Origin of the sequence: Kitasatospora sp. NPDC048194 (assembly GCF_043202455.1) — a bacterium.
Taxonomy (GTDB): Bacteria; Actinomycetota; Actinomycetes; order Streptomycetales; family Streptomycetaceae; genus Kitasatospora.
In genome coordinates, this window is sequence record NZ_JBIDAK010000030.1 from 1 (window position 1) to 57,671 (window position 57,671).

At 73.6% G+C, this 57,671-nt stretch carries 15 protein-coding genes (1 of these 15 running past the window's edge); 2 read left to right on the plus strand and 13 right to left on the minus strand.

Annotation, left to right across the window (positions count from 1 at the left end; genetic code table 11):
- The 4 genes from ACGF07_RS28220 to ACGF07_RS28235 all read right to left on the minus strand — a co-directional run.
- Positions 1 to 5,477: amino acid adenylation domain-containing protein (locus ACGF07_RS28220; protein ID WP_392903197.1), on the minus strand; the 5,477-nt coding region annotated here is incomplete at its 3' end.
- 246 nt (positions 5,478 to 5,723) lie between these two features.
- Positions 5,724 to 5,936: an MbtH family protein gene (locus tag ACGF07_RS28225; protein ID WP_350748465.1), complete on the minus strand. Its 213-nt coding sequence runs from the start codon at positions 5,934 to 5,936 to the stop codon at positions 5,724 to 5,726.
- 131 nt (positions 5,937 to 6,067) lie between these two features.
- Complete coding sequence (locus ACGF07_RS28230) at positions 6,068 to 6,226, minus strand: hypothetical protein (protein ID WP_350748462.1); 159 nt, start codon at positions 6,224 to 6,226, stop codon at positions 6,068 to 6,070.
- A 204-nt stretch (positions 6,227 to 6,430) separates the two neighbouring features.
- Entirely contained in the window at positions 6,431 to 7,963 is a 1,533-nt protein-coding gene (locus ACGF07_RS28235) for an IS256 family transposase (RefSeq protein ID WP_392903199.1), read from the minus strand.
- 402 nt (positions 7,964 to 8,365) lie between these two features.
- Between ACGF07_RS28235 and ACGF07_RS28240 the strand changes: the two genes are divergently transcribed.
- A complete protein-coding gene (locus ACGF07_RS28240; RefSeq protein ID WP_392903202.1) occupies positions 8,366 to 9,358 on the plus strand; it encodes a LuxR C-terminal-related transcriptional regulator in 993 nt (330 codons plus the stop codon).
- A 201-nt stretch (positions 9,359 to 9,559) separates the two neighbouring features.
- Here the strand turns inward: ACGF07_RS28240 and ACGF07_RS28245 are convergent, their stop codons facing one another.
- The 3 genes from ACGF07_RS28245 to ACGF07_RS28255 form a co-directional block, all read right to left on the minus strand.
- The gene (locus ACGF07_RS28245) at positions 9,560 to 9,766 is read right to left on the minus strand and encodes a hypothetical protein (RefSeq protein ID WP_350740776.1); all 207 of its coding nucleotides are present in this window, start codon (positions 9,764 to 9,766) and stop codon (positions 9,560 to 9,562) included.
- A gap of 159 nt (positions 9,767 to 9,925) precedes the next feature.
- A complete protein-coding gene (locus ACGF07_RS28250; RefSeq protein WP_350740774.1) occupies positions 9,926 to 10,990 on the minus strand; it encodes a hypothetical protein in 1,065 nt (354 codons plus the stop codon).
- Between the two features lie 199 nt (positions 10,991 to 11,189).
- Positions 11,190 to 12,410 carry a cytochrome P450 gene (locus tag ACGF07_RS28255; protein ID WP_350740772.1) on the minus strand — a complete coding sequence of 407 codons (1,221 nt, stop codon included), beginning with the start codon at positions 12,408 to 12,410 and terminating at the stop codon, positions 11,190 to 11,192.
- 254 nt (positions 12,411 to 12,664) lie between these two features.
- Here ACGF07_RS28255 and ACGF07_RS28260 point away from each other — a divergent pair, with 254 nt between their 5' ends.
- Complete coding sequence (locus tag ACGF07_RS28260) at positions 12,665 to 13,711, plus strand: hypothetical protein (RefSeq protein ID WP_392903206.1); 1,047 nt, start codon at positions 12,665 to 12,667, stop codon at positions 13,709 to 13,711.
- A 181-nt stretch (positions 13,712 to 13,892) separates the two neighbouring features.
- Here the strand turns inward: ACGF07_RS28260 and ACGF07_RS28265 are convergent, their stop codons facing one another.
- The 6 genes from ACGF07_RS28265 to ACGF07_RS28290 all read right to left on the minus strand — a co-directional run.
- A complete protein-coding gene (locus ACGF07_RS28265) occupies positions 13,893 to 15,158 on the minus strand; it encodes a cytochrome P450 (protein ID WP_350740767.1) in 1,266 nt (421 codons plus the stop codon).
- A 65-nt stretch (positions 15,159 to 15,223) separates the two neighbouring features.
- A complete protein-coding gene (locus tag ACGF07_RS28270) occupies positions 15,224 to 16,207 on the minus strand; it encodes a TauD/TfdA family dioxygenase (protein ID WP_392903209.1) in 984 nt (327 codons plus the stop codon).
- Between the two features lie 356 nt (positions 16,208 to 16,563).
- On the minus strand, positions 16,564 to 38,931 hold the full coding sequence (locus ACGF07_RS28275; RefSeq protein WP_392903211.1) for a non-ribosomal peptide synthase/polyketide synthase: 22,368 nt from the start codon (positions 38,929 to 38,931) through the stop codon (positions 16,564 to 16,566).
- Complete coding sequence (locus ACGF07_RS28280; RefSeq protein WP_392903214.1) at positions 38,928 to 55,880, minus strand: amino acid adenylation domain-containing protein; 16,953 nt, start codon at positions 55,878 to 55,880, stop codon at positions 38,928 to 38,930. Before ACGF07_RS28280 ends, ACGF07_RS28275 begins: the two co-directional genes overlap by 4 nt.
- A 122-nt stretch (positions 55,881 to 56,002) precedes the next feature.
- Entirely contained in the window at positions 56,003 to 56,818 is an 816-nt protein-coding gene (locus tag ACGF07_RS28285; protein WP_392903216.1) for an ABC transporter permease, read from the minus strand.
- On the minus strand, positions 56,815 to 57,671 hold the 3' portion of the coding sequence (locus ACGF07_RS28290) for an ATP-binding cassette domain-containing protein (protein ID WP_350742242.1). The gene runs 130 nt beyond the window's last position; only the last 857 of its 987 coding nucleotides appear in the window; the start codon falls outside the window, past its right edge; it ends in the stop codon at positions 56,815 to 56,817. Before ACGF07_RS28290 ends, ACGF07_RS28285 begins: the two co-directional genes overlap by 4 nt.

The window sequence follows — 57,671 nt, forward strand, 5'->3', positions numbered from 1 at the left end:
AGGTCGATGACCGAGCGGTGGGTGATGCCGATGCCCTTGGGGGTGCCGGTGGAGCCGGAGGTGTGCATCACGTACGCCAACTGGTCGGCGCGAACGAACAGTTCGAGGTTGTCGGCGGTGTCGTCGCCGACCGGCAGGGTCCTGAGGCCTTCGAGGGCCGGGTGGTCCTGGTGTCCGGGGTCGGTGAGCGCGAGCCGGGCGCCGGCGTCCGTGAGGACGGCCCGTAGGCGCTCGTCGGGCTGGGCGTCGTCCAGGGGCACGTAGGTGCCGCCGGCCTTGAGGACGGCCAGGATCGCCACCACGAGCGCGGCCGAGCGGTCCATGAGCAGGGCGACGGGCGTCTCCATGCCCACGCCGGCCGTGACCAGCCGACGCGCCAGACCGTTGGCGCGCGCGTTGAGTTCGGCATACGTCAGCTCGCCGTCCACCGCCACCAGGGCGACGGCGTCGGGAGTCGTGGCGGCCTGGGCCTCGAACACCGCGGGCAGCCCGCCCCCCGGCAGCGCCGCCACCGGGCCCCTCCCGTCCGCCAACAGCCGCTCCCGCTCCGCGCCCGTCAGCACCTCGACTCCGCCGATGAGTTCGGCCGGGTCGGTGGCGATCCGGTCGAGCAGGGCGAGGAAGCGGTCCAGCAGGGTGCGGGCCTCGGCGGGGCCGAAGGCGTCGGGCTGGTGGTCCAGGCGCAGTTGGAGGCCGTCGCCCGGGGTCAGGGCCAGCAGCAGCGGGTAGTGGGCGCTGTCGACGTCCTCGACCAGGGTGACGCGGGTGGCGCCGTTCGGGTCGGCACCGTTCAGGACGGACGGGTCCGGGTAGTTGCCGTACACCGTGACGGTGTCGAACAGGCTGTTCAGGCCAGTGAGTTGCTGGATCTCGGTGAGGCTGAGGTGCTGGTGGTCCAGCAGCGCGGACTGCTCGTGCTGCAGGCGCAGCAGCAGTTGCCCCCAGCTCTCGGCGGGGTCGAGGGTGACCCGCACCGGCACGGTGTTGATCAGCAGGCCGACCATCCGCTCCACGCCCGGCAGGTCGTGCGGGCGGCCGGAGACGGTGGTGCCGAAAAGCACGTCGTCGCGGCCGGTGAGCCGGGCCAGCAGGACGCCCCAGGCGGCCTGGACGAGGGTGTTGAGGGTGACGCCGTAGCGACGGGCGGTGCGGGTCAGCGCCTCGGTCGCGGCCGGAGTGAGGCCGGTGGTCAGGCGCAGCGGCAGCCGGGGGGCGGCGGTGGAGCGGTCCGGGGCGAGCAGGGTGGGTTCGTCAACTCCGTCGAGCGCCCGCGCCCAGGCGGCGCGGGCGGCGGCGCCGTCACGGGCGGCGAGTCGGCTCAGGTACGCGCGGTACGGGGTGGCCGGGGGCAGTGGCTGCCGGAAGTAGAGGGCCCACAGCTCCTCGGCGAACAGCGGGGTGGACCAGCCGTCCAACAGGATGTGGTGCGCGGCGGCGATCAGCCGGTGGCGGTCGGGTCCGAGGGTGAGCAGGGTGTAGCGCAGCAGCGGCGGGCGGGCGAGGTCGAAGCGGCGGCCGTACTCGGCGGCGGCGATCCGCTCGGCCTCGGCCTCCGGGTCGGCGTGCGCCGTCAGGTCGAGGACGGCGAAGGGCAGGTCGACGCTCTGCGGGACGGCCTGCACGGGCGGGCCGTCGGGCCGCTGGTGGAAGCCGGCCTTGAGGTTGGGGTGGCGCAGCAGGAGGTCCTCGGCGGCGGTGCGCAACCGGTCGGCGTCGACGGGCCCGGTGATGTCGAAGGTGCAGACGGAGGTGTAGACGTCGGCGCCGTCGGTGTCGTACGCGGCGTGGAAGGCCATGCCCTCCTGCAGCGGTGAGGTGGGCCACAGGTCCAGCAGCCCTGCGGGGGCGTGGAGTTCGGTGAGGCGGTCGAGCTCGGCCTGGTCGACGGCGACGAGCGGGAAGTCGGACGGCGTGTGTCCGCCGGCGTCCGGGTGCGCGGCGTGCTCGGCCAGCGCGCGCAGCGCGGTGAACCAGTCCTCGGCGAGGGCGCGGACCCGCTCCTCGCCGAGCAGGTCGGCGGCCCAGGACCACTGGGCGACCAGCAGCGGGCCCTGCGGGGTGTCGACGGTGGTGGCGTCCAGGCCGAGCACCCGGCCGAGGGCGAGATCGGGCGCGGCGCCCTCGGTCATCGCCTCGGCCCCGGCGAGCACGTCCTCGGCGGTGACGCCGTCGGGCTGGAAGCGGCCCAGGTAGTTGAACTCGACCTGCGGCTCGGCGTACCGGGAGAGCACGGCGGCGGTGTCCGGGTTGAGGTGGCGCAGCAGCCCGTAGCCGATGCCGTTGTCCGGTACGGCGCGCAGCTGTTCCTTGACCCGGCCGAGGGCGCGGCCGAGCGCGGGCCCGGCGGCGGTGACCTCGGACCAGGGCAGGGCGCCGGGGGCGAGCCGGACGGGGTAGACGGAGGTGAACCACCCGGCGGTGCGGTGCAGGTCGACGCCGTCGACGATCTCCTCGCGGCCGTGGCCCTCCGCGGTCACCAGCACGGCGCCGTCCGGCCCGGCGGGGGCTTCGGCGCGCCAGTGGCCGAGGGCGAGCGCCAGCGCCGTCAGCAGGACGTCGTTGACCTGGGCGTGGTAGGCGGCGGTGACCCGGGTGAGCAGCGTCCGGGTGGTCTCGGCGGGCAGCACGAGCCGTAGCGTGCCGCCGGTGGCGTAGGTGTCCCTCGCGGGGTCGAGCGGGCGGTCGCCGAGCAGGGGGTCCGGGGTGGCCAGGGCGGCTTCCCAGAGCGGGAGTTCGGCGGCCCGGCGGTCGGTCAGGGCTTCGGCGGTGAGCCGCTGGGCCCAGCGGCGGAACGAGGTGGGCACCGGCGGCAGCACCGGCTCGCGGCCCTCCCGGGCGGCGGCGAGCGCGGCGAGCAGGTCCTCCTCCAGGATGCGCCAGGTGACGCCGTCGACGACCAGGTGGTGGATGACCAGGAGCAGCTGCGGGGGCAGGTGCGGCCCGCCGTCGAAGTGGACGGCCTGCAGCATCCGGCCGTCCTCGGGCGAGAGCCGGTCGCGCGCGGCCTCGGTCGCGGCGCGCAGCGCCTGCCCGGTGGCCGGCCCGGCGAGCTGCCGCAGCGCGGCCGCGGCGGGGACGGTGCCGGGGGCGGGGACGTGCAGGGTCCAGGGCCGCTCGGCGAGCGGGGAGGTGCGGGCGCGGAGGGCGTCGTGGTGGTCGAGCAGGGCCTGCAGCGCGGTGGTGAGGTGCTCGGGCCGGGTGCCGGCGGGGAGGGGGATCAGGGTGGACTGGTAGAAGCTCGCGACCGCGCCGTGCTGGGCGGACAGCCAGTGCACGATCGGTGTGGCCGGCACCTCGCCGAGGCCGGCCCCGGCGGGCTCGGCGGCGACCGGTCCGTCCAGCGGGCGGGCGATCCGGGCCAGCGCCTCCACGGTCGGGGCGTCGAACACCTCGCGGGGGGTGAGCTGCAGTCCGGCGTGCCGGGCCCTGGAGACCAGCTGGATGGCCACGATGGAGTCGCCGCCGAGCTCGAAGAAGGACTCCGCGACGCCGACCCGGGGCAGTCCCAGCACGTCGGCGAACAGCCGGGCGAGGGCGTGTTCCGTCTCCCCCGCGGGGGCGCGGCCGCCGTCCTCGGCGGTGCTGCGGGCGGGCGCGGGCAGGGCGCGCTTGTCCACCTTGCCGTTGGGGGTGAGCGGCAGCCGGTCGAGCACCACGACGGCGGGCACCATGTGGTCGGGCAGCCGTTCGGCGCAGTGGGCGCGCAGCTCGGCCGGGTCGGCGGGGCCGACGGTGTACCCGATCAGCCGGCGCTCGCCCGGGCGGTCCTCGCGGACCACGACGACGGCCTGGCGGACCCCGGGGTGGGCGGAGAGGGTCTGCTCGATCTCGCCGAGCTCGACCCGGAAGCCGCGGATCTTCACCTGGTCGTCGGCGCGGCCGTGGAACTCCAGCTGGCCGTCCGGCCGTTGCCGGGCGAGGTCGCCGGTGCGGTACATGCGGGTGCCCGGGTCGCCGAACGGGCAGGCGGTGAAGCGTTCGGCGGTCAGGCCGGGCCGCCCGAGGTAGCCGCGGGCCAGGTACGGGCCGGAGACGTACAGTTCGCCGACGGCGCCGGGCGCGACCGGGCGCAGCCGCTCGTCCAGCAGGTGGATCCGCACGTCCCGGCAGGGGTGGCCGATCGGCGGCTGCTCCTCGCCGGTGAGCGGCTCGCTCATGGTGACGATGACGGTGGTCTCGGTCGGGCCGTAGCTGTTGAACATCCGCCGCCCGCGGCCGAGTCGGGCGGCCAGCTCGCGGGGCACGGCCTCGCCGCCGCCGATCAGGGTGCGCAGCGAGGGCAGCGGGACGTCCGGCAGGGTCGCCGCCATCGCGGTGGCGACGTCGGCGTGGGTGACGCCGTACCGGTCGATCAGCTCGGCGAGCGGCTCGCCGACCAGCTGGCTCTGCTCGCCGGGCAGCACCAGGGCGGCGCCGGTGGTGAGGGCCACCGCGAGGTCGGAGACGGAGACGTCGAAGCTCAGCGAGGCGGCCTGGAGCACCCGGCTGCCGGGCCCGACGCCGGTGGCGGCGACCTGGGTGGCGACCATGCCGGCCAGCCCGGTGTGGGTGACGGCCACCCCCTTGGGCACGCCGGTGGAGCCGGAGGTGTAGATCACGTAGGCGGTGTTCGCGGCGCTCAGCGGCCGCACCCGCTCGGCGGCGGCGAACGGGCCGTCGGGCTGGTCGGCCAGCTCGGCGAGGTGCTCGGCGGAGTCGAGCAGCAGCCGGGGCGCGCCGGTCTCCGGGAGCCCCGCGGCGGCGCCGGAGGTGGTGAGCACCAGGGCGGCGCGGGAGTCGGTGAGCATGTGGCGCAGCCGCTCGGCCGGGTAGGCCGGGTCGGCGGGCAGCCAGGCGGCGCCGGTCTTGGCCACGGCGAGGATCGCGGCGACGGCCTCCGCGGACTTGGGCAGGGCCAGGGCGACGACGTCCTCGGCGCCCAGGCCGCGGGCGGCGAGCACCCGGGCCAGGCGGTTGGCGCGGGCGTCGAGTTCGGCGTAGCGGAGGGTGGTGTCCCCGGCGTACAGCGCGGGCGCCGCGGGGGTGCGGGCGACCTGGGCGTCGACCAGCTCGGTGAGGGTGGGGTACGGGCGGGGGGCGGACGGTGCGTCCTGGGCCGGTGCTTCGCATGCTTTGCAGGCGGGCGTGTGCTGGACGGGTGCGTGCTGAGCCCGTGCGGCCGGGGCCGGTGCGTGTTGGGCCGGTGCGTGCTGGGCCGGGCCGGTGGCCGGCTGGGTCGGTGCGCCCTCGGCCAGCCGAGCGGCCAGGCCGGCCGGGGTGGGGGTGTCCAGCAGGATCGACAGCGGTGCGCGGAAGCCGAGTTCGGCGTGCACCCGGGCCAGCAGCCGGTCGGCGGCAGGCCGGTCGCCGCCGAGGTCGAAGAAGCCCGCCGAGGGGTCGACCGACTCCCGGCCGAGCACCTCGGCGAACAGGCGGCACAGCACCTCGGCCGGCCCGGGCCGCCGGTCGGCTCTGTGCGTCTGCTGGTCCCCGGACATCTGCACTCTCTCCCTCGTACGGCGGGCCCCGCCGTGACGGGGGCAGGGTGGCTGGCTGGCGTGCGTGCTGGGCGGTCTTCGGGGCGGCCTTCGGGGTTGTCCTCCCGAAGGCCGCCCGGGGGCGGTCGTCCCGGGGCGGGCGCGTGGCCGGCTCGGTGAAGCTGTTGGAGCTCGGTGGAGCTCTATGGAGCTCGGTGGAGCTCGGGCGTCGCCGTGGTGTGCGCCGTCGGGACGGGCCCCGCGGGGTCAGTGGCCGGCCAGGTGGGCGATCAGGCTCTTCGGCCGCAGGTCCTGCCAGTGCTGCTCGACGTAGTCGAGGCAGTCCTGCCGGCCGGCGGGGCCGTGGACCTGCTGCCAGCCGTCGGGGACCGGGCTGAAGACCGGCCAGAGCGAGTGCTGGCCCTCGTCGTTGACCAGGACGAGGTAGTCGGCCTCGGGGTCCTCGAACGGGTTCGCCATCGTCGGTTTCCTCTCTGTTCGGAGAATTGCGAGGAGGGGGGAATTACGCCGCGGCGCGGTTCCGGGAGTTCACCGGAGCGCCTTTGTCGAAGCCCATCGGAGTTCCGCGTGCGGTCGGGGCCGGATGCGGGTCACGGACCCCAGCCGGAGTCGTCCCCGGCCATCGCCAGGGGCGTTGCGACGGCGGGGGAGGAGTGCGCTCCGGCGTGGCTCTGGAGGCCGATGCCGGCGACCAGCACAATGGCGAGAATCCCGAGCATCTTGTGAATGTGAACGGCAAGATTCGTCATCGTGAATTCCTCTTCCTGAGGCGGGCGGTCTGCCCTCCTCGCTGAAATTCATCCTGCCGAGGGCCAATCTGGCGTGGAAGCTCTCGCCGTGATCGGGATCACGCATTGCGGGAACCGGAACCGTGAACATACGGTGCCAAAAACAGACAGAACCGATGAAAAGATCACCTGGTTCTGTCAGATCAGTGGTGGGTGGTCCTCCGCTCAGTGGTGGGCCCTCCGTGCGGGCGCCGGAACCGCGGCGCGCGGGCGCGAACCCCGGCGCAGCTCCTCCCGGACGGCGGGCCAGTCCCCGGTCCACGGCCGCCCCGCCCCGGCGCCCGACTCCAGCGCGAGCGTCGCCAGGTAGACGCGCTTGAGCGCGGCCCGCTCGTCCCGCACCCGCCCCGCGGCCTGCTCGATCCGGCGCAGCCGGGCGTGCAACCGCTCCAGCACGCCGCCGCCCGCGAGCAGCCGCCGGGCCTCGGGGCCGAAGCGGAAGCCGGGTGCGAGCACCGGCCAGGCCGCCTGCCAGACCCGGAACACCTCGCGGTGGCCCGGTCCCCACTCCCGCTCGGCCCGGCCCAGCCGCTCCAGCGCCGCGGACTCGGTGGGCGCCGTGCAGATCTCGTGCAGCGTCCGCGCCAGCGCACCCCAGTCCTCGCCGGGCGCGTGCCGCAGGGCGGCGTGCAGCAGGTGGGCCACCGAGGTGTGCACCACGGTGCGCGGCCACCGCGCGGCCGCCGCCTCCGCCAGGCCGGCCCCGGCGTCGCCGACCAGCACCCACACCTCGCGCACGCCGCGCTCGGCCAGCCCGGCCAGCACCTGCGGCCACTGCTCCCCGTCCGCGGCGGGCCACAGGCCCAGCACCTCCCGCCGGCCGTCGGTGGAGATGCCGAGCGCCAGGTGCACCAGCGGGCCGCCGGACCGGCCGCTGCGCACCGAATCCAGGAACACCACCGGGTAGACCGGATCGAGCGGGCAGCCGCGCCGCTCGGCCAGCTCGTCGAGGACCTGGTCGGTGATGGCCGAGACGGTCTCCCGGCTGAGCTCCACGCCGTACACCTCGGCCAGGTGCGCCACCAGCTCGCCGGAGCTCAGGCCGCGCGCGGTGAGCGAGACGACCAGCCGGTCCAGGCCGGGCAGCCGGCGGGCCCGGGGACGCACGGTCCGGGGGGCGAAGCTGCCGTCCCGGTCCCGGGGCACCCGCACCTCCACCGGCCCGACCTCGGTGAGCAGTCGTCTGGAGCGGGCCCCGTTGCGGGCGTTCACCTCGGCGCGGGCCGCGGCGTCGGTCCGGGTGCCCGGGCGGGCCCGGCCGGGCGTGCCGGCGGGGGCTTCCGTGCGGGGGTCCGTACGCGCGTCCGTGCGGGGGTCCGTACCGGCATCCGTGCGGGTGTCGGCGCGGGCCGGGGCCCCGGGGCGGTCCGTGGCGTCGGCGTCGCGGGTGTCGGCAGGGGCGTCCTCGGTGGCGGCCGCGGAGGCGTCCGCGGCGGCGGCCGCGGGGCCCCCGTCGAGGCCGCGCGGGCCGTGCAGGTGCTCCTGGAACTCGACCTCCAGGGCGCGCTCGATCAGCTGCTTGGCGAGCGCCTGGAGCAGCCCGCCGTCACCCAGCAGCCGGACCGCCCCGGAGCCGACCTGCGCGGCGGCGGCCTCCGCCAGCTGCCGCACCAGTCGCTGGTCCACCAGCTCGGCCGGGTCCACCAGTCCGGCCGGGTCCACCGGGGAGCGCGGAGGGTCGGGATCAGCTCGCAACAAGGGGGCCTCCGTCCGTCGAGCGGTCCGTGGGGGCGGTCCGTGGGGCGGCCCGTCGGGGCAATTCGCCGGGCGATCCGCCGGGCGATCCGTGCGCGGTCGTCCGCCGGCCGTCCGTCCGAGCCGCCCTGACGGCCCGACAGGTGAAATGCGGCGTCCATCCGCCCGTTACCGCGGCTGGATACGGTCGCGCTCGCCGCCGCTGTCGGCCCCCGCCTCCGGGCGCGGTCCGCCTCCGCCGGGACCGCTGAATTCCGCGCCCATTGGGCGTACACTCTCGGCAGTCGTGGCCCGGGGGGGATGCGTCCGGTCGGCAGGTGACTCCATCCTGCCCTTTCGGAGGTCCGGCTGTTGCCGGTCCGGGCATTCGTGAATTCGCAATGCCGAAGCCGGAAGGACGTGCAGATGTGCAGATCCCAGGACAGCAGCACCGAAATGGGTACACCCCAACTCTGTGACACCGGCCTCGAGTTCTACCGGACGGCGCTCGCCGAGGGCGGCGCCGACGGGCAGGCACCCGAGTGCCTGCTCGCCATGGGCCTGCTGCGCGTCCTGCCCGGATCCGACCACCGGCTGGCGGCCGTGCCGCCCGACCTCGCCCTCACCTGCCTGACCCGGCCGCTCGAACTCGCCGTACTGGCCCAGCAGGAGCGGATCGCCGAGGTGCGCACCGCCTTCGCCGCCGCCGACCACGCCTACCAGGACGTCATGCGGCAGGCCCGGTTACCGATCCGCCTGCTGGCCGGCGAGGAGATCAACCCGGCGCTGGAGAAGGCCGTCGCCGCCTGCGCCGAGGAACTGCGCACCGCCCAGCCCGGCGGCGGCCGCAGCGCCGACCACCTGGCCGACGCGCTGCCGCGCGACCTCGCCCTGGCCGACCGCGGGGTCCGCCAACGCACCCTCTACCAGCACACCGTGCGCTCGCACGGTCCGACGCTCGCCTACATCGAGCAGGTGACGGCCCGCGGCGCCCAGGTGCGCACCCTGAACGAGGTCTTCGACCGGATGATCATCTGCGACCGCTCGACCGTCTTCATCCCGGCCGGGGCCGACCGCGAGGCCGCCGCGATGCTCATCGAACTGCCGCCGCTGGTCGAGTACCTGATCAAGATCTACGAACTGATGTGGGACCGCGCCGAGCCGGTCACCTACCTCGAGGGCCACCACCGCCCGCCGCTGCTCACCGACCGCACCCGGCAGAACGTCCTGCGGCTGATGGTCAACGGCTACACCGACGAGGCCATCGCCTCCCGCCTCGGCATGAGCACCCGCACCGTCTCCAGCCACATCCAGAAGGCCAGCGAACTCCTCGGCAGCCGAAGCCGCGGCCACCTCGGCTACATCATCGCCCGCGAGGGCGTCCTCGACGCGCCCCTCGCGGACTGCGAACGCTTCTAGCCGCTGTCCGCCGCCCGTCCCCGGCGGCCGGAGCGACAGCCGAGGAGGTTGGTCCCATCGGTGGGACCGGCCCTCCGGCGGGTCCGGCCCGAGCCGGTGGGGGTCGCTCTCCCGGGGGCGGACCGGCCGCAGCGCCCGTAGCGTACGGTCCGGTGCCGGTCCGGTCCGAACCAGGCCCCGGGCACCCCGAGCGGGCCGAGATCAGGCCGGCCGGTGCGAGAGCGAAGTCCGCAGGTTGATGACCACCCGGTACACGGGGTGGTGGCCGATGACGTGCAGGAACAGCTGCTTCGACGCAGATGTGGTGTCCGCCCTGGCGGTTCCGTCGAACAGTGCCGGGGTGACCAGAGCCGCCAGGAGGAGGAGCGCGACGAAGCCGAGCAGGCGGCACCGTCGGGTCGTGGGCACGGTCCCTCCTTGGTGAGAGGCCCCTGCGGCGGGGTCGTGGCCCGGCGGGGAGCGACGTCCTGCTCGGCGGTGGGGCGACGGGGCCCGCGTTCCGGTGGGTGGTCTGCGCCTGCACCCCGCCTTCCCCGGGAAGCGCAGTCGCCCTCCCGGGGAGGGCGGCTACTCGGGTCGCGCTTCCAGGGCGCTGGCGCAGATGGGGCGGGTGCGGGCGGCGTAGGAGCGGGCGGCCACGATGAGGCCGATGCCCAGGCCGCCGAACGCCAGGCCACCGAACTCGACCATCCACGTCATCTGCGACGTGGTGGTGAACGGCCCGATCGGTTTGAACGCGGGCACCACGCCGATGGCGATGAGCGCGGCCAGAACGTTGAGCACGACCCCGTACATCGCCAGCGGGATGCCGGTCAGCCAGGCAGGGACCAACGGCAGCATGCGCGGGACGCGCCGTCCGGACAGGAACAGCGTCCAGCGGGGGAACACCTGTCCCCACACGTAGAGCAGCCCCAGCAGCAGGAAGACCCCGAGCATCGCGGCCAGCACGGTGATGTCGATCCCCGCCGACGCGGTCGCCTTCGCCGTCCCGGACGCGCCGGCGCTCGCTGCTTTCTGCCAGTCGTCGGCCGAGACGCCGAGCGCGTCGCCGCCGAGCGTCCAGATGCTCTTGAGCCCCGCCCACGGCAGGAGTCCGCACATGAGCAGGTACACCGTGACGCGGGTCCGCCTCGTGGCCCTGGAGGCGGCCGGGTGGGCCAGCGGACCGTCGCCGGCTCCGTCGTGCGGCCTGCCGCAGCGCGGGCAGTCGCCGCGCTGCAGCCGGCGGTGCGACAGGCCCACGAGCAGCAGGAGCCCTGCCCCGATCGTGTTCAGCAGCACCTGGGCCAAGCCGGTGGCGCTCTCGACCCCGGAGAACGTCACCAGTGTCACGAAGTAGAGCGGCAGGCCGGTCATCCCCACGAGGAGTACCGGGAGCGCCACGACGAGCGCCGCCGCCACGGCGACCCGGCCGGGCTTGGCGAGCCTCCGGGTGGTGGCCAGGCAGGCACCGCCGGCCAGGAGGGCGAGGGCCGCGAGGAGGAGCTGGACCCCGGGGGCATACGCGGCGTGTTCCTTCCATTGCACGGTGGTGCCCGTCATCGCCCAGGCGACCTCGACGGCGGCGTAGAGCCCGGCCCATGCGGCGGCTGCCGTGGGTGCCCAGCTGGGCCAGCGCCGCCTCCACGACATCCGCCCCGGGCTCGTGGTCCGTGGCCGGGAGCCTCCTACCTTCGAGCTCGTAGGAACAGCCACCGTGACCTCCGTACGTTCGGAATGCATATGCGCGTCAAGCCTCGCCGTCAGCCGCGCCGGTCACATCCGTCGATCGGAGCATCCGCCTCCCTCTCGAGGGGGAGGGGGCGGATCGTGGGGTCGGCCCGGTGGCGGATCAGGGTGCGCTGCGCCTGGTCAGGGTGAGCGGCATCGAGGTGAAGCCCCAGATCAGGTTGGATTCCATTCGCTTCGGCGCGCCCCGGAGCGTGGCGGTGGCCACGCGGGATGTGAACTCTTCGAAGAAGATGGAGAGTTCGCTGGTGGCCAAGGCCGATCCGAGGCAGAAGTGGGTGCCCTGGGCGAAGGCCAGGTGCCGGTTGGGGGAGCGGGTGATGTCGAAGTGGTCGGGCTCCGTGAACACGGCTTCGTCCCGGTTGGCCGCCGGCAGCCACACCGCGACCTGGTCGCCGGGACGGATCACCTGGCCGTCGAGGACCGCCTCCTGCCGTGCCGTGCGCAGGACGTGCAGGGCGGGACTGGTGAACCGCAGGATCTCCTGCACGGCGGAGGGGATCAGACCGGGATCCGTCCGCAGCAGGTCCCACTGCTCCGGGTGCCGGATGAACGCGAGCAGCCCGCCGACGGTGGCGTGGCGGGTCGTCTCGTTGCCGCCGGAGATGAGCCCGTTGCAGTTGAGCAGGATCTCCTCGTCCGTGAGGGGTTCGCCGTCCACCAGGCCGTGCGCCAGGGCGCTGACGATGTCGTCCTGGGGGTCGCGCCGTCGCTGGCGCAACAGGTCGTCGTAGTAGACCAGGAGTTCGGTGTGCGCCTCGGCGACGGAGTTCCGGTCCGTGTCGGCCGCTTCGTCGGCGCCGAAAGCGATCATGGTGAGCTTCAGCATGAAGTCCCAGTCCGCCCTGGGCACACCGAGCATGTCGGCGATGACCGACACCGGGAGGCGCGCGGCGACCTGGGTGAAGTCGACGTCGCCCTGATCGAGCGCGGCGTCGATCACCTGGCCGGCGGTCAGCCGGATGTTGTCGGTCAGCCGCTTCACCATCCGCGGGGTGAAAGCGGAGTTGATGACCCGGCGGATTCCGCCGTGCCGAGGCGGGTCGGTGACGATGAGCATCTTCCCGGCGGCGGCCGCGTTGGCCACCGGGTCGGCGTCGAGCCGCATCCCGCCGGTGGACGAGAAGGTGGCGCTGTCCTTGAGGACCTGTGTCGCCAGGTCATGGCTCAGGACGGACCAGAAGTCGGTGGACCTGGGGCGCCGGGTCAGGAAGACCGGCCGGGTCCTGCGGAGCGTGCTCCAGACCTCCTCGATTCCGTCCTCGGTGTACCGGCGGGGATCGGACAGGTCAGGGGTGGCGCCGGCGAGCAGCGCGTCGGTCATGTCGGGCATGTTCTCCGCCGTTTCGTGCGGGCTGCGGGATACCCGGCGGGGCCGCGGCACTCGACGGGCTGCACCATCCTGGCCCGCCCGAGCGCGGCGGGCCGAGGCCGCTTCGAATAATTGAGTGCGCGTCACCCGGTGCCGGCCCGGGGTGCCGGGCCGTGCAGCTTTCGAATCTTCGAAGCGGACTTCCGCGCCGGCCCCGCGGACTCCTAGGGTGCACGGGACTCAGGTGGCACGGGCGGGGAGTTGGCATGGCGACGAGCGATTGGGCCGGCGGCGTCCCCGGTCCCCGATCCGCAGGGCACCGTCGGGGACGGCCGCGGGCCCGGACGGCGCTGGCGGTGGCCGGTTGCGCCGCGACGCTCCTGGCGAGCACGCTCGCCCGCCGCCGTGGTGGCGGGGCCGTCCGTCATCCGGGCGAGCGGCTGGTGCGCGGTGCGTCCGTCGTCGGGGCGCTGGCGCTCGGTGCGGCTCTGGTGCCGGACCCGGTGGCTTCCCGGCACCGGCGCCGGATCGCCGAGCTCGGGGCGCTCGGCGCCGCCGTGGGACTCGCCCAGGGCGGCAGCCCCGTGCTCTTCGACGTGTTGGGGGCGGTCTTCCGCCGCGCGATCGGCCCGGCGGCCCCGGAGGCTCCCGACGGCGACGCGGGTCGTTTCGCGGTCCGTTTCCTGGCGCTCGGTTCGGCCGCTCTGACGGCCTCGGCCGTCACGCGGAACGCGGCACACGGAGCGGAGACCTGTGCAGGGTGCGGACGCCCGGCGCCGGACGGCCGCCTGCGGGCGCCGGCGTGGAGCGGCTACGCGGCGGTCGCGCTGTCCCTGCCCTATCCGGTCGTCAAGCTCGCATGGGAGTGCGGCAGCGACCTCGGGATCACCCGGCCCGAGCTGATCCACGGCATCCGCGGCGGCTGGGTGCCCGTGGTGCCGGCGCTGGTCGGGTCCGTGCTGTCGCTGGCGCTGGTACGGCCCTGGGGGCGGGTCTTCCCACGATGGGTCCCGGCCGTCGGCGGCTCCCGCGTGCCACGCGTGCTGGTGCTGGGGCCGGCCTGCTTCAGTACGGCTCTGCTGGCCCAGGTGGGTCCGGCGGCGTTCATGTCGGGGGTGCGGCACTACTTCGGCCCGCGGAAGCCCACCGACGACTTCGGGTTGCGTCCGTGGGTCCCGTTGACGTTCTACGCGAGCTGGATGCTGTGGGGCCCCGCGCTCGGCGCCGCCACCTGGGAATACCACCGGACGACCGCCGGGTGCCCGGCCTGTCCGCCCGGGCGGGACGGCGCCGGCGGATCCGGCGCCGCGTGACGTCCTGCTCGACGGGATCCCGAGGGAGCGGGTCGGCCCTCACCGGCGCGCCGAGGCACGGCGGGGTGCGCCGGCCGCCGCATGGCTGAGCCACCGGGCAGCCCACCCGGGCGCCCAGGTGCGGCGGTGAGGGCCGGGCCGCCCGCGCATCGCGCGGTGGCGGCCCGGCCCGTGCCGGTCGTCAGTTCAGGTGCACCAGCAGCTTCAGCGGCGTGCGGGCGATGGGGTTGGGGATGTAGGGCACGTCCGGGCCCTCGGCGTGGCGCATGTCGGGGAAGCGCTGGAGGAGTCGGCCGATGGCGACGGCCGCCTCCATGCGGGCGAGCGGCGCGCCCATGCAGTGGTGGATGCCGTAGCCGAAGGCGAGGTGTCCGGTGGCGTTGCGGGTGACATCCAGCTCGTCCGGGTCGGGGAACTGCTCGGGGTCGCGGTTGGCGGCGCCGAGCGAGAGCAGGACCGGCTGGCCCTTGCGGATGTCGACGCCCGCGACGGTGGTGGGTCCTCCGGCGATGCGGACGTTGGTGAGGAAGAGCGACGGGTCGAAGCGGAGGAACTCCTCGACGGCCCCGGGGACGAGCGTGGGGTCGTTCTCGACCAGGGCCCGCTGCGCGGGGTTGAGGAGCAGCGCGTTCACGCCGTTGCCGATCAGGCCGACGCTGGTCTCGAAGCCGGCGAGCAGGACGATGAAGGCGGTGGAGATGAGCTCCATCTCGCTGAGCTTGCCCTCGTCGGCATCGCGGGCCTGCACCATCTGGCCGAGCAGGTCGTCGGTGGGGGTGGTGCGCCGTTCCTCGATGAGGTCCTTGATGACGTCGATGATGCGGTAGGCGATGTCCTCGCGGCCCTCGTGGGTAGCGCCTCCGGTGAAGTCGCGGGCGTTGCGGGACCAGTCGTGGAAGACGTCGCGGCGCTCCTCCGGGACGCCGAGCAACTCGCAGATCAGGACCAGCGGAAGCGGCCACGCGAGGCCCTCCATGAGGTCCACCGGAGCGCCGTCGGCAGCCTGTCGGGCGAGGCCGTCCAGGAGTTCTTCCACGGTCTCTTCCACGCGCGGGCGCAGGCGTTCGGTCTGGCGGGCGGTGAAGGCCCCGCTGAGGAGCTTGCGCAGGCGGGTGTGCTTCGGCGGGTCGGACACCACGGGGTGCTCGTTGTAGATGCGCCAGATGCCGCCCTCCTCATCGGTGACCGGGTCGTCCTCCGGGTCCGGCTTCTGGCGCAGGAGGGGGTCGAGGTGGGCCAGGCGGATGTCCTCGTAGCGGGTGGGGACCAGCCAGCGTGTGCCGTCCGGCAGTTCGGCCCACCACACGCGCGACTTGGCGCGCAGATCGGCGAAGAACCCGTACTGGTCCTGGACCAGCCCGGGGTCGATCAGCTGGAAGACGGGAACGCCGTCGTCTTCGGCGGGCGAGGGCTGCGGGTTCTCCGCCGTCCCGGGCGCTTGCTGCATCTGCTGTGCTCTCCTTCTCCTGGGTGAACCCCGGACGGCTGCCGGGATGACGACTGGGGCGGGCCCTACCGCTCCAGCACGTAGCCGTCGCCGGGCCGGTGGTCGCGCGATCGGCGCAGGTCGGCCAGGACGAAGGTCCGCTGGAGCCAGCGGTCCCGGCCGTCGTAGCGGGGCTGGAAGGCCGTCCGGCCGTGCAGGGTCACGTGGTTGTCGACGATCGCCAGGTCGCCGGGCAACAGCCGGACGGTGCGGGCGACTTCGTCGAGGGCCAGGGACAGCTCGGTGAGGGCCGCACGGGCCGAGGGGGTCAGTCCGGTCGTGGCGGCGAAGTCGACCCGGACATCCGGATCGGCCGACTCGCCGGCCAGTACCGGGAGTTCCGGGGCGCCGGCGCCGGCCGAGCCGAAGGACGGCGGGGGCTGGGTGTTGAACTCGGGACGGGCGAGGGCCTGCCGGGTCCGGTCGGACAGCAGGGGCAGTGCTTCCCGGATCGAGGCGGTACGGAGCCCGGCGACGCGGTCGTGGTCCGGGCGGAGGCAGAGCAGCATCACGTAGTCCGGGCGGTGCGGGTGGAAGGCGTTCTCGTTGTGCATCATCAGGTCCACCGACCCGGCGTTGCCCTGGAAGTCCTCCCGGCCCGGCACGGGGACGACGTCCTGGACCAGCGCGCCGGACTTCTCCGCCAGGAAGGCGGCGGGATCGCCGAGACCGCAGGCCGTCATCATCAGCAGCGCGGCCGGCCCGGTGGTGGTCCGCTGCACGGACCCGGCGACCGACGGGGTGTTCGGCAGCCGGGAGTCGTCCACCGGAAGTCCGCGCACCACCATGACGCCGGCCGGTCCGGAGTCGCGGCGGAACTCGCGGACGCGTCGCCGGTAGCCGCCGGGCAGGAATTCCCAGGAGCTTCGGGCGGCGGCTACCCAGGCATCGTCGTCGACCTCGTCCGAGACCGACTGCAGCTGATCGGCGATCCGGCTGATCTCCACCGCTTCCGCCGGGGAGACCGTGAAGGTGACCTCCGGGGGCGCGAGCTGTACGGCGTTGAGCATGGTTTCTCCCAAGAGCCTAGGGTTGCGGTCGTCCAAGCCGGCGGAGATCTCGTGAACGCCGGCCACAAGGGAGTGCCGGCTCCCGTCGTCGTCCAGTCGCGCCAGCGGGTCGGTTGTCCGGGACGTGGATACGTCGTCCTGCCGACCGCGCGGGATCGGGCGCCGGTCGGGCAGCGGCGATGGAAGGGACACCGCCATCCTGGCCCGGCCGGCGGCCGTGGTCGTCGGCGTTTCCAAGACTTGAATACGTGTGCTGTTCCGCTGCGCCGTGCCGGTTCCGGGACGCCGCCCCGCCCGGCGCACGGCGAAGGCCCGGACGGCCGCCGCGGTGGCGGTCGTCCGGGCCTGGAACCCGCCTACTGCCCGGTGGCGGCCCGGCTCCCGCGGGCGTCGCGGAGCGACTGCGCGAGCAGCGGACCGATCTCCGCCCAGGCGGCGGCCGTCGTCAGGTCGTTGTGGGTGAAGGCGAGGTCGTGCCTGATCACCCGACCCTCGACGTACGGCTCCCACAGGGCCGGCGTGTTCGCCGAACCCTCCTTGCCCACTGCGGCGACGAACATCAGCAGGTCACCGCGGAACCGGTCCAGGCCGAAGTCCCGGGTGATCCGCGCGATGTTGGTGCCCACCCGGGCCAGCGCCTCGATGTGGCGCTCCTCCAAGCCGGCGATGGCGCTGTCACCGTCGTCGAACAGGCTGCGGGCCCGGGCGTAGTCCAGTGGGTCCTCGCCCAGTTCGGTGAGGTCGTGGCCCAGGTAGGCCAGCAGCTGCCGCAGGACGTCCTCCGGCCGCTCCTCGACCACCTCGTGCTGGTTGGTCACCGGGTAGGCGTCCAGGACGGCCAGTGTCGCGACCCGCTCTCCCGCCTCCTGCAGCCGGGTGGCGATCAGGTGGCCGAGGATGCCGCCGAGTGACCAGCCCGCCAGGTGGTAGGGGCCGTGCGGCTGGACCGCCCGGATCTGCTCCAGGTAGTCCTCCGCCATCGCGTCCAGCGACTCGGGCAGTGCCTCGTCCCGGGCCAGGCCGCGCGCCTGCAGCGCGTAGACCGGGTGCTCCGGGTCGATGTGGCGCAGCAGACCCGCGTAACTCCAGCTCAGACCGCCCGCGGGCGGGAGGCAGAAGATGGGCTCGGCCGTACCGGTGCTCCGCAGGGGGAGCAGCACGTCCATCGGATCGCTCTCCGCTCCCGTGGCCAGCAGCTCGGCGAGGCTCTCGACGGTCGGACCGTCGAACAGCGCCGCGATGCTGATCTTGGTGCCGAAGGCGAGGTTCACCCGGCTGACCAGCGCCGCCGCCATCAGCGAGTCACCACCGAGATCGAAGAAGCTGTCCTCGATCCCGACCCGGCGGACCTTGAGGGACTCCGCGAACAGACCGCACAGCACCTCCTCGCGGGGTGTCCGGGGCGCCCCCTTGCGCAGGCTGCCCTCGGCGTCCGGCGCGGGCAGCGCCGAACGGTCGAGCTTCCCGTTCGGGCTGACCGGCAGCGCCGCGAGCGACACGAACGCGGACGGCACCATGTAGTCGGGCACCTGCCCCGAGACGTGCTTGCGCAGCACCATCGAGTCGGTCCCGGCACCGTCGCGCGGTACCACGTACGCCACCAGCCGACGGCCGCCCTGGCTCGTCTCCCGCAGGACGACGGCCGCCTGGGCCACGTCCGGGTGGTCGAGGAGCACCGACTCGATCTCGCCCGGCTCGATCCGGAAGCCGCGGAGCTTGAGCTGCTGGTCGGCCCGGCCGACGTAGGCGAGCCGGCCGTCGCGGGTCCAGCTGGCCAGGTCACCGGTGCGGTACATCCGGCTGCCCGGCGCGCCGAACGGATTCGGCACGAACCGCTCCGCTGTCAGGCCGGTGCGGTTCAGGTAGCCGCGTGCCAGACCGGGACCGCTCACGTACAGCTCGCCCGCCACGCCCGTCGGCACCGGCCGGAGCCGTGCGTCGAGCACGTAGACCGAGGTGTTGGCGATCGGCCGGCCGATCGAGACCGCGACCGCCGTGGACAGCGGGTCGCTCATGGTGGCACAGACGGTCGTCTCGGTGGGGCCGTAGGCGTTGATCATGCGCAGTCGCGGCGCCCACTGCTCGACCAGGTGCTGCGGGCAGGGCTCGCCGGCGACCACCAGGGTGCGCAGCCCTGGCAGGTCGTCGGGCGAGATCGCGGCCAGTACCGTGGGCGGGATGGTGGCGTGGGTCACCCCGTGCCGGGCCATCACCGCGGTCAGCGTCGGGCCGGGCAGCAGCTCGGCCGCCGGGGCGAGCACCAGGGTGGCACCGGCCACCAGGCTGGTCACGATCTCCGACACCGCGGCGTCGAAGCTCGGCGACGCGAACTGCAGGAGCCTGCTCTCCGCGTCGATCGCGAACCGCTCGATCTGCGCGGCGGCCAGGTTGCCGATGCCCCGCTGGGTGACCACGACGCCCTTGGGACGGCCGGTGGTGCCCGAGGTGTAGATGACGTACGCCGCGTCGTCCGGGGACGGCTCGGCGGCCGGCACCGGGGGCGTGGTGGGCTGCGCCGCCCACTGCGCCCGCACCTCCGGGTCGTCCAGGACCAGCGTGGGTACGTCGGCCCCCACCTCCGCCAGCAGCTGTGCGGTGGCGGAGGTCGTCACGACCAGCGACGGCTGGGCGTCGGCCAGGATGAACGCGCGCCGGTCGGCCGGGTAGCGCGAGTCCACCGGCAGGTAGGCGGCCCGGGCACGGGCGACCGCGAGGACCGCGACGACCGTGTCCGGGGTGCGCTCGAGCATCAGTCCGACCAGTGACTGCTCGGCGGCGCCGTGGCGGGCCAGCAGCCGGGCGAGCTGGTTGGCCCGCTCGTCGAGCTCCGCGTAGCTGAGCCGCTCGTCCTGGTGGACCACCGCGGCCCGGTCCGGGTTCGACCTCGCCCGCTCGGCGACGAGCTCGGACCACCGCTGCGGCGGTACCGGCCGCTCGGTGGCGTTGAACTGCCGGACGACCCGGTCGAACTGGTCGGCGCCCAGCAGGTCGATCAGGCCGACCGGCTGGTCCGGGTCCTCGGCCAGAGCGCGCAGCCAGCCGACGAGCTGGTCGATCAGCCCGGTCACGCTCTCCTCGTCGAAGACGTCGGGCCGGTGGTCCACCCGCAGCCGCAGGGACGGGCCGCGCATCGAGGCGCACAGCGCCAGCGGGTAGTGCGTGGCGTCGCTCGTCCGGTCGTCGCTGACACCCACGTCGCCGGGCTCGTCGTGCAGGCCCTGGGGCGGTGCCGGGTAGTTCTCGAACACCGTCGCGGTGTCGAAGAGTTCACCGAATCCGGCGAGCCGCTGGACGTCGGACAACCGCAGGTACGAGTGCTCCGTCAGCTCGGACTGCTGGCGCTGGATCCGCTCGAGCAGGGCGATCACCGGCTCGGCCGGCTCCAGGCGCACGCGGACGGGCAGGGTGTTGATGAAGAGCCCGACCATCGTCTCGATACCGGCGATCTCCGGCGGCCGGCCGGACACGGTGGCGCCGAACACCACGTCGTCCCGCCCGGTCAGCCGGCTCAGCATCGTGGCCCAGGCGCCCTGGACCAGTGTGGCCAGGGTCAATCCGTGCCTGCGGGCCAGTGCGGCGAGCGTCGCGCTGAGCTGCTGGTCGACCTCGACGACCTGGCGGTGCGGCGTGACCGCCGCCCGCTGCCCCGCCGACGGTGCGAGCAGGAGGGGCTCCTGCAGCCCGGCCAGCGCGGTGCGCCAGGCGTTCTCGGCCGCCGCGCGGTCCTGCCCGGCGAGCCAGGTCAGGTAGCCGCGGTAGTCGGCCGGCACCGGAAGCGTCCGGTCGTCACCGCCGGTGGTGTACAGCTCGCCCAGCTCGCCCAGGACCACCGGCATGGACCATCCGTCGAGCAGGATGTGGTGGTTGGTGAGCAGGAAGCGGTAGGTGTCCTCGGCCACCCGGATCAGCGTGAAGCGGATCAGTGGCGGACGGGCCGGGTCGAAGCGGCGGGTGCGGTCCTCCTCGATGATCCGGGCCACCTCGCGGTCGCGGGCCTCGCCCTCCAGCGCCCGCAGGTCGTGCTCGTACCAGGGCAGTGCCGGGTCCTCCACGACCACCTGCACCGGACGGGCGAGGTCGTCCTGCCGGAAGGCCACCCGGAGGTTCGGGTGGCGGCGCAGCAGGGCGGTCGCCGCCGCCCGCAAGGCGTCCCGGTCGACCTGGCCGTCCAGTGCCCAGAGGAACTGGACGGTGTACGGGTCGGTGTCGCCTTCGTCGTACCGGGCGTGGAAGAGCAGCCCCTCCTGCAGCGGAGTCAGCGGCAGCACGTCCGACAGGCCCGGCAGGTCCGCCTCCAACCGCTCGATCTGCCGCTGGGACAGGTCGACCAGCGGCAGGTCGGACGGCGTGCGCCCGGCGTTGCCGGGGCGCCGCAGCTGGTCGGCCAGCACGCGCAGTGCCGCGACCCAGCCCTCGCAGAGCTCCAGGACCTCCTCGTCGGTGAAGAGCCCGTCCGGCCAGGTCCACATGCAGCTCAGCGAGGAACCGGCGGCGAAGTCGTCCGTCCGCGCGTTGACCTCCAGCGCGTGGGCGAACGGTCGTCGGCCGTCCGCGCCGCCGTCGTACCGGCCGGTCTCGAAGGCCGGCTCGGACGCGACCGGTGCCGGCTCGCCCTCCGGTGCCGTGAAGCGGCCGAAGTAGTTGAAGGCCAGTTGGGGCTCGGCGCCGCCGGCCAGCCGCTCGGACGCCTCGGGGTCCAGATAGCGCAGCAGGCCGTAGCCCAGACCGTGGTCCGGGATCCGCCGCAGCTGCTCCTTGACCTCCTTGGCGGCGCGGGCGGTGGCCGGTCCGCCGGCCAGGGCCTGGGTGGTGTCCACCCCGGCGAGGTCGATCCGCACCGGGTACATGGCGGTCAGCCAGCCGACGGTCCGGGTCAGGTCGACGCCCTCGAGGACGTCGTGCCGGCCGTGGCTCTCCACCGCGAGGAGCACGTCCTCGCGGTGCGTGCCACGCCACTTGGCACGCCACTGGGCGAGCGCCAGCGTCAGGCCCGTGAGCAGGACGTCGTCGACACCGGCGTGGATGGCCCGCGGCACGTCCGCCAGCAGCGAGGTGCTGAGGTCGGCGGGCAACCGGACATGCACGAAGCGCGTCGCGTCGACGGTGTCGCGGGAGGGGTCGAGCGGCCGGAGGCCGAGCAGCGGCTCCGGTTCCCGCACCATCTCCTCCCAGAGCTCGAGCTCGCTCCGGCGTTCGGCCGCGAGCTCGTGCAACCGGGTCGCCCAGCCGCGCAGTGAGGTGCCGACCGGGTCGAGCGCGATGGGCCTGCCCTGCTCGGCCGCCTCGTAGGCCTCGAACAGGTCGGGCAGGAGGACCCGCCACGAGACGCCGTCGACCGAGAGGTGGTGCACCATCAGCAGGAGACGGCCGCTCCGGCCCTGACCGGCGTCGAACCACACGGCCTGCAGCATGATGCCGTCGTCCGGGGCCAGCCTGGCCATCGCCGCGTCGCGGTGCTCGACGATCACGGCTTCGAGCGCCTCGTCGTCCAGACCGGCCGCGTCCACGCGGAGCAGCACGTCGCCCGCACGGACCGCCCCGGTCTCGGGCACGTTCAGCCGCCACTGCCCGCCGGTGCGGTCCAACCGCATCCGCAGGGCGCCGTGCCGGTCGATCAGTGCCTGCAGCGCCTGCTCCAGCAGGGGCAGGGTGGCTCCCGCCGGTGCCGGGACGATCCGGGACTGGTTGAAGCCCTCGACCGGGCCGCCGTTCTCCCGCAGCCAGTGCACGATCGGCAGCAGCGGGACGTCGCCGGTCTCCGGCTCGTCGGTCGCGGCGGATGCCGGGCCGTCGGCCGGCCGGACCACCGCTGCCAGTTCGGCGACGGTCTTGTACTGGAACACGTCGCGCGTGCCGATCAGCAGCCCGGCCCGCCTCGCGCGACTGACGAACTGGATCGACATGATGCTGTCGCCGCCCAGGTCGAAGAAGTTGTCGTCGATGCCCACCGACGGCAGGGCGAGGACGTCGGCCATGATCGCGCAGACCCGCGCCTCCAACTCCGTGCGCGGTGCCCGACCAGTGGACGCGCTGGAGAAGTCGGGCGCGGGCAGCGCGCGACGGTCCAGCTTGCCGTTCACCGTGGTCGGCAGGGCGTCCAACGCGACGAACGCGTTCGGCACCATGTACTCGGGCAGCCGCTGCTCGGCGAACGATCGGACGGAACTGACCAGTTCGCCGAGCCGCCGGGAGCCCAGCGGGTTGTTGACGTGCGCCGCGGCGTCCTGCCGGGTGCCCGGCAGGTACGACTCCGAGACGGCCTCCTCGCCGACGCCGAACACCGCGTCCAGCCGCCCGGGTGCACCCTGGGCGTACGTGACGACGACCGGCTGCCCGCACCGCGCGGCCAGTTCGTGCAGCGCCTCGGGATGGACGCCGCGCTCCTCGGGGCCGGTCAGCGCGGCCAGCGCCTCGTCGACCGGCCGTCCGTCGGCCAGGGCCAGGAGGGCCGCCTGCTCGCCGGCCAGCCGTGCGTCCGGGACACCGGTCACCCGGACCGGCAGGCCGTCACCGGCCGCGATCCGGCGCTCCAAGTCCTCCAGGTTCAGGACCTCCACGCCGTACCGCAGCCGCGGCAGGTCGGCGAGCGAGCGACTCCCGGCGGGAGCCGTCCGCAGGACCACGTCGAAGCGGTGGCGGGTCAGCTCGGTGTCGCTGCGGCCCCGCTTGACCCGGACGTCCACGGCCTCGAACGCCGGGATGAGCCCGGGCAGCGCCGCGAAGTACTCCGGGTCGACGAGGAGTTCCTTCTCCATCATGATCGTCTGTTCGATCGAACGGGAGAGCTCGGCAGGTGTCTGCCGGCCGTTCCACTGCAGCAGTCCGACCGCCGTCTGGAAGCTCCGCTGGGTCCGCAGGTTGCGCTGGTCGCCCAGGAAGACGGCGCCGCCCGGCACCAGCAGACGCGACAGCGACGCGAGCACATCGGTCAGGTAGGCGGCGCTGGGGAAGTACTGCGCCACCGAGTTGATGACCACGGTGTCGAAGAACTCCCGCGGCAGGGCGTCCAGTTCGTGCGCGGCGCCGATCTCGAGCCGGACCTTGCCGGCCATCTCGGGCTGGGCCTCGACCTGTCGCCGCAGCACGGCGATCGCCTCCGCGGAGAAGTCGATGCCCCAGTACGCCTCGCAGTCGCCGGCGAGCTTCGCCAGCAGCAGACCGCTGCCGACGCCGATCTCCAGCACCCGGCGCGGCCGCAGCGAGCGGATGCGCTCCACGGTGGCGTCCCGCCACTCGCGCATCTCCTCCAGCGGGATGTCCTCGCCGGTGTAGCTACTCGCCCAGCCGCTGAAGTCCTCGCCGAACTCCTCCGGCCGCTCCGCGCCGTACAACTCGGCGTAGAGCTCCTGCCACTGCTCGATCTGCTCGCCGGCGGTGCCGTTGTCCGCGGCCGTCCCGGCCGTGCCCGGCTCCGTGCCCGGCACGACGTAGGCCACCAGTTGACGGTCGCCCGGACGGTCCTCGCGCACCAGGACGGCCGCCTGGGCGACGTCCGGGTGGGCGGCCAGAGCCGCCTCGATCTCGCCGAGCTCTATCCGGAAGCCGCGGATCTTGACCTGGTCGTCGGCCCGGCCGATGAACTCGACCGCGCCGTCGGCGTTCCAGCGCACCAGGTCGCCGACCCGGTACATCCGGCTGCCCGCCGGGCCGTGCGGGTCCGCCACGAACCGTTCGGCGGTCAGGCCCGGCCGGCCCTGGTAGCCGCGGGCCAGACCCGCACCGGCGATGTACAGTTCGCCGGCGACCCCGGCGGGGACGGGCCGCAGTGCCTCGTCCAGGACGTAGACCCGCATGTCGTCCAGCGGCCGCCCGATCGGGATCTGGGCGGGGACCCTCCGGGCGTCCTCCACCCGGAAGGTGGTGGCGAACGTGGTCGTCTCGGTCGGGCCGTAGCCGTCGACCACCACGATCTGCGGGCAGGCCGCCATGACCCGTCGCACGGCTTCGGCCGGTACCACGTCGCCGCCGGTCCACACCTCGGCCACGCCCGCGAAGCACTCCGGGGACTCCTCGGCGGCGAGCCGGAACAGACCCGCGGTCATCCACAGACCGGTGATCCGGTTCTCCTCGATGACCCGGGCGAGGGTCGCCAGGTCGAGGTCGCCCCGGGGGGCCACCACGGCCCGGCCGCCGTTCAGCAGCGGCACCCACAGCTCGTAGGTGGACGCGTCGAACGCCTGCGGGGAGTGGAGCAGCACCCGGCGGTGGGCCTGCGGACGGAAGGCCCGGTCCGAGGCGAGTGCGGTCACGTCGGCGTGGGTGATCCCCACGCCCTTCGGCACACCCGTCGAGCCGGAGGTGTACATCACGTACGCCAACTGCTCGGGGTGCACCACCGCGGGCAGCCGGACGTCCAGGACCTCCGGGTCCGTCCCGGCGTCCACCACCAGGACCGCGGCGTCGTGCTCGCACTCCAGCGCCGGAGAGGTGGTGTCCGTCAGCAGTACGGAGACCCGGCTGTCGCTCATGATGTGGCTGCGGCGGGAGGCCGGGTAGCGCGGGTCGATCGGCACGTAGGCCGCACCGGCCTTGAGCACCGCCAGGATCGACACCACCAGTGCCGCGGAGCGCTCCTGGAACAGCGCGACCCGGTCCTCGGCCCGGACGCCGGCCGCCACCAGGCGGCGCGCCAGCCGGTCGGACTCGTCGTCCAGCTCGCGGTAGGTCAGCTCCCGCTCGTCGCTCGACACCGCGACCGCGTCCGGCGTGCGGGCGACCTGGGCGGCGAACCGGGTGGTCACGCCGGTCGGCAGGCGGTCCGTCGCGGTGTCGTTCCACTGTCGCAGGACGGTCTGCCGCTCGTCGTCCCCGAGGATGTCGATCGAGCCGATCGGCACCGCGGGGTCCGCCGACACGGCGGTCAGGAGCCGCTCCAACCGCACCACCAGGGCGGTGACCGTCGCGGGGTCGAACAGGTCGGCGCTGTACTCGATGAACCCGTTGATGCCCGCGGGCGTCCCGCCGGCCCCCTCGAACTGCTCGGAGAAGCTGAGGAACAGATCGAAGCGGGAAGCCCCGGTGAAGCCGTCCTCCGAGCTGAGGGTCAGGCCGGGCAGTTCGACGTCGGCGGCGGCCGTGGCGTTCTGCAGCGCCAGCATCACCTGGAACAGCGGCTGGTGCCCGGCGGAGCGGTCCGGTCGGAGCACCTCCACCAGGTGGTCGAACGGGACGTCCTGGTGGGCGTACGCCGCCAGCGCGGTCTCCCGGGCCCTGCCGATCAGTTCGGCGAACGACGGGTTCCCGCTCAGGTCGTTGCGCAGCACCAGGGTGTTGACGAAGAAGCCGACCAGGTGGTCGAGCGCCTCGTCGGTGCGGCCCGCGATGGGGCTGCCGAGCGGGATGTCGTGGCCGCCGCCGAGCTTGCCGAGCAGCGCCGCGACCGCGGCCTGGAGCACCATGAAGGTGCTCGCGCCCTCCCGCTTCGCCAGCGACCGCACCGCGGCGTGCAGCTCGGCGCCCAGCTCGATCGGCAGACGCCCCCCTCGGTAGCTGGCCACCGACGGACGCGGCCGGTCGGTCGGCAGGTTCAGCAGGTCCGGCAGGTCGGCGAGGGACTCCTTCCAGTAGGCGACCTGCCCGGAGAACAGGCTGTCGGGGTCGGACTCGTCGCCGAGCAGCTGCCGCTGCCACAGCGTGTAGTCGGCGTACTGCACCGGCAGCGGCTCCCACTGCGGCGCCCGGCCGGCGTGCCGGGCGGTGTACGCCTGCGAGACGTCGGCGGCCAGGGGGCCGAGCGACCAGCCGTCGCCCGCGATGTGGTGCACGACCAGGACGAAGACGTGCTCGGTCGGGGACAGCGTGAGCAGGGTCGCCGCGACCGGCGGCTCAGCGGTCAGGTCGAACGCCGTGCGCACGGCGGCCGCGGTCGCCTCCTCCAACCCGTCCTCAGCAACCTGGCGGCAGGTCAGCTCGATCCGCGCCTCGTCCGTTCCGAGCACCACCTGCCGGGGCAGGCCGTCGATCTCCGGGAAGACCGTGCGCAGGCTCTCGTGCCGGGCGACGACGTCCTGGAGCGCCGCCTTCAGCGCCTCCAGGTCGAGGTGACCGGAGAGCCGGACGACGAACGGCATGTTGTAGGTCGCGCTCGGGCCCTCCAACCGGTGCAGGAACCACATCCGGCGCTGGGCGAAGGACAGCGGCACGGCGTCCGGGCGCGGCTGCGGCCGAAGGGCCGGGCGGGCCCGGTCGGCCGAGTCCAGGTGCTCGACCAGTCCTGCGACGGTCGGGTTCTCGAACAGCGTGCGGATCGCGAGTTCCACCCCGAACACGGTCCGGATCCGGCTCACGAGGCGGGTGGCCATCAGTGAGTGGCCGCCGAGGTCGAAGAATCCGTCCTCGACGGAGACCACCGCCAGCCCGAGCGCCTCGGCGAACAGGCCGGCCATGATCTCCTCGCGCGGCGAGCGCGGTGCGACGACCTCACCGGCGGCGCTGTCGGCCGGTACGGGCAGCGCCCGGCGGTCCAGCTTGCCGTTGGGCGTCATCGGCAGCGCGTCCAGACCGACGACGACCGACGGGACCATGTAGTCCGGCAGGTCCGCTGCGGCCCACCGGCGCAGCGCGGCGGCGTCCACCGGCCGGCCGACCGCCGGCACCACGTACGCCACCAGCCGCTGGTCCCCGGGCCGGTCCTCGCGCAGCACCACCACGGCGCGGGCGACGTCCTGGTGACGCGCCAGCACGGCCTCGATCTCGCCCGGCTCGATCCGGAAACCACGCAGCTTGACCTGGTGGTCGACCCGGCCCAGGTACTCCAGCCTCGCCCCCCGGCCCCAGCGGGCCAGGTCGCCGGTCCGGTACATCCGGGCGCCACCGGCGAACGGGCTGGCGACGAACCGCTCCGCCGTCAGGCCCGGACGCCCCAGGTAGCCCTGGGCCACGCCCGCCCCGGCGATGTACAGCTCACCGGGCACGCCCGGTGGGACCGGGCGGAGCCGTCCGTCCAGGATGTGGACGTCGGTGTCGGTGATCGGGCCGCCGATGTGCGGAGCACCCGTCTCGAGCTCTGCGGCCGTCGACCAGATCGTGGTCTCGGTGGGCCCGTAGAGATTGGTCACCCGACCGCCCTCGGCGGCCAACCGGTCGGCCAGCTCCGGTGGCAGCGCCTCGCCGCCGACCAGCTTGCGCAGACTGCGCAGGGCCGTGGCGTCGTGGTCGGCCAGCGCCTGCCACAGCGACGGGGTCGCCTGCAGGACCGTGACTCCCGACTCGGCCGCCAGTCCGAGCAGGGCCGAGGGCTCGCGCACGGTCTCCCGGTCGGCGAGGACCACCGCCGCGCCGGCCGCGAGCGGGAGGTAGAGCTCCAGGGCGGCGATGTCGAAGGACACCGTGGTCACCGCCAGCCACCGGTCCTCGGGGGTCAGCGGGAACCGGCCGGCCATGTCGTGCAGGAAGTTGGCCAGCCCGCGGCGCGGGACCACGACACCCTTGGGCCGCCCCGTGGAGCCGGACGTGTAGATGACGTAGGCGGGGTGCTCGGCGTGCACCGGGGTCCGGCGCTCACCGTCCGTCCAGTCCCGGCCCGACAGCTCCGCCAGGACCGCCCGGGTCCGCTCGTCGTCCAGCAGGACGACGGCGCCGCCCACCGGCGGTTCCTGCACGGTGGTGGAGGTCACCGTCAGCGTCGGCCGGGCGTCGGCGACGGTGTACTGGAGCCGCTCCGCCGGGAGGCCGGGGTCGAGCGGCAGGTAGGCCGCGCCCGACCGGAGCACCGCCAGCAGGGTCACCAGCAGTTCGGCACCGCGCGGCAGGGCGACGGCGACCAGCTCGCCGGGAGCCGCACCGAGCGCGACCAGGTGCCGGGCGAGCCGGGTGACCTGTTCATCCAGCTCCCGGAAGGTCAGTGACACGTCGCCGGCGCGGACGGCCAGGGCGTCCGGCACGTCCGCCGCGCGACGGCCGAGCAGGACGTCGACGTCCTCGGCCGGCGACGTCCGACGCGGGCCGGTCCCGGCGGTGCGGACGGCCGCGAGCTCCGCGGCGTCCAGCAGTTCCAGCTCGCCGATCGGGAGGTCCGGCCGCTCCACCGCGGCGGTGAGCAGCCGGACCAGCCGGGCGCCCAGTGCCTCCACGCGGTCACGGTCGAACAGGTCGATGGCGTAGCTCGCCGTTCCGATGATGCCGGCCGCCGCACCGTCCTCGGTGCGGTGCTCGGCGAAGGTGAACGAGAGGTCGAACTTCTCCGTCTCCAGGTCGAAGGCCTCCGGCTCCACCTCCAGACCGGGCAGGCCCATGGCCCAGTCGGCCTGGGCGGCGTTCTGCAGGTTGAGGGCCACCTGGAACAGCGGGTGGCGAGCCATTGACCGGCTGGGGTTGAGCGCCTCCACGAGCCGCTCGAACGGCAGGTCCTGGTGGGCGTACGCGCTCAGGCCGGTGGCACGGACCCGGTCGAGCAGTTCGGTGAAGGTCGGGTCGCCGGAGACGTCGGTGCGCAGCACCAGCGTGTTGACGAAGAAGCCGACCAGATCGTCGAGCGCCTCGTCGGTGCGGCCGGCGATCAGGCTGCCGATGGGAATGTCCTCGCCGCCGCCCAGCCGGGACAACAGGGCGGCCAGGCCCGCCTGGAGCACCATGTAGAGGCTCGCCTGCCGGGTGCGGGCCAGTTCGTTCACCCGCCGGTGGACGTCGGCGGGAATCTCGATCGTGATCCGCGCACCCCGGTAGCTCGCCACGGCCGGCCGGGGTCGGTCGGTCGGCAGGCCGAGCTCCTCGGGAAGCCCGGCGAGGGCCTGCTCCCAGTAGCGCAGCTGCTGGGAGATCTGGCTGTCCTCGTCGGCCTCGTCCCCGAGCACCTCGCGCTGCCAGAGCGCGTAGTCGGCGTACTGCACGGGCAGCGGCTGCCAGTCGGCCTCCTGACCCGCGCTCCGGGCCCGGTAAGCGGTGGCGAGGTCGGCCAGCAGGGGCGCCAGCGACCAACCGTCGGCGGCGATGTGGTGCATGGTGACCGTGAGGACGTGCACGTCCTTGGTGACGGCGAACAGCCGGGCCCGGAGCGGGATCTCCTCGGCGAGGTCGAAGCCGCGGCTGATCTCGGCGGCGACCGCGTCGGCCAGCTGCTCCTCGGTGGTCCGGGTGACGTCCAGGCGCAGCACGGCCTCGTCGGTGGCCCGCACCCGCTGGACGGGCACGCCGTTCCACTCGGCGAACACGGTGCGGAAGACCTCGTGACGCTCCAGCAGGTCCTGCAGGGCCGCGGAGAGCGCCTCCCGGTCGAGGGTGCCGGTGAATCGCAGCACGATCGGCAGGTTGTACGCCGAACCGGCCTGCTGGTCGAAGCGGTTGAGGAACCACAGTCGCCGCTGGGCGAAGGACAGCGGGAGCTCGTCCGGACGCGGCATCGGAGCCAGCGCCCGACGGCCCGCCCCGGCCGTGCCGAGCTGGGCGGCCAGCCTGGCCACGGTCGGCGCCTCGAAGACGGCGCGGATCGGCAGCTCCAACCCGAACGCGGTGCGGATCCGGCTGATCAGCCGGGTGGCGAGCAGGGAGTGCCCGCCCAGTTCGAAGAAGTTGTCGTGCACCCCGACGTCCGGGACCCCGAGCATGTCCGCGAACAGGTGGCAGAGGATCTCCTCCTGCGGCGAGCGCGCGGCGGCGGGGGCCTGGGAGTCCGGGCGGTGGACGGGAGCCGGAAGTGCCTTCCGGTCGATCTTCCCGTGCGCGGTCAGCGGGATCCGGTCGATGGTCACGAACAGCTGCGGAACCATGTACTCGGGCAGCCGGCCGGACAGGTGCGCGGACAGCTCCGCGGCCGTCGGCGCCTCGGCCGCCGGCACGACGTAGCCCACCAGGCGCTGGTCGCCGGGCTGGTCCTCACGGACGATCACCGTGGCGGCGCGGACCGCCGGGTGGGAGGCCAGCGCGACCTCGACCTCACCCAGTTCGATCCGGAATCCGCGCAGCTTGACCTGGTCGTCGCTGCGGCCGACGTACACCAGCTCGCCGGAGCGGTTCCACTTGGCGACGTCGCCGCTGCGGTACATCCGGCTTCCGGGTGCCCCGAAGGGGTTGGGCACGAAGCGTTCCGCGGTCAGCGCCGGCTGGTTCAGGTAACCGCGCGCCAGCCCCTCGCCGGCGAGGTAGAGGTCGCCGGGCACGCCCTCGGGCACCGGCTGGAGCCCCGCGTCCAGCACGTACAGCTGGGCGTTCGCCTGCGGGCGGCCGATCGGCACCGGGCCGTCGGGCACCGGCTCGCCGGGGGCGATCCGGTACTCGGCGCAGTTCACCGTCGCCTCGGTCGGACCGTACACGTTGCGCACCGTCACGTCGGGGTGCAGTTCGCGCCACTCCCGCAGCACCGCGCCGAGCAGCGCCTCACCACCGAGCAGCAGCTCGCCGGAGGGCGAGTAGCCGGCCGGAAAGGCGTTGAGCAGGGGCAGGTGGCTCGGGGTCGCCTTGAGGAAGGTCGCCGGAGCCTCGGCCAGCCCGGCGGCCTCGCCCGGCTCGGGCTCGGTGAGCGAGGCGAGGTTGACGCAGCCGCCGACCAGCAGGGGGGTGTACAGGCCGGTGACGGTCAGGTCGAAGGACACCGGCGAGTGCACCAGCGCCACTCCGCGGGCTGCGTCGTACTCGCGGGTGGTGTGTGCCAGGTAGTCGCTGACCGAGCGGTGCTCGATCACGACGCCCTTGGGCCGCCCGGTCGAGCCCGAGGTGTAGATCACGTACGCCGCGTCGCGCGGCGACAGCGGCCGGAGCCGCTCGGTGTCCGTGACGGGGCCGCTCGGGTGGGCCGCCAGCTCCAGCGCGGTCCCGGGCCGGTCCAGTCGGATGACGGGCGCGGCGCCGGACGGCAGGGCCGCCGAGGTGGCCTCGTCGCTCAGGACCACCGTCGGGGCCGCGTCGCCGAGCACGTAGGCGATGCGGTCGGCGGGATTGGTGGGATCGATGGGAAGGTACGCGGCACCGGCCTTGAGCACCGCGAGCAGGGCCGTGACCAGCAGCGGCGTCCTGGGCAGTGCGATCGCCACCAGGGAGCCGGGCCCGGTGCCGCCCGCGATCAGCAGGCGGGCGAGCCGGTTGGCGGCGGCGTCGAGTTCGGCGTAGGTCAGCTTCTCCTTGCCGCGGACCACCGCGGGGGCGTCCGGGGTCCTCTCCGCCTGGGCGCTGAACAGCTCCGGCAGCGGCGCGGCCGCCACCTCGGCGGCGGTGTCGTTGTACTCCGCCAGGAGCCGGTGCCGCTGGTCGGCGGGCAGCATGTCGATGGTGTCGATCGGCTGGTCCGGATCGCCGGCGGCGGATCGGAGCACCCGGCCCAGGTACTCGGCGAAGCCCTCCGCCGTGTCCCGGTCGAAGAGGTCCGTGCTGCACTGGATGTCGCCCTGCAGACCGGCCGGCCGGCCCTGCGCATCGAACTCCTCGGAGAAGCCGAAGCCCAGGTCGAACCGGGCGGCGCCGAGGTCCACGACGTACGAGCTGAGCTCCAGGCCGTGCATCTCGGTCGTGTAGTCCTGCAGGTTCTGCAGGTTGAGCAGGACCTGGAAGAGCGGGTGGCGGGCGAGCGAGCGCGTCGGGTTGACCGCCTCGACCAGCCGCTCGAACGGGACGTCCTGGTTGTCGTAGGCGGTGAGGTCGGTCTCCCGCACGCGGTGCACGAGCTCACGGAACGTCGGCCGCCCCGAGGTGTCGGTGCGCAGCACCAGCATGTTGGTGAGGAAGCCGACCATCTCGTCGAGTGCCTCGTCGGTGCGGTTGGCGATCACGCTGCCGATCGGGATGTCGGTGCCCGCCCCGACCCGGTGCAGCATCGTGGCCAGTGCCGCCTGCAGCACCATGTACAGGCTCGCACCCGTCTCCTGGGCCAGCGCCAGCAGCCGCTCGTGGACGTCCGGGTCGACCCGGAAGTACACCGGCATGCCCCGGTAGCTCGACACCGCCGGACGCGGCCGGTCGACCGGGAGGGCCAGCTCCTCGGGCAGATCGGCGAGGTTCTCCTGCCAGTACCTCAGCTGCTGGGAGTAGATGCTGTCCGGGTCGTCCTCGTCGCCGATGACCTCCAGCTGCCACAGCGCGTAGTCCGCGTTCTGCACCGGCAGCGGTGCGAACTCCGGGGCCCGTCCCTTGCAGCGGGCCTCGTAGGCCTGCGCGAGGTTGGTCGCCAGCGGCCGCATCGACCAGCCGTCGCCGGCGATGTGGTGCAGCACGAAGAGCAGGACGTGGTCCTCCGCCCCGAGCGCGTACAGGTGGACGCGCAGCGGCAGCTCGGTGGTGAGGTCGATGCCGACCCGGACCGCGGCCTCCAGCTGGGCGTCCAGGTCCTCGGGCCGTGTCTCCACCACGTCCAGTGACGGGTGCGCCTCGTCGACGGACAGGATCCGCTGGTACGGCACGCCGTCGGCCTCGGGGAAGACCGTCCGCAGGGCCTCGTGCCGGGCGACGAGGTCGCCCAGTGCCTCGGCCAGTGCGGTGCGGTTCAGCGGTCCGGTGAGCCGGAGCGAGATCGGCATGTTGTACGTGGCGCTCTGGCCGTCGAATCGGTTGATGAACCAGAGCCGTCGCTGCGCGAACGACAGCGGGATGCGCTCCGGGCGCTCCATGGCACGCAGCGCGGTCCGGCCGGTACGGGCACCGTCCAGCTGCTCGCCGAGGGAGGCGACCGTCGGGGCGTCGAAGACCAGCCAGATGGGCACCTCCACACCGAAGGCGGCGCGGATCCGGCTGACCAGGCGGGTGGCGAGCAGCGAGTCGCCGCCGAGCTCGAAGAAGTTGTCGTCGATGCCCATGTCCGGCCGGCCGAGCAGGGCGGCGAAGAGGCCGAGCAGCTGCTCCTCGCGCGGGTTGCGGGCGGCCCGGCCGGTCACCGCGGCCGCGGGTGCGGGCAGGGCCTTGCGGTCGACCTTGCCGTTGGGCGTGAGGGGGAGCCGCTCCAGCCGCACGAAGGCGGACGGGACCATGTACTCGGGCAGTTCGGCGTCGAGCCGCGCGCGGACGGCGGACTCGTCGAGGGCCGCCCCTTCGGCGGGGACGAGGTAGGCGACGAGCCGGGGCTGGCCGGCGTCGTCGCGGCGCGCCACGACGGTGGCCTGGGCGACCTCGGGCACGCGTGCCAGCGCCGACTCCACCTCGCCGAGCTCGATCCGGAAGCCGCGGATCTTGACCTGGTCGTCGGCGCGGCCGGCGAACAGCAGGCTGCCGTCGGGCGTCCGGCGCACGAGGTCGCCCACGCGGTACATCCGGCTGCCGGCCGGCCCGAACGGGTCGGCCACGAACGACGCCGAGGTGAGCGCGGGCTTGGTCCAGTAGCCGGTCGCGAGGCCCTCGCCGGCGAGGTAGAGGTCGCCGACGACCCCGACCGGGACCGGGCGCAGCGAGCCGTCCAGGACATAGGCGCGCATGTTGTCCAGCGGGAGACCGATCGGCACGGTGTCGGCGGGCGGGTTCGCCGCGTCCATCCGGTGCGACGTGGCGAAGGTCGTGGTCTCGGTCGGGCCGTAGGTGTCCCGGACGACCATCGCGGGGAAGCGCTCCAGTACGCGGCGGACCGAGGCCGCGGGCACCACGTCGCCACCGGCGAGCAGTTCGCGCACCGGGGCCAGGCAGTCCAGGTCCTCGTCGACCACGAGCCGGAACAGACCGGCGGTCAGGTGCAGTGCGGTCACTCCGTGCTCGGCCACCAGGCGGCCGAGGGTCGCCACGTCCAGCTCCTGGGGCGGTGCGAGGACGATGCGACGGCCGTTGAGCAGTGGCATCCACAGCTCGTAGTTCGAGGCGTCGAAGGCGTGCGGGGCGTGCATGAGCACCGTGTCGTGCGCGTCACCGGAGAAGCACCGGTCGAGCGCGAAGGCGATCAGGTCGCGGTGGGTGATGGCGACGCCCTTGGCCTGCCCGGTGGAACCGGAGGTGTACATGATGTACGCCAACTGCTCCGGGTGGCCCGGGACGGCCGGGTCGGTGTCGGGCTGCTCCGCCAGACGCGGCTCGCGGTCGACGACGATCGTCCGGGCGCCGAGCGGCGCGGTGGTGGCCGACGCGGAGTCGACCAGGAGCACCGAAGCCGCGGTCTCGGCCAGGATGCTCTCGTGCCGCGCCAGCGGCGCGCGGGCGTCGAGCGGTACGTACGCCGCACCTGCCTTGAGTACGCCGAGCAGCGAGACGACGAGCTCGGGGGAGCGGCGCTGCAGCACCGTCACCCGGGAGCCGGAGCCCACGCCGGAGGCACGCAGCAGGTGCGCGAGCCGGTTCGCCGCGCGGTCGAGCTCCCGGTAGGTGAACTGCCCGTCCTGCCAGACCAGCGCGATCCCGTCCGGCTCGCGCTCGACCTGCTCGGCGAAGCGCGCCTGCACGGTCGCCGCCAGCGCCGGCACCTCGACCGAGGTGTCGTTCCAGCCGGCCAGCAGCTGCTCGCGCTCCGCTCCGGTGACCAGCCGCAGCTGGGAGAGCCGCAGGCCGGGGGCCTCGGCCATCTGCCCGAGCACGGAGGCCATCCGTTCCCAGAGCCGGGACACCGTCTCGGCGTCGAACATGGTGGCGCGGTAGTACAGCCGTCCGGTGAGCTCCTCGCCGGCAGGCCGCTCGTCCACGACGACGGAGAGGTCGAACTTCTCCAGGCCCAGGGCGGCGTCGTCGGCGCGCACGACCAGGCCGGGCAGCTCCAGGGCGAGCTCGCGCCGGCTCCGTACGGTGAGGGCGACCTGCGCCAGCGGATGACGGGCCGCCTCGAGGTCGGGTTCGAGCCGGCTCAGCAGCCGCTCGAAGGGCACCGGCCGCAGCTTCGCCGCGGCGGCAGCCTCGCCCGCCCGGGCGAGCATTTCGGCCACGGACGGGTCGGCGGACACGTCGACCCGCAGCACCGCGGGGTTCGCCGCGAACGCGCCGGCGCCGTCCCGGCGCAGCTGGGACAAGGTGGCGATCGGCAGGTCCTGGCCTGCGCCGAGTCCGCTCAGCACGACGGCGAACGCACCGCGCAGGACCGTCTCCAGGTCCACTCCGGCCTGGTCGGCGAGCACGGTGACGCCCTGCCACCGGGCGGTCGGCAGCTGGATCGGCACGCTGAGAAGGTGCTGGGAGCCCTTGCCGTCCCGCGGACGGTCGGAGGCCAGGACGAGCTCCTCCGGCAGCTCCGCGAGCTGCTCCGTCCACCATTCGACGGCCTCGTCGTCCACCGCGAACGCGGCCGTGTCGTCCCAGCTCACCGGCTCCCCGGAGACCCTCGACCGGTAGGCGGCCGCCAGATCGGCCAGCAGGCGGCCGCCGGCCCAGTCGTCGCCCGCGATCCGGTGGAGGACCGTCACCAGCACGGCCTCCGTGGGGCTGACCCGGAACAGGGTGAAGCGCACCGGAACCCGAACGGTCAGGTCGAACCCCTCGGCGGCCTCCGAGCTCACGGCGGCCTCGTCGAAGTCGGCGACCCTCAACGCCGGGCGGACGCCCTCCGGCGGCAGCACGGCCCCGGTCGGCTCGCCGTTGAGCTCCGGGAAGATCGTCCGCAGCTCGTCGTGGCGGGCGAGCACATCGTGCACCGCGCCGGTGAGCGCCTCGTGGTCGAGGTCGCCGGTGAGCCGAACGGAGAACGGGACGTTGTGCGTCGGGGTCCGGTGCGCGAAGCGGTTGATGAACCAGAGCCGGCGCTGCGCGTGGGAGAGCTCCACCGGCCGGGTCTCGGCCGCCGGGGTGGTGTCGGGGAGCAGCGCCTCGATCTCGGCGACCAGCGCTTCGGGGGAGGGGGAGTCGAAGACGACCCGGATCGGCACGTCGACGCCGAAGGCGGTGCGGATCCGGCCGACCAGCCGGATCGCGAGCAGCGAGTGCCCACCGAGAAGGAAGAAGTCGTCGTCGATGCCGACCTCGGGTTCACCGAGGACGTCGGCGAACAGGCCGCAGAGGATCTCCTGATTCGGCGTCGAGGGCGCCTTGCGCGGCCCGCGCACGACCACCGGCTCGGGCAGCGCGGCCCGGTTCACCTTGCCGTTCCTGGTCAGCGGCATCTCGTCGAGGAGGACGAAGGCGTTGGGCACCATGTGCTGGGGGAGCCGGTCCGCGAGATGCCGGCGCAGCGTCTCGGCGTCCGCGCCCTCGGCCACCGCGTAGGCCACCAGCCGGCGATCGCCGGGGCTGTCCTCGCGCACGATGACCGTGGCGTGCTGCACCGTGGGGTGGGAGCGGACCGCGGACTCGACCTCGCCGAGCTCGATCCGGAAGCCGCGGATCTTGACCTGGTCGTCGGCACGGCCGGCGAAGACGAGTTCACCGGAGTCGGTCCACCGGCCCAGGTCGCCGGTGCGGTACATCCGGCTTCCGGGCGGTCCGAAGGGGTTGGCGACGAACCGCTCCGAGGTCAGGGTGGCACGGCCCAGGTAGCCGCGGGCCAGTCCGGGGCCGGCGGCGTACATCTCGCCGACGGCGCCCACCGGTACCGGCCGCAGCGCCTGGTCGAGCACGTACACGCGGTAGTTGTCGATCGGCCGACCGATCGGCGGGGCCTTGCCGTCCGCGGTGAGCGGCCCGTGCTGGGTCGCCAGGACGGTCACCTCGGTCGGACCGTACTCGTTGAACATCCGGACGTGGGGCGCGATGCCGGCGACCGTCTCGGCCGGGAGCGCCTCGGCGCCCGCCAGGAGCACGCGCAGCGAGTCCAGGCTGCCCTGCGGCATCGCCGCCAGCGGCGACGGCGGCAGGAGCACGTGGGTGATCCGGCTCTCGGCGATCAGCTCGGCCAGGACCGGCCCGACGGTGAGCCGCTCCTCGGGCGCGACGACCAGCGTGGCACCGGTGAACAGCGCCATCGACAGGGCCCAGTAGGCGGCGTCGAAGCCGTGCGAAGCGAAGAGCAGCACGCGGTCGCCGGGACCCACGGGAAAGGAACGGCGTTGCAGGGCCGCACCGTTGGCCAGGCCCATGTGGTTGATGACGACGCCCTTCGGGCGCCCGGTGGAACCGGAGGTGTAGATGACGTACGCGGGGTTGAGCAGGTGCGGTTGCGCGGTGCGCTCGGCGTCGGTCAGCGGGCCGTCCGGAGCTGCCGCCAGTGCGTCCTGGACGTCGGAGGAGTCGATCAGCAGGTGCTCGGCGTCCGCTGCCTCGGGCAGCAGTGGTGCGGCAGCGGTCGTGGTGATCACCGCCGCGGGGGCGGAGTCCTCGATCAGCAGGGAGATGCGTTCCTTGGGGTACGCCAGGTCAACCGGGAGGTGGGCGGCTCCGGCCTTGGCGACCGCGAGCACCGAGAGTGGGAACTCGATCGACCGCGGCAGGGCCAGCGCGACGACCTGCTCCGGGCCGATTCCCCGGGCCGTCAGCAGCCGCGCCAACCGGTTCGCCCGCGCGTCCAGCTCCGCGTAGGTCAGCGAGGCCGACTCGAACTCGACCGCCACGGCGTCCGGCGTGCTCGCGGCCTGGGCCTCGAACAGCTCGGCGAGCGTGGCCGGTTCGACCGGCCGGTCGGTCTCGTTGTTCTGCACGAGGACCCGGTGCCGTTCGGCGGGGGCCAGCAGGTCGAGTCGTCCGACGAGCTGCTGCGGCTCGGTGACCAGGGCTTCCAGCAGCAGCCGGGCCCGGTCCAGCAGCGCGGCGGTCTCCTCGGCGGAGAAGAGGTCGGGCTGGTAGCTGACCCGCAGATGGAGCCGCTCGCCGGGCAGTGCGATCAACGTGATCGGGAAGTGGCTGTAGTCCGTGCCGTCGGACTCGAGCACCTTCAGTCCGGTGCCGGGCAGGCTCTCGGCGTTGTGGTCGACCGGGAAGCTCTCGAACACGGTCACCGTGTCGAACAGCTCCGCCCCGCCGACCAGCTGCTGGATGGCGGCGAGCCCCAGGTGCTGGTGCGGCAGCAGCTCCGACTGCTCGGCCTGCAGCCGGGTCAGCAGGCCGATGAGCGGCTCGCCCGGATCGATCCGGACCCTCACCGGGAGGGTGTTGAGGAAGAGGCCGATCATGTTCTCGACACCGGGCAGCTCCGGCGGTCGGCCGGAGACCGTGGCCCCGAAGACCACGTCGCTGCGGCCGGTCAGCTGGCCCAGCAGCAGTGCCCAGACCCCCTGGACCACGGTGTTCAGGGTGATGGAGTGACGGCGTGCCAGGTTCGTCAGTGCCGTGGTCAGCGAGCGACTCAGGTCGATCACCGCCCGCTCGGGCACCATCAGGGCGCGGCCGGCCCTCACCGGCCGGACGATGGTCCCTTCGGTGAGGTCCTCGAGCGCCTGGCTCCAGGCCAGCTCGGCTGCCGGCTTGTCCCGCTTGGCGAGCCAGGCGAGGAAGTTGCGGAACGGGGCCACGGGGGCCAGTCCGCTGTCGTCGGTGCCGCCCCGGGCGTACAGCGTGAACAGTTCGCTCAGCAGCAGCGGGATGGACCAGCCGTCCAGCAGGATGTGGTGGTGGGTGAAGAGCAGGCGGCAGCGCCGGTCGCCCAGGCGGATCAGGGCGAAGCGCAGCAGCGGGGGGCGCCCGAGGTCGAATCGGCGGACCCGGTCCTCCTCGGTGATCCGCTGCGTCTCGGCGGCGCGCTCGGCCTCGTCCAGTCCGGAGAGGTCGTGCTCCGTCCACGGGACCGGCACCTCACGGAGCACCACCTGGACCGGCCTGGCCGAGTTCTGGTGCTGGAAGGCCGTCCGGAGATTGGGGTGGCGGCGCAGCACGGTGGCCGCAGCCGCCCGGAACGCCTCGACGTCCAGGTCGCCCTCGAGGTCGACGCTCATCTGCGAGGTGTAGAGGTCGACGCCGCGGTCGTCGTAGAGGCTGTGGAAGAGCAGCCCCTCCTGCAAGGGAGTCAGCGGCAGGATTGCTTCAACTGCTGACGTGCTCATTCCGACACCTTCCAGTTTGCTTCGAACATCTTCAATTCGTCATCGGACAGTGACACCAGCGACAGGTCGATCGCCGCGTCATCGGGGGCTGGTGGCTCGGCCGGTGCTTCGTCGGCTGCCGGTTCGGCGTCCTCGACCGCGGCCAGGGCCGCCATCGCCGCCGCCGTCTTGTGCCGGAACACGTCGCGTGCGGACACGACGACGCCCGCGGCCCGCAGCCGGCTGACGAGCTGGATCGAGATGATGCTGTCGCCGCCGAGGTCGAAGAAGTCGTCGTCGACTCCGACCGTGGGCAGGGCCAGGACCTCGGCCATGACGGCGCATACCCGCGCCTCCAGCTCGGTGCGCGGCGCCCGTCCGCTCGCCGCGCTGGAGAAGGTCGGCGCCGGCAGCGCGCGACGGTCCAGCTTGCCGTTGGCCGTCATGGGCAGGACGTCCAGCGGAACGAACGCCGCCGGCACCATGTACTCGGGCAGCCGCTCCTCCGCGAAGGCCCGCAGTTCGGTGACCAGAGCACCGAGTTGGCGCGAGCCGAGGGGGTTGTTGACGTGTGCCGCAGGCTCCAGCTGCGTGCTCGCCAGGTAGATCCCGGCGAGCGTCCCGTCATCGACACCGAACACCGCGTCGAGCCGTCCCGCGGCACCCGGTGCGTACGTGACCCGCACGCCCAGCCCGCACCGGTCGGCCAGCTCGTGCAGCTCCTCCGGGTCGATCCCGGCGGAGAGTTCGAGCAGGGCCGCCACCTCGGCGACCGGGCGCCCGTCGGCGAGCGCTTCCGCCGCCGCCAGCTCGCCGGCCACCCGGGCGTCCGGGATGCCGGTGATCCGGAGCGGCTCGCCGGCGAGCGAGGCCAGCCGCTGTTCCACCTCCGCCAGGTCCATGACGTCCACGCCGTAGCGCAGGACCGCCGCGCCGCCGACGTCACGGGCCCCGGCCGGGGCCGTCCGGAGGACCACGTCGAAGCGGTGGCGGGTCAGCTCGTTGGCGCCCCGGCCGCGCTTGACCTGGACGTCCACGGCCTCGAACGCCGGGATCTGCCGGGCCGCCGCCGCGAAGTACTCCGGGTCGACCAGGAGTTCCTTCTCCATCATGATCGCCTGCTCGACCGCGCGGGACAGCGCCGCCTCGTTCTGCTGCTCCGTCCGCTGGTGCAGCCGGATCGCGGTCTGGAAGCCCCGCTGCGTCCGGAGGTTGCGCTGGTCGCCGAGGAAGACGGCGCCACCCGGCACCAGCAGTTGCGACAGCGAGTCGAGCAGCTCCGTCAGGTACGCGGCGTTGGGGAAGTACTGCGCGACCGAGTTGATGACCACGGTGTCGAAGAACTGATCGGGCAGGCCCTCCAGTTCGTGCGCGGCGGCCACCCTCAGCTGCACCCGCTCGGCCAGACCGGGCTGCGCCGCGACCTGCCTGCGCAGGACCCCGATGGCCTCGGTGGAGAAGTCGATGCCCCAGTAGGCCTCGACCTGCGGAGCCACCTTCGCCAGCAGCAGGCCGCTGCCGACGCCGATCTCCAGGACCCGCCGCGGCCGAAGCCCGAGGATCCGGGCGACGGTGGCGTCCCGCCACTCGCGCATCTCGTCCAGCGGGATGTCGTCGCCGCTGTAGCTGCTGGTCCAGCCGCTGAAGTCCTCGCCGAACTCCTCCGGCCGCTCCGCGCCGTACATCAGCTCGTACACCTGCTGCCACTGGTCGACCTGCTCGTCCGCACTGCCGGTCTCCGCCGGGGACGCGTCCGTGCCGGGCACCACGTAGGCCACCAGCTGCGGATCGTCGGCGCGATCGGTGCGGACCACCACCACGGCCTCGTCCACTCCGGGGTGGCGGCGCAGCGTTTCCTCGATCTCGCCCGTCTCGATGCGGTAGCCGCGGACCTTGACCTGGTCGTCGACCCGGCCGACGAACTCCTGGTTGCCGTCGGGGAGCCAGCGGACCAGGTCGCCGGTGCGGTACATCCGCTCGCCCGGCGCCCCGAACGGGTCGGCGACGAAGCGCCCCGCCGTCAAGCCGCCCTGGTTGAGGTAGCCGCGGGCCAGCAGCCCGCCGGCGATGTACAGCTCGCCCGGCACGCCCACCGGAACGGGCTGCAGGTGGGCGTCCAGCACGTACATGCGGGTGTTCCACGCGGGCGGCCCGAGGACGACCACGCCGGGATCGAGGTCCTCGCCGGGCGCGATGCGGTGGACGCTGCAGCCGACGGTGGTCTCGGTAGGACCGTACTCGTTGTACACGGCGGCCCGCGGGTTCCGAGCGCGCCAGCCCGCCAGGGCGGCACCGGTCAGTGCCTCGCCGCCGGTCACCAGGTCCCCGGTGGGGGAGAACTCCGGTGGCAGTGCGTCGAGCAGCCGCAGGTGGGTGGGCGTCGCCTTGACGAAGGACAGCGGGTCGGCCGCCAGCGCCTCGACCGTGCGCCGGTCCTCCTCCATGGGCGCCACGTGCAGGCGCCCGCCGGAGATCAGCGGTCCGAACAGCGCGGTGACCGTGAGGTCGAAGGAGATCGGCGAGTGGAGCAGCGCCGTTCCGCCGCCGAGCGCGGGGTAGACGTCCGCCGCCCAGTCCAGGTACTGCAGGACGGAGGCGTGGTTGACCAGGACGCCCTTGGGCCGTCCGGTGGAGCCGGACGTGTAGATGACGTAGGCGATGTTGTCCTGGCGCAGTCCCGCCGTCCGCTCCCGGTCGGACAGGTCGTGGTCCGGCTTCCCGTCCAGCGCCGCCGCCGTGTCCGCGGCGTCCAGCCACAGGCGGGGCCGGGTGTCGTCCGCGGGCAGCTGGGCGGCCCCCTGAGCGGTGCAGAGCACGAGGGCGGGGTCCGCGTCGCCGAGTACGTAGCCGATCCGCTCCGCGGGGTGGCGCGGGTCGAGCGGCAGGTAGCCGGCGCCGGACTTGAGCACCGCGAGGACCGCGAGGACCTGCTCGGTGGAAGCGGGCAGCGCGATCGCCACCAGGCTCTCCGGGCCGACCCCGTGCTCGACGAGCAGCCGGGCGAGCCGGTTGGCCCGCGCGTTGAGCGTGGCGTAGTCCAGCGTGCCGTCGGCGCCCACCAGCGCGGTGGCCTCCGGGGTCCGGGAGGCCTGCTCCTCGAAGCGGCTGACCAGGGTGCCGGTCGGGGCGGGGCGCGCGGTGTCGTTCCACTCGACGACCACGCGGCCGCGCTCCTCCTCGTCCATGATCGCGAGGGCGTCCAGACGGCGGTCCGGGTCCTCGACTGCGCTCGCCAGCAGCCGGACCAGGCGCTGTACGAAGACCTCGACGGTCGAGGCGTCGTACAGGTCGGTGGCGAACTCCACGGAGCCGTTCATGCCGGCCGGGAGGCCGTCGGCGTCCTGCGTCTCCGTGAAGCCGAACATGAGGTCGAAGCGGGCGACCTTCATGCCCACGAACTCCTCGCGGCTCTCCACCTCGGGCAGGGACAGGACGGGCGTCGCGTCGTTCTGCAGACCGAAGGCGATCTGGAACAGCGGGTGGCGGGACGGGTCCCGCTCCGGCTTGATGGCGTCCACCAGCCGCTCGAACGGCATGTCCTGGTTGGAGTAGGCGTCCAGGTCGGTCCGGCGCACCCGGTCCAGCAGTTCCCGGAAGGTCGGGTTCCCCGAGGTGTCGTTGCGCAGCACCAGGGTGTTGACGAAGAACCCGACCATGTCCTCGACGGTCTCGTCCGAGCGGCCCGCGACGGGGCTGCCCAGCGGCAGGTCGGTGCCCGCCCCGAGCCGGGTCAGCAGCGCCGAGAGGCCGGCCTGGAGCACCATGAACACGGTGACCCCGCACTGACGTGCCAGCTGCGTCAGCCCGGTGTGGGTCTGCGCGTCGACGTGGAAGACGACGTCGTCGCCGTGGTAGCTGGGCACCGGAGGCCGCGGTCGGTCGGTGGGCAGTGTGAGCTGCTCCGGGACGCCGTCCAGGGCCTGGGTCCAGAACCGGAGCTGCCGGGCGAACGGGCTGTCCGGGCCGGCCTGCTCGTCCAGCATCTCGTGCTGCCAGAGCGTGTAGTCGCCGTACTGGACCGGCAGGGGTTCCCAGGCCGGCTCCTGCCCGTGCAACCGGGCCGCGTAGGCGGTGGTGATGTCCCGGCACAGCGGCCCCATCGACCAACCGTCACCGGCGATGTGGTGGAGGACGACGAGCAGGACGTGCGTCTCGGCGTCCAGCCGCAGCAGTTCGACGCGCAGTGGCGGGTCGACCTCCAGGTCGAAGAGCCGACGGGCCGCCGCGGTCATCGCGGCCTCGACCCCGTCCTCGGTCACCGTGGTGACCGGCAGGTCGATGCGGACCTGGCCGGGGTCGAGGATCCGCTGCCACGGCACGCCCGCCTCGTCGGGGAAGACCGTGCGAAGGGCCTCGTGCCGGGCCACCACGTCGGCCACCGCCGAGCGCAGCGCGGCGGCGTCCAGGGGACCGGAGAGCCGCATGGCGATCGGCATGTTGTACGTCGCGCTGCTGCCCTCGTACCGGTCGATGAACCAGAGGCGCCGCTGGGCGTGCGACAGCGGGAGGCGTTCCGGCCGCGGCCTCGGGAGCAGCGGCGGACGTCCCGTGGCGGCGCGGTCGAACCACTCGGCCACGCCGGCGACGGTCGGATTGTCGAACAGCACCCGGACCGGCAGCTCCGCCCCGAAGGTGGTGCGGATGCGGCTGGCCAGCCGGCTGGCGAGCAGGGAGTGGCCGCCCAGCAGGAAGAAGTCGTCGTCGACCCCGACCGCGGGCACGCCGAGGACGTCGCAGAACAGGGTGCACAGCACCTGCTCGGTCATGGTCCGGGCAGGCCGTCCGACCGCCGTCGGCGCCTGGGGCGCGGGCAGCGCGGCCCGGTCCAGCTTCCCGTTGGGCGTCATCGGCCAGGCCGTGAGGACGACGAAGGACTGCGGCACCATGTAGTCCGGCAGGGACGCGCCGGCCGTGGCGACGACCGCGTCCAGGTCGAGGTCCTGGCCCTCGGCGGCCAGCAGGTAGCCGACCAGACGCGGGTCGCCGGGCTGGTCCTCGCGGACCGTCACCAGCGCCTCGTCCACCCCCGCGGCCCGCGTCAGCACGGTCTCGATCTCCGCCGGTTCGATCCGGAAGCCGCGCAGCTTGACCTGCTGGTCGGCCCGGCCGAGGAAGTCGAGCTCTCCGTCGGCGCGCCAGCGCGCCAGGTCACCCGTGCGGTACATGCGGGCGCCGGCCGGACCGAAGGGGTCCGCCACGAACCGCTCGGCCGTCAGGCCTGCGCGCTTCCAGTAGCCGCGGGCCAGCGGGAGGCCGCTGATGTAGACCTCGCCCGCGACACCCACCGGAGCGGGGCGCAGCGCAGAGTCCAGCACCCGCACCAGGGTGTGGGGGATCGGCTTGCCGATGGTGGGACGGCCGGTGTCGAGCGCGCCGCTGACGGTCGCGCAGACCGTGGTCTCGGTCGGCCCGTAGGCGTTGACCATCGTGCGGCCCGGGGCCCACCGGTCGACCAGTTCGGCCGGGGTGGCCTCGCCCGCGACGACGAGCGCTTCGAGGCTCGGCAGGTCCTCGTCCCCCACCGCCCCGAGCGGGGTCGGCGGGATGGTGGCGTGGGTGATCCCGTGCTCGGCGACCAGTTCGACGAGCGCCGGGCCCGGCAGCAGCCGGTGCGCGGGTGCCAGGACGAGCGTGGCGCCGGTCAGCAGCCCCATGCAGACCTCCCAGACCGACGCGTCGAAGCTCGGCGAGGCGAACTGCAGGACCCGCTTGCCGGGCCCCGCCCCGAGCCTGCTCGCGTGCAGGTCGGCCAGGGCGGCCAGCGCCGCGTGGGTGACGATGACGCCCTTCGGCCGACCGGTCGAACCGGAGGTGTAGATCATGTACGCCGCACCCGCGATGCCCGGGGTGCCGCTGCGTCCTGCCGCGCTGAGGTCACCGTCGGCTTCGGCGGCCAGTGCGGAGACGACGTCGGCGTCGTCCAGCCGCAGCTGCGGAAGACCGGCCACCGACGCCACCGCGTCCGCGGTCGCGCTCGACGTGACGGCCAGCACCGGCTGCGCGTCCGAGAGCATGAACTCGATCCGGTCCTGCGGGTACTCGGGGTCGACCGGCAGGTAGGCGCCGCCGGCCTTCGCCACCGCGAGGACCGCGACGATCCAGGACACCGACCGGGGCAGGACCACCGCCACGAAGCGCTCGGGGCCGACGCCGCTCGCGACCAGTCGGCGGGCGAGCCGGTTGGCGTGCCGGTTGACCTCCTCGTAGCTGAGGGTCCGGTCCTCCCAGCGCACCGCCGGTGCCTGAGGCGTGGCGGCCGCCACGCGTTCGAAGAGTTCGGCGAAGTGACCGGCCGTCGCGGCCGACGTCCCGCCGGCGGCGAAGCGGCGCAGCTCCTCCTGCTCACCCTCGGCGAGCAGGTCCAGCCGACCCACCGGGCGTTCCGGCTGGGAGGCGAACGCGGACACCGCGAGCGCCAGCCGGTCCAGCATCGCCCGCGCCGCGGTCTCGTCCAGCAGGTCGGGCTGGTACGTGATGCGAAGTTCCATGCGCTCGCCGGGGAACGCGTGGAAGACGAACGGGTAGTGGCTGGCGTCGGTGCTCTCGGCGGCCGTCACCTCCAGTCCTGCCTCGCCGAGGTCCGGGAGGGCCTGCTGCAGCGGGAAGTTCTGGAAGGAGATGACGGTGTCGAACAGCTCGCGCTGCGACGCCGCCCGTTGGATGTCGGCCAGCCCGAGGTGGTGGTGCTCGAGCAGCGCGGACTGGCGCTCCTGCAGCAGCTTCGCGGTGTCGAGCAGGGTCTGCTCGGGGCGGACCTCCGCCCGGACCGGGACGGTGTTGATGAACATGCCGAGCATGTCCTCGATCCCGGGCAGCTCCGCCGGACGGCCGGAGACGGTCGTCCCGAACACGACGTCCGTCCGTCCGGTCAGCCGGGCGATGAGCACGGCGAGTGCCGACTGCACCACCGTGTTGAGGGTGAGGCCGTACTGGCGGGCGGTGGCGCTCAACGCCGCCGTCGACTCCTCGGACAGCTCGGTGGTCAGGCGCGACGGCACCACGACCTCGCGCGAGAGCTTGGCCGGGGCCAGCAGGGTGGGACCGTCCAGGCCGGCCAGCTCACGGCTCCAGGCCAGCTCCGCGGCGCCCCGGTCCTGCCGGCCCAGCCAGGCGAGGTAGTCCCGGTAGGTGTACGGCAGCCGGGGGGTGCGCTCGCCGCCGGTGTACAGCTCGAACAGCTCGGCGAAGAGCATCGGCATCGACCAGCCGTCCACCAGCATGTGGTGGTTGGTGAACAGCAGTTGGTGATGGTCGTCCCCGAGGCGGACGACGGTGAACCTGAGCAGCGGTGCGCTGCCCAGGTCGAAGCGGTGGCCCCGCTCCTGCTCGACGAGACCGCGCAGCCGCTCGGCGCGCTCCTCGGACCCCAGGTCCGACAGGTCGACGTGCGTCCACGGAAGGTCGACGGAGGCCACGACCACCGCGACGGTGTCGCGCAGGCCCTCCTGGCGGAACTCGGTCCGGAGGTTGGGGTGCCGCACCACCAGCTCGTCCCAGGCCGAGCGCAGCCGGGCCACGACCAGCGGCCCGCGGACGTCCAGGGTCAGCAGCGAGGTGTAGAGGTCCAGTTCGCCCTCGCTCACCATGCTCTGGAACATCAGACCCTGCTGCAGCGGTGCCAGCGGCAGGACGTCGACCAACGCCGGCTGGGCGGCTTCGAGCAGCTCCACCTCACGCATGGACAGCGACACGAGCGGGAAGTCGGACGGGGTCCGCCCGCCGGCCGCGGGATCCGTGGCGTGGGCCGCGAGCGCCTCGACGGACCGCAGCCAGGCCCGGGAGAGCTGCTCGACCTCCGGCTCGGCGAGCAGTTCACCCGCCCAGGTCCAGGTCGCCACCAGGACCGGACCTTCGGGACGGTCCTCGGTGACCAGGGTCAGGTCGACGGCGTGCTCCAACGGCATCCGCGGGTCGGCGCCGCCGATCAGGCCGGTCGTGCCGGCCGGTGCCCAGTCCTTGCCGGCCGCCCCGTCGGCGAAGCGGCCCAGGTAGTTGAAGCCCCACTCGGCGGACGGCAGCTCCGCCAGGGCGCGGGAGGTGCCCGGGTTGAGGTACCGCAGGAGGCCGTAACCTGCTCCGTTGCCGGGCAGCGCGTTGACCTGCTCCTTGATCCGCTTGACCGCCTGGCCCACGGACGGGCCGCCGAGCGAGACGTCCCCCCAGTCCAGCGGGCCGGGGTCGACCCGGACGGGGTGCTGTTCGGTGAACCAGCCGACCGTCCGCGACAGGTCGGCGCCGGCGAACAGGTCGTGCCGGCCATGGCTCTCGACGTCCACCAGCGGGCCCTCCGCCGGCTGCCCCCGGTGCCGGCGCCAGTCGGCGACGGCCAGGGCGAATCCGGCCAGCAGGATCTCGGTGACGCCGGTGGAGTAGGCCGCAGGAAGGATGGTGAGCAACGGAACGGTCTGCTCCGAGGGCACGGACACGGTGAGCGTCCGGGCGGTCGCGGCCACGTCCCGGGCCGGGTCCAGCACGCGGTCGGCCACGGCGGGGTCGTCGGTGCGCAGCAGGTCCAGCCAGAGCGGCAGCTCCTGCTCCCGCTCCGGGGTCCGGGCGAGCTCGGTCAGTCGCGTCGCCCAGGACCGCAACGAGGTCCCCACCCGGGGGAGCCGCGCTTCGCGGCCGGCTTCCTGCGCCTCCCAGGCGATCCGCAGGTCCTCCTGGAGGATCCGCCAGGACACCCCGTCGACGGCCAGGTGGTGGATGTTCAGCAGCAGCCGCCCGGCATGGGCGGGGCCGGCGTCGAACCACACCGCGTCGAGCACGGTCCCGGCCGTCGGGGCCAGCCGGGCCCGGGACAGCGGGAGCTCGGCGCGGAGCGCATCGTCGAAGGCCTCGTCACGCGCCCCGTCCCGCGGGACCTCGACCGCCGTACGGGACAGCAGGGCGTCGGCGTGGACCGCGCCCGGTTCCCGGACGGTCAACTGCCAGGCGCCGGCGTTCACGTCCAGCCGCAGGCGGAGCGCGTCGTGGTGGTCCACCACGGTCTGCAGCACCCGGGCCAGTCGGTCCGCCGTGGCGCCGGCCGGCAGCGACAGGACGAAGGCCTGGTGGAAGCCGTCGACCGGTCCGCCCAGTTCGTGCTGGGCGTGGACGATCGGCGTCAGCGGGACCTCGCCCACCGCGGCGGGGTCAGGGCTCGCCCCGCGGTCGGTGACCGTCGCCGCCCCGGCCGCCAGCGCGGCCACGGTGCGGCGCGTGAAGACGTCCCGGGGGCTGATCTCCAGTCCGGCGCGGCGGGCGCGGCTGACCAACTGGATGGAGATGATGCTGTCGCCGCCGAGCGCGAAGAAGTCGTCGTCGACCCCGACCGCGGGCAGGCCCAGCACCTCCTGGAACAGTGTGCACAGCGTGTGCTCGGCCGGCGTGGCCGCCGACCGCGAGGAGACCGCGACCGTGAAGTCGGGTGCGGGCAGCGCGGCGACGTCGAGCTTGCCGTTCACGGTGAGCGGCAGTTCCGCGATCGGCACCACCGCGGCCGGAACCATGTACTCGGGCAGGACCCGGGCCAGGTGGGCGCGCAGCTCCGCCGGGTCCACCGGCCCGGCCGTTCCGACCGCGTAGGCCACCAGCCGGGTCACCGCGGGCGCGTCGGTCCGGGCGACCACCGCCGCTCGGGACACGGTGGGGTGTGCGGCCAACGCCTGCTCGATCTCGCCGAGTTCGATGCGGTAGCCGCGGATCTTGACCTGTTCGTCCGCGCGGCCGAGGAACTCGATCAGCCCCTGCCCGGACCAGCGCACGACGTCTCCGGTGCGGTACATGCGCCCGCCCGAGCCGAACGGATCGGCGACGAACCGGTCCGCTGTCAGCGCCGGCCGACCGGCGTAGCCCCGGGCGACCTGCGGCCCGGCGAGGTACAGCTCGCCCGGTGCGCCCGGGGGCACCGGTTGGAGCGCGCCGTCGAGCACGTACGCCCGCCCGTTGCGCAGCGGGCCGCCGATCACGGGCTGCTCCCAGTCGCTGAGCGGGAACGACAGGGCGTCAATGGTGTACTCGGTCGGGCCGTAGAAGTTGTGGCTCGCCGTTGTACGGGCGGCGCGCAGACGTGCCCAGAGATCCGGGCCGAGCGCCTCACCGCCGAGCATCAGCACCGCTGGCGCCGTGTCGGCGTCGTCCAGGAGCCCGGCGTCCAACAACTGGGCGCAGTACGACGGGGTCACGTCGAGGAAGTCGACGCGTTCCGTCGCGACGTAGGACACCAGAGCCCGCGGATCCCGGCGCACGTCGTCGTCGATGATGTGGAGTTCGTGGCCGGCCAGCATCCACAGCACGCCGTCGAAGGACGTGTCGAACGACAGCGAGGCGGTGAGGGCGGCGCGGAAGCGCCGCCCGCCCGCGGCTGCCACCGCCGGCTCGAAGAGGTCCTGCCGGTGGGCCGCGAACAGGTTCATCAGGTTGCGGTGCTCGACCCCGACGCCCTTGGGAACGCCGGTGGAACCGGAGGTGTGGATCAGATAGGCCAGGTTCTCCGGGCGCGCCGCGTCACCCGGCTCGTCCGGGGTGCGGTCGTGGGCCGGGAGCGCGGCGAGTTCGGTGACGGTGGCCGCGTCGTCCAGGAGCAGGAGGGAGTCCCGGGACAGCCCCGGGGCGAGCCCGGCGGCCAGGTCGCGGGTGGTCACCACGACGACCGGGTCGGTGTCCTCGATCGCGAACCCGATCCGTTCGGAGGGCAGCGCGGGGTCGATCGGCAGGTAGGCCCCGCCGGCCTTCAGGACGGCGAACATCGTGACGACGGTGTCCACACCGCGCGGCATCAGGAGACCGACCGTCCGCTCCGGCCCGACCCCGCGGCCGGTCAGAAGACGGGCGAGCCGGTTGGCCCGGGCGTTGAGCTCCGCGTACGTCAGCGCGCCGTCGGTGCCGACCAACGCCCTGAGGTCCGGCGTCCGTGCGGCCTGTTCCTCCAGCAGCCCGACGACGGTGCCGGCCGCCGCCGGAGCGGCCGCGCCGCGCCCCTGGCCGAGGACCGCTGCGCGTGCGGCGGGATCCAGCAGCCGGACCCGGCCGACCGGCTGCTCCAGGTCCTCGGCGAACTGCTCCAGGACGTGCACCAGAGCCGCCGCGACGGCCTGGACGTGCTCGGTCGTGAGCAGGTCGGTGCGGTGCCCCAGTCGCAGGCGCAGCGACTCGCCCATCATCACGGCGATGCTCAGCGGGTAGTGCGTGTCGTCCCGGCCGTCGATCGCCGCGACCCGCAGACCACCGTCCGCCGTCTTCAGCGACTCCGGCTCGAACGGGTAGTTCTCGATCACCAGCAGGGTGTCGAAGAGCTCGCCGACACCGCCCAGGCGCTGCACCTCGGCCAACGGCAGGTGCTGGTGGGCGGTCAGCTCGGCCTGCTCGCCCTGCAGACGGCTGAGCAGCCCGTGCACGGGCTCGGCGCGGTCGAACCCGGCCCGGACGGGCAGGGTGTTGATGAACAGGCCCAGCATCGACTCGATGCCGTCGACCTCCGGCGGCCGGCCCGCGACGGTGCCGCCGAAGACGACGTCCTGGGTCCCGGTCAGGCCGCCCAGCAGCACCGCCCAGGCGCCCTGCACGAGCGTGCCGAGAGTGATCCCGTGCCGTCGGCCGGCACGCTCGAGGGCGCCCGTGAGCCGGGGACCCAGCTCCACCGCGATCTCGGCGACGCTGCCGCCGACCGGTTGCGCGTCCCGGGCGGCGAGTCGGGTCGGACCCGCGAGGCCGGCCAGCGCGGTGCGCCAGGCGGCCTCGGCTGCGGCCCGGTCCTGGCCGCGCAGCCACTCCGAGTACGCGTGGTAGTCGACGGCCGGCCGCAGCGCGGTGGAGTCGCCGTCCGCGGCGTACCCGCTGAGGACCTCCTGCAGCAGCAGCGGCACCGACCAGCCGTCCAGGAGGAGGTGGTGGTGGGTGAAGACGAGACTGTGCCGGTCCGTCGCGGTCCGAACCAGGACGAAGCGGAACAGCGGTGGGCGACTGGGCGTGAAGCGGGGCTGGTCGGCCAGGACGCGGTCCAGCTCCGCGGCCCGGGCCTCCTGGTCGAGGCCGCTCAGGTCGATCTCCTGCCACGGCAGGGAGAACGCGCGGGGTACGAACTGGAGCGGAGCGTCCGACCCGTCGTGCCAGAAGCCCGCCGTGAGCTGGGGGTGGCGGCGCAGCGAAGCCTCCACGGCGCGGCGCAGCCGCGCCGGCTCGACCGGCCCCTCCAGGTCGAAGCGGAACTGCACGGTGTAGGCGTCGCTCTGCCGCGTGTCGTACTCGGCGTGGAACAGCAGGCCCTGCTGCAGAGGGGCGAGCGGCAGCACGTCGGCCAGCGGGCCGACCTCGGCCTCCAGGGCGTCGAGTCGGCTCTGCGTCACCTCGGCCAGCGGGACGTCCGCGGGGCTGATGCCACCGCTGTCAGGCCGGGCGGCGTGCGAGGCCAAGCCCTCCAGCGCCTCGACCCACCGCCGCGTCAGGGCGCTCACGGCGTCGTCGGTCAACACTCCGCCCGGCCAGGACAGCACCGCGGACAGCTCCGCCCCTTCGGCCCGCTCCTGCGCCAGTACGTTGACCTGCAGCGCGTGGCTGACCGGCATCGACGGGTCCTCGGCGCCGGTGAACCCGTCCAGGCCCGGCAGTGGGGTCCACGCCTGTGAGAGGTCGGGGGAACCGAAGCGTCCGAGGTAGTTGAACAGGATCTGCGGGGCACGGCCGTCCGCACGGGAAGGCAGGGTATTCGGCGCGGCCAGGTGGCGCAGGATGCCGTACCCGATCCCGCCGTCGGGGACGGCCCGCAGCTCCTCCTTGACCCGCCGCAGCACCAGCCCGGCGGCCGGGCCGCCGGCGGCGAGGTCGGCGAAGTCCAGTGCGGCGAGGTCGAAGCGGGCGGGGAACAGGGTGGTCAGCCAGCCCACGGTGCGGGTCAGGTCGACGTCGTGCTCGACGGCCTCCCGGCCGTGGCCCTCCAGGTCCAGCAGCACCGTCGGCTGCGATCCGCGGCCCAGGTCGGTCCGCCACTGCGCGACGGCTGCGGTGAAGCCGGCCAGCAGGACCTCGCGGACGCCCGTGTGGAAGGCGGTCGGGACGGTGGTGAGCGTGGCGGTGGACAGGTCGGCGGGCAGGGTGAGCGTCAGGTGGCGCTGCGCCCCCGCCAGGTCGAGCGCGGCGTCCAGCGGGCGGTCGCCCAGCAGCGGGTCGTCGGTGCTCAGGATGTCACGCCAGTAGGGCAGTTCGGCTTCCCGAGCGCCGTCGGCGGCCTGCGCGGTGAGCAGGCCGGCGAAGCGGCGCAGCGAGGTGCCGACCGGCGCGGGCCGGGGGTCGCCCCCTCCGCGCACGGCCTGCCAGGCCGCCGCCAGGTCGGGCAGCAGGATGCGCCACGAGACGCCGTCGACCACCAGGTGGTGCAGGACGAGCAGCATCCGGCCGGGCTGCTCCGGGCCGGCGTCGAACCACACGGCCTGCAGCATCACGCCGTCGAGCGGCGCCAGTCGGCCGACCGCGGCCTGGGATTCGCGTTCGATCGGGTCGTTCGCCGGGTCGCCGCCGAGGACCACGTGCCGCAGGCAGGCGGCCGCCGACACCGTGCCGCGCGGCGCGACGGCCAGCCGCCAGGCGCCGTCACCGGGCGCCAGCAGCCGGGCGCGCAGGGCATCGTGGCCGTCGAGGAGCGCCTGGAGGGCCGCGGTCAGATCGTCGGCGCCGGCCCCGGCAGGGGTGGTGAAGGTCATCGCCTGGTGGTACCGGTCGATCCGACCGCCCCGCTCCTGGAGCCAGCGGATCACGGGGGTGGCGGGAAGCTCACCGGTGTCGGGTCCCCGGTCGTCGGCCGTGGCCGGACCGTGCTCGGCCACCGCTGCCAGCGCCTCGACGGTGCGGCAGTGGAAGACGTCGCGGGTGGTGAACCGGAGACCGGCGCGCCTGGCGGTGCCGACCAGCTGGATCGACAGGATGCTGTCGCCGCCCAGGGCGAAGAAGTCGTCGTCGATGCCGACGCGCGGTAGGTTCAGCACCTCGGCGACGAGGTCGCACAGCAGCGACTCCCGGGCGGTACGCGGGGCTCGGCCGGACACCCCGGCGCTCAGGTCCGGTGCCGGCAGGGCGGCGCGGTCGATCTTGCCGTTCACCGTCAACGGCATCGTCGGGACGGACACGAAGGCGCTCGGCACCATGTAGTCCGGCAGGGCGGAGGCGGCGAGCCGGCGCAGTTCCGCCGGGTCGAACGGTTCATCGGCCGCCGGCACCACGTAGGCGACCAGCGTGGTTCCGCCCGGCCCGTCGGTGCGGGCGAGGACGGTGGCCTGCGCCGTGCCCGGGAGGTTGCCGAGCACGGCCTCGATCTCGCCCAGCTCGATCCGGAAGCCGCGCACCTTCACCTGGTCGTCGGCCCGGCCGACGTATTCCAGCGAGCCGTCCGGCTGTCGCCGGGCGAGGTCACCGGTGCGGTACATCCGTCGGCCGGCCGCGGCGAAGGGCGCGGCGACGAACCGGCTCGCCGTCAGCCCGGGGAGTCCCAGGTACCCGCGGGCCAGACCGTCACCGACCACGTAGAGCTCGCCCACGACGCCGGCGGGCACCGGCTGCAGCGCCTGGTCCAGGACGAGCAGGTCCAGGTCGGCCAGCGGACCGCCGATGAGGCTGCCGGATGCGCGGGCGGCGCCGGCTCGGTCGAGCGCGAGGTGGCTGACGTGCACCGTGGTCTCGGTGATCCCGTACATGTTGACCAGCACGGGAGCGTCGTCGGGCCGGTGGTCGTACCACGCCGCCAGGCTGCCCAGGTCCAGCGCCTCACCGCCGAAGACCACGTACCGCAGGTCCAGCGGCCGGTCGGGACGCTCCCGGTCGGCCTGGACGAGCTGGTGGAACGCCGACGGGGTCTGGTTCAGCACGGTCACGTGTTCCTCGGCCAGCAGCGCGAGGAAGTCCTCGGGGGAGCGCGACACGTCGAACGGCACCACGACGAGCCGGCCGCCGTGCAGGAGAGGGCCCCAGAGCTCCCAGACCGAGAAGTCGAAGGCGAAGGAGTGGAACATCGTCCACACGTCGGCGGGCCCGAACTCGAAGTGCTCGGCGGCGGAGGTGAACAGGCGCGACACGTTGCGGTGGCTGACCACGACGCCCTTGGGGCGTCCGGTGGAGCCCGAGGTGTAGATGACGTAGGCGGAGTTGTCCGGCGTCAGCCCCTCGACCACCGGTTCGGTGGACGGCTCCTGGGCCAGCGCAGCCAGGACCTCGGGCGCGTCCACGACCAGCCGCTCCACGGCGGACCACCGGTCGGCAGCGCCGTCCGCGGCGCCGGCGGTCACCAGCAGGGCGGGACGCGCGTCGCTGAGCATGAACGCCAGCCGGTCGGCGGGTGCCTCCGGGTCCATCGGCACGTAGGCGGCACCGGTCTTGAGAACGGCCAGGACGGCCACGACGAGGTCCAGCGACCGCGGCAGTGCCAGGGCGACGTACCGCTCCGGGCCCGCGCCCCGGCGGATGAGGTGGTGGGCCAGCCGGTTGGCCCGGGCGTCCAGCTCGCCGTACGTCAGCGTGGTGCCCGCGTACGTCAGTGCCGGGGCGCCCGGCGTCCGCCGGACCTGCTGGGAGAACAGACCGGTCAGCGTCGCGTCCGGAGCCGGAGTCAGGGGCCCGGCGGCGGTGCCGCTGACCGCCGGAGCGGTCGCCGTCCCGGAAGGGGTGTCGATCGCGAGCCGGCCGAGCGGGAGGTCGCGGTCGGCCGAGGCGAGCTGCTCGAGGACCAGGCCCAGGCGGCGCCGGTGCGTGTCGACCTCGTCGGCCCCGTACCGGTCGGCATTGCCGTCGACGTCGATGCGCAGCTCGGTGCCCCCGGCCCGGGTGTGCACCACGACCGAGAGGTCGTCGGTCGGCCCGATCGACAGGTTGTGCACGGTGGCGGGGTGCCCGTCGAAGGCCAGCTCGGTCCCGAACGCCATGACGTTGACCTGGGGGCCGACCAGGACGTTGTCCGGGCCGGTGCCGCCGTGCTCGCGGCGCAGGTCCTCGTAGCGGTACCGCTGGTGCCGCATGATCCCGCGCAGGCGCTCCGAGACGTGGCGCAGCGCCTCGTCGACCGTCATGCCGGAGCGCAGCGACAGCCGCAGCGGCAGCACGTTGGAGACCATGCCCGGCGTCTGCAGGGCGGTCCGGCCGAGCCGCGTCGTCACCGGTATGCCGAGCGTCACCTCGTCGGTTCCGGCGACGCGCTGCAGATAGACCGCCACCGCGGTGAACACGGCCACCGGCCAGGCCACCGCCGCCTCGCGGGCCGCACCGCGAAGTCCGTCCAACTCCGCCGAGCCCAGCGTCATGGTGCTCCGCACCTTGGTGCGCGGCAGCGTCGGCGGCCTGTCGATGAACGACGCAGGCGTGGGCGCGTCCGCGAGCTCGAGGGCCCAGAACGCCCGGTCGGCTTCGAACTGCTCCGACGCCCGGTAGGCGGCGTCCGCCTCGACCAGTTTGGCGAGCGGCAGGAACGGCGGGGCGACCTCCCGGGCCGGATCCGCCGTGTAGAGCTCGGCGACGCGCCGGGCCACCGCGGACACCGTGAAGCCGTCCGCCACCAGGTGGTGGTAGTGGTGGAACCACAGGTAGCGGTCCTCCTCCACGGCGAACAGCACGCTTCCGAAGAGCGGGTCGGCGCCCGGGTCCAGGGGCGTGGCCAGGATCCGCCGCATCTCCTGCTCGGCCGCGGCCCGGGGATCGGGCGCCCGGCGCAGGTCCACCAGCGGCAGCGCCCAGTCAGTCACCGGTTCGACGACCTGGTGGGGGCCGTCCGGCCCGGGGACCACCCGTGCGCGGAGCGTCTGCGCCTCGTCCAGGGTCTGCCGGATTGCTTGCTCCAGCCGTCGGGCGTCGACCGGGCCGGCGATCTCCAGGTACTCGCCGCCTTGGTAGGCCGTACTGAAGGGGTCGAGCTGCTGCGCGTGCCAGATGCCCGACTGCGCAGCGGTCAGTGCAAGTTCGCGCCTCGAGCGGTCGGCCACATCTTCGCTCGCGGTGCGCTTCGAGGTCTCGCTAGGCACGGTACGTCCCCTTCTGCAATGAACAAGGCGGTGAGAGAGCCCGAACGGAAACCGGGCGACGTGCCCAGCCGGGGGCTGGGCGACGTCGCGTCCGGTTCGGGTGACGGCGTTGAGGGCAGGCCCTAGATCCGGCGTCCGTACGCCCGGATGGCCAACGGCACGAAGACGGCGAACACGACGCCACACGCCAGCACCGTCGACAGCGCGTGCGAGCCGACTCCGGACGTCGGGCCGGTCAGCAGGCCCCGGATGGAGTCGGTCAGCAGTGACACGGGGTTGATCTTGGACCAGGCCTGGAGCCAGCCGGGCAGGGTGCTGGTACCGACCAGGGTGTTGCTGCCGAACGCCAGCGGGAACAGCAGCATCATCACGAGCATGCTGACCGACTCGGGCTTCTTGGCCACCAGGCCGATCGTCAGGGCGATCCAGGAGAAGGCGAACGACACCAGGAGGACCAGCAGCACTGCCACCAGGATCGAGAACGGGTTGGTGTGGGTCCGGAACCCGACGCAGAACCCGAAGACCAGGATGACGACGGTGGCGGCCGCCTGCCGCGGAAGGTCGCCGATGATGTGCGCGACCAGCGGGGCGGACCGGGCGATGGGCAGGCTGCGGAAGCGGTCGAAGATGCCCTTCTCGATGTCGCTGTTGATGCCCTGACCCACGTTGGTGACCATGAAGGCCGCGTTCTGGGCCAGCATGCCCGGCAGCAGGAACTGGAGGTAGTCCGACTGGCTGCCGGACACCGCGCCGCCGAAGAGGACCATGAAGAGCAGCATCATGATGATCGGCTGCAGGGCACTGAACACCACGAGCTGCGGTGCTGACCGGAGCTTGGTCAGGTTGCGTCCCGCCAGGATCAGGGTGTGGCTCAACAGTCCGCCGCGGACCGCGCCCGTGAGCGGTGCGGGACGGACGCTCGGATCGGTGACGCTCATCGGTGGCTCCCTTCAACGGCTCCGGCCGCCACGGCCTCGGGGGCGGCCGTGGGCTCGACGCGGCCGGTCAGGGCGAAGAACACCTCGTCCAGGGTGGCCTGCCGCAGCGCCAGTTCGACGAACGGGACGTCGGCGTCCTCCAGGCGTTGGGCCAGCAGGCGCAGGGACTTCGCGTCGCCTGCCGGGGCACCGATCAGACCGGTGTCCTGGTCCACGGTCGCCTCCGACCCGCTGATCGCCGTGAGGTAGCCGGCCACTTCGGTGCACCGGGCCCGGTCCAGCACCCGCACCTCCAGCGTCAGCCCGCCCACCCGGGCCTTCAGCTCGGTCGGCGTACCGGTGGCGACCACCCGCCCTTGGTTCAGCACCACCAGGTCGTTGGCCAGTTGGTCCGCCTCCTCGAGGTACTGCGTGGTGAGCAGCACCGTCACGCCGTCCTTGACGAGTTCGCGCACGAGCGCCCAGACCTCGCTGCGGCTCCGCGGGTCCAGACCGGTGGTCGGCTCGTCGAGGAAGAGCACCCTGGGGCGACCGACCAGGCTGGCGGCCACGTCGAGTCGGCGCCGCATGCCGCCGGAGTAGGTCTTGGCCATCCGGCGGGCCGCCGCCTCCAGTTGGAACCGCTCGATCAATTCCGTCGCACGCTCGCGTGCCCCCGCGCGGGAGAGGCCCAGCAATCGTCCGATCAGCTCCAGGTTCTGCTGCCCGGACAGTTCGTCGTCGACCGCCGCGTACTGGCCGGTGAGGCCGATCGCGGCACGCACCCGGTCCGGATCGGCCGCGACGTCGTGGCCGCTCACCCAGGCCCGCCCCTCATCGGGGTGCAGGAGGGTCGAGAGGATCCGTACCGTGG

Excerpts from the sequence above, each read along its gene's own strand:
- ACGF07_RS28225 (WP_350748465.1), bottom strand. The coding sequence starts at position 5,936 with ATGGCGAACCCGTTCGAGGACCCCGAGGCCGACTACCTCGTCCTGGTC.
- ACGF07_RS28230 (WP_350748462.1), bottom strand. The coding sequence starts at position 6,226 with ATGACGAATCTTGCCGTTCACATTCACAAGATGCTCGGGATTCTCGCC.
- ACGF07_RS28240 (WP_392903202.1), top strand. The coding sequence starts at position 8,366 with ATGTGCAGATCCCAGGACAGCAGCACCGAAATGGGTACACCCCAACTC.
- ACGF07_RS28250 (WP_350740774.1), bottom strand. The coding sequence starts at position 10,990 with ATGTCGTGGAGGCGGCGCTGGCCCAGCTGGGCACCCACGGCAGCCGCC.
- ACGF07_RS28255 (WP_350740772.1), bottom strand. The coding sequence starts at position 12,410 with ATGACCGACGCGCTGCTCGCCGGCGCCACCCCTGACCTGTCCGATCCC.
- ACGF07_RS28260 (WP_392903206.1), top strand. The coding sequence starts at position 12,665 with ATGGCGACGAGCGATTGGGCCGGCGGCGTCCCCGGTCCCCGATCCGCA.
- ACGF07_RS28265 (WP_350740767.1), bottom strand. The coding sequence starts at position 15,158 with ATGCAGCAAGCGCCCGGGACGGCGGAGAACCCGCAGCCCTCGCCCGCC.
- ACGF07_RS28270 (WP_392903209.1), bottom strand. The coding sequence starts at position 16,207 with ATGCTCAACGCCGTACAGCTCGCGCCCCCGGAGGTCACCTTCACGGTC.
- ACGF07_RS28275 (WP_392903211.1), bottom strand. The coding sequence starts at position 38,931 with ATGAGCACGTCAGCAGTTGAAGCAATCCTGCCGCTGACTCCCTTGCAG.
- ACGF07_RS28285 (WP_392903216.1), bottom strand. The coding sequence starts at position 56,818 with ATGAGCGTCACCGATCCGAGCGTCCGTCCCGCACCGCTCACGGGCGCG.